Consider the following 42,158-nt stretch of genomic DNA (forward strand, 5'->3'; position numbering starts at 1 on the left):
AAATTCCCAAGAGCTGCTTATTTTTCTATAAAAGATTACAGGTTTTCCTTAAAAAATGCCTCCAGTGCAGGGGCAGCCGTATCCTCGTCTGCACCTTCCACACATACGGTGACAGTCTCGCCCTTCTTAGCCGCTAAGCCCATGACAGAGAAGATCTTTTTGGCGTCTCCACTTTTGTCGTCCTTCTTGATGGTGATCGTGCTGGCAAATTCCTTTGCCTTTTTGACAAGCAAACCTGCCGGTCTTGCATGGATGCCTTCCGCGTCGGTAATCACATACTGAAATTCCTTCATCTTAAATATCTCCTTGTCTATCAATTGGTCCCAATGGCTCACAAGATGCCCAGAGGGACCTGTTATTATTCTTATTATAGAAGGAAAATTGGGCCGGGTCAAGGGATTCTAGCCGGGATTTTGCAGGGGATTGAAAAAAGTGCAGCAAGGCTGAAAACGGCCCAATTTTGCTATTTGCTCTTCTTTTTGGAAAGCGAATCGTTGGAAATTAGCGCCCTTCCTTGATCGGCTTTTTCAGCAGGGCCAAGAGGAGCATGGCGACGACGGAGCCGATTAAGAGGGATACCAGGTACATGGGCCAATTTTGGACCACAGCGAACACGAAGATTCCACCATGCGGCGCCGGAAGCGTGCAGCCGAACAGCATGGAGAGCGCACCGGCCACAGCGGAACCGACCACGCAGGACGGGATGACGCGCAGCGGATCGGAAGCGGCAAAGGGGATAACGCCTTCTGTGATGAACGAGAAGCCCATAATATAGTTGGTAACGGTTGTCTGGCGCTCTTTTTCGGTAAAGCGGTTTTTAAAGAACGTAGTGCACAGGGCAACGGCAAGCGGCGGAACCATACCGCCGATCATCACGGCAGCCATAACGCCGGAGGAGACCGGGTCGCCGGCGGCGTTGATGAGGGAGGCTGTGCCAAATACATAAGCCGCTTTGTTGAACGGCCCGCCCATGTCGATGCTCATCATGCCGCCGACAATCGCGCCGAGGATGACGCCGCTGGTTGCGTTCAAGCTGGCCAGGGCATTGCTGATCCACAGATTCAGCGCTGACACAGGGGGATTGATGATAAACTGGATGATGACGCCAATCGCCAGGATGCCCACCACGGGATAGATCAGGACTGGTTTGGTCCCTTCCAGGGATTTCGGCAGCTTGGCGCAGAGCTTCTCCAGGCCGAGCATCAGATACCCGGCTATAAAGCCGGCGATCAATGCGCCGAGGAAACCGGAGCCGCCGGCGTTGGCCAATGCGCCGCCCACAAATCCTACCGCCAGTCCGGGGCGGTCCGCGATGCTCATGGAGATGAAGCCCGCGAGGATGGGCAGCATAAAGCCAAACGCCGCGTTGCCGATGGTCTTAAAGAGCGCCGCCGCCGGGGAATTCATGCCGAAGTTGGCCGGGTCGCCGCCCGGGGCTAGGATGGTGTCGAGAAGGAAGGCGATTGCAATTAAGATGCCGCCGCCGATGACAAAGGGAAGCATGTTGGAGACGCCGTTCATCAGATGCTTGTAGATCTGGTGGCCGAGTCCCTCCTTCGCAGTGCTGGTTTCCGCCTGGGCATGGCCGCCCTGTGCGTGGAAAACCGGCGCTTTACCGTCGAGGATGATTTGGATCAATTCCTGCGGGCGGGAAATACCATCAGACACCTGGGTTTGAACGACCGGCTTGCCGTCAAAACGGGGCATATCCACTTTTGTATCCGCAGCGACAATGATTCCGTCCGCAGCCGCGATTTCTGCCTGCGTCAAGACGTTTTTCTTGCCGCCGGAACCGTTGGTTTCCACCTTGATGGTCACGCCCATCTGCTTGGCCTTTTCCTCCAGGCTTTCCGCCGCCATGTAGGTATGGGCAATTCCGGTCGGACAGGCCGTTACAGCGAGGATGCGGTAAGTACCCGGTGCGGCTTTTTTCGCCTCTTCCTCTTTTTTCTCCGTTTCCGCTACCTTCTTGTTTTCGGCTTCGTCCACCAAACGGAAAAATTCTTCTTTGTCCTTTGCGTCGATCAGGCCCTGGCGGAAATCGTCGTCCATCAGCAGGACGCTCAGACGCCCCAGAACGTCCAGATGGATATTGTCCTCCGTGTCCGGCGCGGCGATCAGGAAGAACAATTTGGCCGGTTCGCCGTCCAGGGAGTCAAAGTCCACGCCGTCGCGGACGACGATCACGGCAAGGCCCGCGCTTTTGACCGCTTTGGTTTTCGCGTGGGGAATGGCGACCCCCTCGCCAATTCCTGTGGAACCGATGGTTTCACGCTTTAAAACGCATTTTTTGTACTCTTCCTTGTCGAGTATATTTCCAGACCGCACCATCAGGTCCACCAGGAGGTCGATTGCCTCCGCTTTGCTTTTGGGGGTGGCATTCAGATCCATTGCGTCTTTGTTCAGAAGTTCCGTAATACGCATAACAAGTCCTCCTATTAAAAATCTCAAGCTATTACATGGTTTTTAAAAGCGCCCGGATGTCATCGCCGCTGGCCAGCCATTCCTGGAAGGCCGAGGCACTGCCGGCGGCCAGGCCGGTCTGAAACGCGGTTTCGTAGTTTTGCGAAGAGAGATAACCGGCAAGGAATCCGGCGACCATCGAGTCCCCCGCGCCAACCGAGTTGACCACATGGCCCTGCGGGGGCAAACGCTTGTGGATGCCGCCGCCTTCATCCACCAGGATGGCTCCGTCGCCCGCCATGGAAACCAGGACGTTGCGCGCACCCATCTGCTGAAGCTTTTGCGCGTGGGAGATAATGGCCTCGTCCGTCGTAAGGTGCTGCCCAAAGAGTTCACCCAATTCGTGGTTGTTGGGCTTAATCAGGAAGGGCTGGTATTTTAAGACATTCCGAAGCAATTCCCCGGTGGCGTCCACCACGGCATGGATGTTCCGGCCCTGTAGATGCTCCAAAATTTTTTCGTAGATGTCGGCAGGCAGGGTGTTGGGGATGCTTCCGGCCAGGACCAAGCCGTCGCCATCGGAGAGGTTCTCCAGTTTTGAGAACAGGTCCTGTAAATTCTGCGGGCTGAGATGCGGGCCCTGTCCGTTGATTTCGCTCTCTTGTTCGGCTTTGATTTTGACATTGATCCGCGAAAACCCTTCCTGGACCTGGATGAAATCGTTGCGGCAGCCGCAGGCGTCAAGCAATCTCTGGATTTCCGTTCCGGTAAAACCGGCGATAAACCCGAGTGCTGTGCTCTCAACCCCCAAGTTGCGCAGGACGATCGAGACATTGATCCCCTTACCGCCGGGATAGAGCTCCTCTTTTGCTGTGCGGTTGACGCTGCCAAGTTCCAGGGTGGGGAGTTTTACAATGTAGTCGAGAGAGGGGTTGAATGTTACGGTATAGATCATGAGGACGTTTGCTCCTTTCCAAGGTCTGTTTCAATCACGGTCGTGTGGGAGCGGAGTTGTTTATCCGGTAAAGCAGTTGTGATAACAGCGGCTTGGGATAGATCCGCGAAGATGACCGAATACAATTGATTGTATTTGGAGGGGTCCGCCAGCACATAGCGCTTGTTGCAGCGCTGGATGGCTTCGGTTTTCACGCGGGCCTCTTCGATGTCCGGGGTGCTGAATCCATCGCCGGCGCGCATGCCGTTTGTCCCGAAAAAGCCGATGGAAAAATGATACCGCTGAAGGCTGTGCACGGCTTCCGTCCCGACAATCGCCTCCGTGACCGCCTTGATCTTTCCCGATAGGATGTAAGCTTCCAGCCCTTTTTCCGCAAGCTTCCGCGCGTGGACAATTCCGTTCGTCACATAGACGGCGTCCTGTTCATGGAGGTAGTCGATCATCCGCTCGGTGGTAGTGCCTGCATCTAGGAACACAAAATCATTCTTATGTACCAGGGAGGCGGCACATTGCGCGATGCGGTTCTTTTCCTCCACATGGAGGTTGTGGCGGACAGAGGTTTTGTCCTCTGTCATCTGGTAGACGCCGTTGATGGAGGTAGCCCCGCCGTGGACCTTGGTCAGTTTTCCCATCCGGTGAAGCGCCGTCAGATCGCGCCGGATGGTGGATTCCGAGCTATTCAAGAGTTCCGTCAATTCCAAAACCGATACGGCCTTTTTTTCCTCCAGAAGTTTGAGAATGGCGGCATACCGTTCTTCTGTCAACATTTCGATCATTTCCTTTGTTCATATAATACAGTCAATATCAATCAAAGTCAATCGAAATCGATCAAAAATATGACGAAAAACGAACGGATGAGTTATGCAAAACAAACAATCTACAAAGATAACGCGGTGTATTCTGTGAAAACTAACGGGTGACTTGAACAGATTTGGTTGAAATTGACCGAATGGGTTTGGGGGAGGTGCGCCAAAATCCAAGTACGTGCCTAGTTGTATTTTGCCTGCGAATCGGATATGATAGGTTCATACAGAGGTCGCTGTCTACAGAAGTTTGTGCGAAAAGAGAGCGATTATGAGCGAACGAAAGCGGTTTTCCAAAACCGGCTTTGGATATAAGGAAAAGAGGATGCAGAATGGTTACGCAGGATACATTGCGGAAATATGCGGAGTTGGCCGTGCGGGTCGGGGTAAACGTGCAGCCGGGACAATTGATGGTTTTGGCGTCCCCTGTGGACTGCGCGTTCTTTGCCCGCCTTTGCGTGGAAGAGGCTTACCGGGCCGGAGCGGGGGAAGTCCGCGTCAATTGGACGGATGAATACACGGACAAGCTGCGCTATGAATACGAAGAACAATCGTCGATGGCTTCTATAGCCCCTTGGCGGATCCAGCAGAAGCAGGATGACATTGACCGCCGCTGCTGTTTTTTGCACATAAAGTCCAGCACACCGGGGCTGCTGGCGGAGATTCCCGGAGAAAAGCTTCAGGCGGTGCGCGTTGCAGAGGAGCTTGCCTTTGAGAAATTTGAATATTACACCATGGCAAACCATGGGCAATGGAGCATTGTGGCTGTGCCGTCCATTGCATGGGCCAAAAAAGTGTTCCCGGAATTGGAGGAACAGGCGGCATTGGACGCGCTTTGGGCCGCAGTCCTCGCTGGGGTGCGGATTGGCGGAAACCGCGACGCTGTCGCGGAATGGCAGGCGCACATTACCCGTTTAGCGGAAAACAGCCGCAAATTAAATACCTATCATTTCCAGGCGCTGCACTTCCGGAACGGTATCGGCACCGACCTCACGGTCGGTCTGGCCAAGGGGCATATCTGGGAGGGAGGAAGCTCCCGTGCAGACAACGGCGCGGTATTCGTTCCGAACATGCCGACCGAGGAGGTGTTCACCGCCCCGGATAAATGCCATGTAAACGGGCGCGTCTACGCAACAAAACCGCTCAATTACCAGGGAAAGATGATCCGCGACTTCTGGTTCGATTTTCGCGATGGAAAGGTCTGCGCATACGGCGCCAGCGAGGGCGAAGATGTGCTAAAGAATCTCGTGGAATTTGATGAGGGCAGCGCTTACCTCGGCGAAGTGGCGCTGGTGCCGGACGATTCGCCCATTTCACGTTCCGGATTATTATTCCTGACAACCCTGTTCGATGAAAACGCCTCCTGCCATCTTGCGTTGGGCGCATCGTACCCGGAAAATATCGAGGGTGGGGCGGCGATGGACCGCAAACAATTGGAGGCCGCCGGCGCCAATCAATCCAAGGAGCATTGCGACTTTATGTTCGGCAGTCCGGACATGCAAATCGACGGCATCCTTTCCGATGGAAGGGAGATCCCCGTATTTCGCAACGGTGTTTTTGCTTTCCCAGAATGAGGAATGATCCATAGAAAAATGACGATGTAAAGGAGTGAGCTTTAATGGTAAACATTCAAAAAGCAGCGATGATCGGTTGTGGTGCGGTGGGCGCGACCTCCGCGTTCAGCCTGATGCAGAGCGGACTATTTTCGGAACTGGTGTTGATCGACGCCAACCAGCAAAAGGCGGAGGGGGAAGCGACCGACCTCAGCCATGGCCTTCCCTTTGGCCGTCCCATGAAAATCTATGCCGGTACCTATGACGACCTGGCCGATTGCTATTTGATTATCATCACGGCGGGCGCGGCGCAAAAGCCGGACGAGACCCGTATCGACCTGGTCAATAAAAATGTGAAGATTTTTAAGAGCATTATCCCGGAGATCGTAAAGCGCAACACGGAGGGGATTCTGCTGGTGGTTTCCAATCCGGTGGACATCCTGACGTATGTGACGTTGAAGCTCTCCGGGTTCCCGACAAACCGGGTCATTGGCTCCGGAACCGTGCTGGACACAGCGCGGTTGAAATACCTGTTGGGCGAGCATTTGCAGGTCGATAGCCGCAGCATCCATGCGTTTATCATCGGCGAGCACGGCGACAGCGAGCTGGCGGTTTGGAGCAGTGCGAACGTCTCGGGCGTGGATTTAAACCATTTCTGCGAATTGCGCGGCCACTACAACCATATGGAGGCCATGGAGCGCATCTACACCGATGTGCGCGACAGCGCCTATGAGATCATTGAGAAGAAGGGCGCCACCTATTATGGCATCGCCATGGCGGTGCGCAGAATCTGCGAGAGCATCATCCGGAATGAGCACTCCATTTTGCCGATCTCCAGCCTGATCTGCGGCCATTATGGGCTGGAAGATGTGTGCATGGGCGTGCCTACCGTGGTAGGGCGCAACGGTGCAGAGACCGTTTTGGATATTCCGCTCAACGGCTTGGAGCAGCGCAAACTGATGGCTTCTGCCGACGCGCTTCGCAAGGTTCTGGATGGAATTGAGTTGTAACGGTTCCGGCCAATAGAAAAAAGCAACGGTGCCCCTGGGCTGTTTTCCGACAGCACAGGGGCATTTTGCATAAGAATTTGTATAGAGCATTGTGGAATCTCGATGACGTGTGTCTTGACAAATTTTTTAGGAAGGGATTATAATAAAAAAGATAGCATAGGCTAACTTTTGCCGATGGTATACGATTCAGGAGAGAGGGATTGTGGGAATATGACGTTGGATGAATTGAAAATTGGTCAAAAATCCCGAATTCTTGCGGTAAATGGGCAGGGGGCTTTGCGCCGCCGTTTGCTGGACATGGGATTGACGCCGCATACGGAAGTCATGGTGCGCAAGGTAGCGCCCATGGGGGACCCGATTGAATTGCATTTGCGCGGTTATGAGTTGACGCTCCGCATCGAAGATGCGAAGAACATCGAAGTGGAGGAGGTATAACCGTGATTTTTGCATTGGCTGGAAACCAAAACTGCGGAAAAACGACCCTGTTTAACCAGTTGACCGGCTCAAACCAACACGTCGGAAATTTTCCCGGCGTCACAGTGGAGAGCAAAGAGGGCGTGATCCGTGGCTATAAGGACGCTACGGTGGTAGACCTTCCAGGAATCTATTCCCTGTCGCCCTATACCGACGAAGAGATCGTCACACGCGACTTCCTTTTAAAAAATAAACCGGACGGGATTATCAACATCGTGGATGCAACCAATATCGAGCGCAACCTTTATTTGAGTATGCAGCTTATCGAGCTGCATATCCCGATGGTGATCGCCCTCAATATGATGGACGAAGTCCGGGCGAACGGCGGGACGATCAAGATCGATAAATTGCAGGAAGAGCTGGGCGTGCCGGTGGTCCCGATCTCGGCCAGCAAAAACGAGGGCATTGACGAATTGATCGAGACCGCTGTGCGGACCGCGCAAAACCGCCAATATCCACGGCGCCAAGATTTTTGTTCCGGCGCGGTACATAGGGCGATCCACTCCATTGCGCACCTTGTGGAGGACCACGCGGAACGCATCCAGACGCCGTCTCGGTTTGCTGCCACCAAACTGGTGGAGGGCGACGAGCCCATGTTGAACGCCTTGAACCTCTCGGACAACGAGAAGGACATGGTGGAGCACGCCGTCACGGAAATGGAACGCGAGCTCGATACCGACCGTGAAGCGGCCCTGGCCGATATGCGTTATACGTTTATCGACCGCCTTTGCGCCGACAGTGTGGTAAAATGCGGGGAAAGCAAAGAACATGCGCGCAGCGTAAAAATGGATAACCTTCTGACCAACAAATACTTGGCCATTCCGATTTTCCTTTTGATTATGCTGCTGATCTTCTGGCTGACCTTTGGGGTTATCGGCAGCTTCTTGAGCGACCTGCTTTCCCAGGGCATTGATTTTGTCACAAATGTGGTCAGCGATGCGCTCACCGCTTATGGGATTAATCCCGTGGTGCATTCCCTGGTGATCGACGGCGTTTTTGCGGGTGTGGGAAGCGTGCTCTCCTTTATTCCCACGATTGTGGTGCTGTTTTTCTTCCTTTCTATCTTGGAGGACAGCGGTTATATGGCGCGTGTAGCGTTTGTCATGGATAAACTCCTGCGCAAGATCGGCCTTTCCGGAAGAAGCTTTGTTCCGATGTTGATTGGATTCGGCTGCTCGGTTCCTGCGATTATGGCGACGCGGACCCTGTCCAGCGAGCGGGACCGGAAGATGACGATTCTGCTCACCCCATTTATGAGCTGTTCGGCCAAGCTTCCCATTTATGGGATGATTACGATGGCGTTTTTCCCAAAGTATCGCGCACTGGTGATGATCGGGCTTTATGTGTTGGGAATGGTCGTCGGTGTTTTGATGGGGTTACTTCTGAAAAGGACGTTGTTCCACGGCAAGCCCGTGCCGTTTGTTATGGAACTTCCGAACTACCGGCTGCCCAGCCCCAAGAGTGTCGGCATGCTGCTGTGGGATAAGGCGAAGGACTTCTTGACCCGCGCCTTCACGGTGATCTTTGTTGCGACCATCATCATCTGGTTCTTGCAGAGCTTTGACGTCCGTTTAAATCCCGTTTCTGCAGGGGATGACAGCATGTTGGCGGGGATCGGCCGTTGGATTGCTCCCATTTTTGCGCCGCTTGGCTTTGGCGATTGGCGCGCCTCCACCGCATTGCTCACGGGATTCAGCGCAAAGGAGGCGGTGGTCAGCACCTTTGCCGTCCTGACCGGCTCGAATACGGCAAATATGTCGGCCGCCCTCTCGTCCATCTTTACGCCGCTGACTGCGATTTCCTTTTTGGTATTTACCCTGCTTTATACCCCGTGCGTCGCGGCGATCAGCGCGGTCCGGCGTGAAATGAACAGTGGCAAAGCGGCGGTCGGCGTGGTGTTTTTGCAGACCGGCGTCGCGTGGGTGGTGGCCTTTATCGTCTATCATATCGGGCTGCTGTTTGTGTGACATCGAAAGGACGATTGTATGCATGCGATTGATTTTGTCATTCTTGCGGTGATTTTTGTGTTGGTGGTTTTCGCAGCGCGTTACGCTTGGAAGCATCGGAACACCTGCTGTGGCAACTGTTCCGGCTGCTCGCACTACAACGCCTGTGAGAACGCTCACAAACCAGAAAAAGAATAGCGCATAAAAACGGAGGGCCGCCCATGCATTGGACGGCCCTCCGCAGCGTTGTTATTCCAGCGGGATACCGAGTTCGTCGATCTTCTCGCGCAATTTTAAAAAGTCTTCAAATGCGCCGGGCTTGCTGCTGGGGTTGCGCAGGAGCGCGGCCGGGTGCAGTGTCGCCATCATCCAGACGCCATTTTTTTCGGTAAACACGCCGTGTTCCCGCGTGATTTTGAAGTCGGGCCGGATGAGCTTCATGGCGGCGATCCGGCCGAGGCAGACGATGATCTTCGGGCGGATGAGGTAGACCTGGTTGCGCAACCAGCCGATGCAGGTTTCCTGCTCTTCCGGGAGGGGATCGCGGTTTTGCGGGGGACGGCATTTCACGATGTTCGCAATATAGATGTTCTTTTGGCGGTTCAAGTCCACGGCGTCAAGCATCTTGTCCAGAAGCTGTCCACTGCGTCCGACGAACGGTTCCCCCTTTAGGTCCTCCTGTTCGCCCGGCCCTTCACCGATGAACAGGATTTTTGCTTTTTTGTTTCCAACGCCAAACACCAGGTTGGTCCGCCCGGAACACAAACCGCATTTTTGGCATCCCATGCAGGCGGCCTCCAACTCATCCCACGTCTGGTACATGCTTTTCCTCCCTCTGTGATGGATTTCCACTCCATTTCGTATGTTTCAAATTATTATAGCACGAAATATTCCCCAGGAAAAGAAGGGAATTCCGTTGAATTTTCTTGCGTCCTGCGGTACAATAAAGCCATAACCCATTGCTTTAAAAGGCAAGCTGCTTATTTAATAAGATTTAGGAGATGGATGCTATGAAAATTATGGTAGAAACTTCCGCGCGTCATGTGCATTTGACGCAGGAGCATTTGGATATTCTGTTTGGAAAAGGTTATGCGCTCACGCCGAAGAAGGATCTGTCCCAGCCGGGCCAGTTTGCCTGCGTAGAGAAAGTGGAAGTGGTTGGCCCCAAGGGTTCGCTGAAGATGTCCATCCTCGGACCGGTCCGTCCGGAGACGCAGATCGAGATCTCCAAGACGGAGACCCGTACTCTGGGCATCGATGCGCCGCTGCGCATGTCCGCCGATCTGGAGGGCACGCCGGGCTGCAAGATCATCGGGCCGAAGGGCGAAATCACCGTCGATAAGGGCGTCATCGTTGCAAAGCGCCATGCCCACTTTACGCCGGACGACGCAAAGGTCTTTGGGGTGACCGATGGCCAGGCGATCCAGATCAAGCTGGACTACAATGGCCGCTCGTTGATCTTCGGCGATGTGATTGCGCGCGTCAGCAAGACGGCTGGCTTGGCGGTGCATATTGATACGGACGAGGCCAATGCCGCAGGCTTGACCGGTACGGTAGACGGCGAAGCCATTATCGGTTAATTCTAAACCGCTTTTCTGGAAGAGGGTTGCTGTTGATTGACAGTGACCCTCTTCTTTTTATCGCCAAACTGACCTGGTTAAAATTGCACAAATTGGATATTGTGAAAGATACAGATGTAATTATAATGAAAAACAACATGGGAAAGCCCTTGTTCCATCGGATGGAGTTTTGGCGCCGGGTCATCGGGAAATATGGTTGCAAACATATTTCCTCCAACGGGGAAGCCCTCGCAACAGCGTGTGTGCTTCTCTATGCGATGTATGAAATAGGAGGAAGTCATATGCAGAACGACCGTTACGAATTGAACAAACAGCTTGCCCAAATGCTCAAAGGCGGGGTGATTATGGATGTCACAACGCCGGAGCAAGCGAAGATTGCAGAAGCGGCAGGGGCTTGCGCGGTGATGGCTCTGGAGCGCATCCCGGCGGATATCCGCGCGGCCGGCGGCGTCTCCCGCATGAGCGACCCAAAGATGATCAAAGGCATCCAGGAAGCGGTGTCCATCCCCGTCATGGCCAAATGCCGGATTGGACATTTTGCAGAAGCGCAGATATTGCAGGCGATTGAGATCGACTATATCGATGAAAGTGAAGTCTTATCCCCGGCGGACGATGTCTATCACATCGATAAGACGAAATTCCAAGTGCCCTTTGTCTGTGGCGCCAGGGACTTAGGGGAGGCGCTCCGCCGGATTGCAGAAGGAGCGTCCATGATCCGCACAAAGGGCGAGCCCGGAACCGGCGACATTGTGCAGGCAGTCCGCCACATGCGTCGGATGAACGCGGAGATCGCCCGCTTAACTTCGATGCGCGAAGAGGAACTCTTTGAAGCGGCCAAGGAGCTGCAAGTCCCCTATGAACAGGTCCAGTTTGTCCATAGCCACGGCAAACTCCCGGTCGTCAATTTTGCAGCGGGCGGCGTGGCGACCCCGGCGGATGCCGCGCTGATGATGCAGCTCGGCGCGGAAGGCGTGTTTGTAGGGTCTGGGATTTTTAAATCCGGCAATCCGTCCAAGCGGGCAGCGGCCATTGTCAAGGCGGTGGCAAATTATCAGGATGCGGACCAGCTGGCAAAGCTCTCCGAAGACTTGGGGGAGGCCATGGTCGGAATTAATGAGCAGGAGATCGAAGTGTTGATGGCGGAGAGGGGACGGTAACCCATGCGGATTGGCGTGTTGGCAGTGCAGGGGGCGTTTGCGGAGCATATCGCCATGCTGCAAAAATTGGATGCCGAGCCGTTTGAAATCCGCCAAAAGCGGGATCTGGAACAGCCCTTTGACGGCCTGATCCTTCCAGGCGGAGAGAGCACGACGATGGGCAAACTCCTGCGGGAATTGGACCTTTTGGAAGATTTGCGAATGCGGATTGCCCAGGGGCTTCCAGTCCTGGGCACCTGCGCTGGCCTGATTCTCTTGGCGGAGAAGATTGCCAACGATGCACACACCTATTTTGGAACGCTGCCGGTCACGGTGCAGCGGAATTCCTATGGGAGGCAGCTCGGGAGCTTTTCCCAAACGGCGGATATAAAGGGAATCGGCCCGTTTCCGCTGGTGTTTATCCGCGCGCCCTCCATCGAAGCGATGGGCGCGGGCGTGGAAGTCCTGGTGGAGATCGATGGCAAAGCCGCTGGCGTGCGGTATGGGAATCAAATCGGGGTTGCGTTCCATCCCGAATTGACCGGGAATCCGGCCGTTCATCAGCTTTTTCTACAGAGGATTGAAGACTCCAAGATATAAACAGAAGCCATGTGGATATTCTCCACATGGCTTCTGTCAGTTTGCTCAGGTTTATTTGTGATAGGTTTCTACAATGTCCGTTACAGCTGCGATAACATAATCCACCTGCTCGTCCGTCATCGTGGGATAGAGCGGGAGGGAGATGATCCGTTCGAAATGCTTCTGCGCCATCGGGAAGTCGCTGTCCACAAAGCCGAAACGCTTCTGATAAGCCGACATGTTGTGTACCGGGATAAAATGCACGCTTGTGCCGACGTTGCGCTCGTTGAGTTCCACGATGAATTGGTCGCGGTCGATGGTCAGCAACTCCGGTACAATGCGGAGCACATAGAGGTGCCAGCAGTGGGTGGTATAATCCGGGACAAACGGCGGGTCCAATGCGTCGATCTTCCCGAACGCCTCCTGATATTTGGCGGCAATCTTCAGGCGGGCGGCCTGCATTTCCTCCAAACGGGAGAGCTGAACCAGACCCAGGGCCGCCTGAATATCAAACATGTTGTACTTGAAGCCGGGTTCTGCAATATCGTATTTCCAGGAGCCGCCTTTTGCATAGCGGTTCCAGGCGTTGTGGCTCATCCCCTGGCCGGAGAGGATCCGTGCGCGCGCGTCGATCTCGTCGTCGTCGGTGACCAGCATACCGCCGTCGCCCGTGCAGAGGTTTTTCGTGGCATAAAAACTGTAGGAGGCCGCGCCCTGCAGTTTGTTGCCGATCAGACGGCCCTTGTAGCGGCTCCACAGCGCATGCGCCGCATCTTCGCTCACAAACAGGCCGTGCTTGTCCGCAATCGCATAGATGCGGTCCAGGTCGCAGACTTGGCCGCTGTAATGGACGGGAACGATGGCCTTTGTCCGGGAGGTAATCTTTTTCTCGATCTCATCCGGGTCGATGCAGCCGGTTCGGTAGTCGATGTCGGCAAATACAGGCGTTGCTCCTGTATGGATGATGGTGCTTGCGGTGGAGGCGAACGTCATCGGGGTGGTGATGACCTCGTCGCCGGGGCCAATCCCCTTTGCAAGCAACGCAATGTGAAGCGCCGCCGTGCAGGAGTTCATGGCGACAGCGTGTTTTGCGCCGAGATAACCGGCGAATTCCTGCTCAAACCGGTTGGTGCGGGGGCCTTTGGCGACCCAGCCGGATTTCAACGTTTCCACGACCTCGTTGATTTCTGCGTCGGTGATGTCCGGTACATTATAGGGGATAAAGTCGTCCCTTCTCTGAAAATCACTCATGAATCGATTGCCTCTTTTTCTCACAAAATATGGGCATACCGTCTGGCGTGCAGTCCGCTGTGGTTTTCCCTGCAAATTTGCGGGGAACCACACCGCCACACTGCGTATTTTACGCCCAATATGCGGTTTTACTAATAATTACGTGTAAATCATAATACGATTGATACCTATTGTCAACACTAATTGCATGGCGAAAGATTGACTAAAAAGGGCCTTCGAGATATAATGTTAGGGAATAAATGGCGGGAAGAATCGGGTAAAATAGGAAAAAACGGCGGGTTCTTTCTGCTGAAAAGGAATGGGGCTTGTTCGTGGAGAATACCGCAAACGACACATTTTTTGTTCACCCGAGCGCATGTGTGGACGAGAACGTCCAGATCGGGGAAGGGACAAAGATTTGGCACTTCTGCCACATCAGCCAGGACGCCTCCATCGGAGAACATTGCTCAGTGGGGCAGAACGTCTTTGTTGCGCCTGGGGTGAAGATCGGGAACTTTTGCAAGATTCAGAACAATGTCTCCGTATACGACGGGGTGGAGCTGGGCGACTATGTGTTCTGCGGGCCGTCCATGGTTTTTACCAATGTGCAGCGGCCGCGCTGCAAGTATCCGCAGGCGGGACATCAGTTCTATCTCAAGACGCCGGTATGCGAAGGCGCCAGCATCGGTGCAAATGCAACCATCGTGTGCGGACACCGCATCGGCCGGCATGCGTTTATTGCAGCCGGAAGCGTGGTCACAAAGGATGTGCCCGATCATGCCATCATGATGGGCGTCCCGGCCAGACAGCGCGGATGGGCCTGCGAATGTGGGGAAACGCTGGATGAAGCGCTCCGTTGCCCCAAGTGCGGCAGAAAGTATCGCCAAGGTCCGGACGGCCTTGAGGAGGTAACCGAATAAATGCAGAAGATTGTTTTTAACGATTTGGAAGCGCAATATGCGCATTTAAAAAAAGAGATTGACGCGGGGATCGCTTCGGTGATCGAAGGCTGTCACTTCATTTCCGGGCCGCAGGTGGAAGAGTTGGAAAAAGCGCTCTGCGCCTATACCGGCCGGAAATACTGCGTAACGGTTTCCAGCGGGACGGACGCCCTGCTGATGCCGCTGATGGCTTGGGGCATCCACGAGGGCGACGCGGTGTTTGTGCCGGGCTTTACCTTCTTCGCTACGGCGGAAGTGGTCAGCCTGACCGGGGCGACGCCGGTGTTCTGCGATATTGATCCGCATACGTTCAACATGGACCCCAATTCCCTGAGCGAGCAGATTGAGCGCGTGCTCCGGGAGGGAAAGCTCACGCCAAAGGCGGTCATCCCAGTGGACCTCTTTGGCCAACCGGCGGAGTTTCCCAAGATTGAAGAGATCTGCCGGGAACACCACCTTCTGGTGATGGAGGACGCCGCGCAGGGCTTTGGCGGCGCGATCGACGGGAAGCGCGCATGCTGCTTCGGCGACGTCTCCGCGACGAGCTTTTTCCCGGCGAAGGTGCTGGGCTGTTATGGCGACGGCGGGGCGATTTTTACCGACGATGAAGAGATGTACCAAAAGCTGGTTTCCATCCGCGTCCATGGAAAGGGCTCCTACAAATATGAAAATGTACGCCTCGGATTGAACGCCCGTCTGGATACCATGCAGGCAGCGATCCTGCTTCCAAAACTCCGCGCCTTGGACGGCGAAATCGAGGTGCGCAACCGGATGGCCGCGCGCTACTCCGAGAAGCTGGAGGGCGTGGTGGAGCCGCAGAAGGTTTTGGATGGATACTTCTCCAGCTGTGGGTATTATACGGCGCAGGCAAAGGATGGAGCGCACCGCGATGCAATCATGGCAGGGTTAAAGGAGAAGGGAATCCCGACGATGATCTATTATCCCATTCCGCTGCATTTGCAAAAGGTTTATGAATCCCTTGGATATCAGAAAGGCGATCTGCCGGTTTGCGAGGCTCTGTGTGAGCGCGTGTTCAGCCTGCCGATGCATGGCTATCTGACGGAGGAGCAGGTCGACTTTATCTGTGATACGATCAAAAGTCTTTGATAATATAGAAAGAATTTAAAATAAGGTAGGTATGAAAGATGTCTGATGTAAAAAAGCAGCTGCTGGATAAAATTGCAAACAAGACCGCAGTGGTCGGTATTGTGGGCCTGGGCTATGTGGGCCTGCCTCTTGCGACGGAGTTCGCCAAGTCCGGCTACAAGACCATTGGCTTTGACGTACAAAGCAAGAAGGTAGATTTGGTCAATGCAGGACATAACTACATTGGAGACATCGTGGACGATGTTTTCAAAGAGGTTGTGGAGTCCGGGAAGCTTTCCGCCACATCCGATTTCGCGTTTATCAAAGATGTGGACGCGGTTGCCATCTGTGTTCCGACCCCGTTGGACAAGTACCAGCAGCCGGACATCAGCTATGTAAAGGGTTCCACCGAGTCCGTTGCAAAATATTTGCATCCGGGCATGGTGGTCATCTTGGAATCCACCACCTATCCCGGTACGACGGAAGAGCTCTTGAAGCCCATTTTGGAGGCCACCGGTTTGAAATGCACGGAGGACTTCTATCTGGCCTTCTCGCCGGAGCGCGTCGATCCCGGCAATAAGCAGTATAAGACGAAGAATACGCCGAAGGTCATCGGCGGCGTGGGACCGGATTCCACAGAGGTGGCGGCTACTTTGTACCGCAATGTCCTGGAGGGCGGCGTCTACGAGGTTTCTTCCCCGGCAGTTGCGGAGATGGAGAAGCTGCTGGAGAATACCTACCGCAATATCAACATCGGCCTGGCCAATGAGATGGCGATCATCTGCAACCGCATGGGGATCAATGTCTGGGAAGTGATCGACGCGGCAAAGACAAAGCCATATGGCTTCCAGGCGTTCTATCCGGGTCCGGGCCTCGGCGGGCACTGCATCCCGCTCGATCCGTTCTATCTGGCTTGGAAGGCGCGTGAATACGACTATCACACCCGTCTGATCGAGACGTCCGGTGAAATCAACACCGGCATGCCGGAGTATGTAGTGGATCGTGCGATGAAGGTCCTCAACAAGAATAAGATCGCCATGAACGGCGCAAAAGTGCTGGTCCTTGGCGTGGCTTATAAGTCGGACATCGACGACTATCGCGAGAGCCCGGCGCTGAATGTGATCGACCGCCTGAACGAGCAGGGCGCTGTTACGACGTTCTATGATCCGTATATCCCGGAGTATAAGCACAAGGGCGTTGTGCATACGGGCGCCAAGGAGCTCACGGACGATATGCTGAAAGCGGCGGACATCGTGATTATTTGCACCGCGCATGCGTGCTTCGATTACGACCGCATTCAGAAGTGCAGCAAGGAAATTTTTGACACCCGCAATGCGATGAAGGATGTGAAGGACCGCTCCAACATTGAGCTGCTGTAAGGTTTGACGATTGGCAAAATTCCCCCGTTTTCGCGACGGGGGAATTTTTTCCAACATGTGTTTAGAGGCTTTTAGAAGCGTTCTATGCAAAATTTCCGTTGTAACTACTGCGAATACGAGAGGATGGTATCAAATGAATAAACTTCGCTTTGCCCTCATCGGCTGCGGCCGTATTTCGAAAAATCATATTGTTGCTTCGGCTGAAAATAAAGACATCTGTGAATTGGTTGCCGTCTGCGACCCGGTGACGGAGCGCGCGGAACAGAAGGCAGCTCAGTACGAGGAATTGATGGGCGTGCGCCCTGCCGTCTATGCGGACTATAAAAAGATGCTGGAAGAGATGGAGATCGACTGCTGTGCGATTGCGACGGAGAGCGGATACCATGCGGAGATCGCCCTCTACTGCATCCAGCACGGAAAGCATGTGTTGGTGGAAAAGCCTATGGCGCTCTCCACCGCTGATGCAGAAAAGATGATCGCGGAGGCAAAGGCGCACAAGGTCACCTTGGGCGTATGCCATCAGAACCGCTTTAACGCACCGATCCAGCAGCTGCACAAGGCGTTGGAGGACGGCCGTTTTGGAAAGCTGGTCAACGGCACAGCGCGCATCCTTTGGAACCGCACAATGCCGTACTATGAGCAGGCTCCGTGGCGTGGCACCTGGGCGCAGGACGGCGGTACGTTGATGAACCAGTGCATTCACAACATCGATTTGCTCCAGTGGAGCCTCGGCGGAGAGCCGGACACAGTCATGGCGATGACCGGCAATTTCCTGCGCGACATCCAGGCGGAGGACTTCGGCGCGATTCTGATCCGCTTCAAGAACGGGGCCATTGGCATCGTGGAAGGGACCGCCTGCGTGTATCCGAAGAATTTGGAGGAGACGCTTTCCATCTTCGGCGGGACCGGCACGGCGGTCATCGGCGGCCTTGCGGTCAACCGCGTGCAGACTTGGAACTTTGAAGAGCCCGCACCGCAGGACGACGAAGTGGCGAAGATCAATGGGACGGACCCGAAGGACGTCTACGGCAGCGGCCATACGCCCCTGTATGCCAATTACATCCACGCCATTGAAAATGGGGTGGATCCGCTGGTGAGTGGTACGGAGGCGATCAAGGCGATGAAGATCATCCTGGCGGCCTATAAATCCCAAAAAACCGGCCAGCCGGTCAAATTCGATGATTTGGAGTTTTCCACGCTGGATATGCAGGATTCCGACGTGCGTTGGCACAGGGGGTAAACCATGAAAGTAATCACGGTAGTCGGCGCACGCCCGCAGTTTATCAAAGCGGCGGTGGTTTCGGAGGCCTTAAAGGGCGTGTGTGAAGAAAAGATCGTGCATACCGGCCAGCACTATGACGCCAACATGTCCGATGTGTTTTTTGAAGAGCTTGGAATCCCGAAGCCCGTTTATAATTTGGGCGTCGGTTCCGGAACACACGGCCACCAGACCGGCGAAATGCTGATGAAGATCGAAGACGTTCTGCTTGCGGAAAAGCCGGATGTGCTTTTGGTGTATGGCGATACCAATTCGACAATCGCGGGCGCGTTGGCGGCTTCCAAACTGCACATCCCGGTGGCCCATGTGGAAGCGGGCTTGCGTTCGTACAACATGCGGATGCCGGAAGAGCAGAACCGCGTATTGACCGACCATATTTCCCACTGGCTGTTCTGCCCCACGCAGACCGCTGTGGATAATTTGAAAAAAGAGGGTATTGTGCAGGGGGTTCAGCTCACAGGCGACGTGATGCTGGATTCGGTGCTGCACTTCCTCGAGGTGGCGCGCCGTAACCCGCAAAAGACAGCGATCTTTGAAGCGCTTGGCATTGCGCCCAAGCAGTACCGCCTGGCCACGCTGCACCGCGCAGAGACCACGGACGGCGGCCTGGAGGCGATTGTGCGCATCTTCCGGGCGTTTGAGCAGCTTCCCCAGCGGGTGGTGATCCCGATCCATCCGCGCACACGCAAGCTGGCGGAACAGGCGATTGCCCAGGAAGGGTTCCACAACATTCAGCTGATCGACCCGGTCGGCTATTTGGAGATGCTCCTGTTGACCTCCAACGCCTGCCAGGTATTGACCGATTCCGGCGGCCTGCAAAAGGAAGCCTGGTTTATGGAGGTCCCGTGCATCACCCTGCGCAAGGAGACGGAATGGGTGGAGACGCTGGACGGAAACTGGAATGTGCTCGCAGATCTGACCACGGAGGATATTTTGCAAAAGGCGCTGCACACGGTGCCCGACCCAGCGGCGCGCGGGAAGCTGCCGTTTGGCGATGGGAAGGCCAGCCAGAAAATCGCAGAGGCATTGAAAAGAGAGACGGAGTGAGTTTCATTTGAATATCGTCTATATCAACCATTATGCCGGTTCCGATAAACACGGCATGGAATACCGGCCGTATTTTATGGCGAAGCGCTGGGTGGAGGCCGGGCACAATGTCACCATTGTGGCGAGCTCCTATTCCCATCTGCGCACGAAGAATCCCGATATGCGCGGGCAAGCGACCATGGAGGAGATGCACGGCGGCATCCGGTATTTTTGGATTGCGGGGCCTTCCTACCAGGGAAACGGATTGGGGCGCATAAAAAATATGCTCTCCTTCCTCCACGGGCTGAAAAAATACCGCAAACAGATCGCGGCGCAGGGCAAGCCCGATGCGGTGATCGCCTCCTCGACATATCCGCTGGATATTTATCCCGCCCGCAAGATCGCGAAGGAGTCCGGCGCCCTGCTGATCTACGAGGTGCACGACCTTTGGCCGCTCAGCCCCATCGAGCTCGGCGGGATGAGCCCGCACCATCCCTATATTGTCCTGATGCAGATGGCGGAGAATTACTGCTATAAACATAGCGACTATGTGGTGTCCCTGCTGCCGTGCGCGGAAGGCCATATGAAGGAGCATGGCCTTGCCAACGGAAAGTTTGTGTATATCCCCAACGGGATCGTAAAAGAGGATTGGGAGAAAGCGCCGGGGAATCCTCCGGTTTATGCGGACAAACTTGGACAGTACCACCGCGACGGTTGGTTCCTGATCGGCTATACCGGCGCCCACGGGATTGCCAATGGGTTGGACAGCTTTGTGGAGGCAGGGAAAGCCCTTCAAGGAAAGAAGATCAAACTCATCCTGGTAGGGCAGGGTCCGGAACGCGACCGCCTAATCCAGAAGGTTAAAGACCTTCACCTCGAAGAAAATGTGGAGTTGTTGCCGGCGGTCAAGCGCGATGCAGTGCCGGAGCTTTTGGCGCAGTTTGACGCCCTGTATGTGGGGTTGCAGCGGCAGCCGCTGTTCCGCTTTGGCGTGAGCCCCAACAAGCTTATGGATTATATGATGGCGGGGAAGCCGGTCATCTTTGCCATAGACGCGGGCAACGATATGGTGGCGGATGCTTCGTGCGGAATTTCCATTGAACCGGAAAACAGTGCGGCGATTGCAAAGGCGGCCATCCAGCTTGCGGAGACGCCGCAGGACCAGCTCCAGAAGATGGGGGCGCGGGGCAAAGCGTACATTTTGGAACACCACGAATACGGTGTTTTGGCAAAACAATTTTTGGACGTCTTCTCTTTGCCAAAGAGGGAGAAGTGAGTTTTATCCGAAGCAGGCAGGGCTTTCAGGCTTTCTGCCTGCTGTTTTGTCCTTGCAGGCATTTGTACAGGGAACGATACGGCGGTCTAGGTACAACGGGTCGTAATAGGAAAAAAATTGTAAAAATTTTAGAGCGCCCCTTTACAAATGGAAATCCTTGTGCTATGATTATATTCAATAATAGGAATTGTTATCAATTATTAACCTGTTACATTCTGGCACAGAAGGAAGGTGCAGATGCCTCAATGGAGAAACGACAGAACTTTAGCCGGAAGCGGGAAGCAATTTTGATGACCATTCGCAACGCCAAAATTCATCCCACAGCGGAATGGGTCTATCAGCAATTGAAACCCCAGTATCCCGACTTGAGTCTGGGAACGGTCTATCGCAACATTGCGCAGTTCAAAAACGATGGGATTATCAATAGCGTTGGCGTGGTAAACGGCCAGGAACGCTTCGACGGCGATATACGGCCGCATACGCATTTTATCTGCACAAAGTGCGGTGCAGTCATTGATATTCCGGGGGAATTTGTTGGAGCCCGGATTGGCAAGCAAGTGGCTAAGGAAAATGGATTGTTTGTGGAAAGCTGTGAAGTGATTTTTCGCGGCACCTGTTCCGATTGCATGAAAAGACAAGAAAGTCTTTCCTAATATTTTAATTTGTATGGAGGAACCTATCATGAAAAAATTTGTGTGTTCTGTATGCGGTTATGTCTATGAAGGTGAGCGGGCTCCGGAGTTCTGCCCCCAGTGCAAAGCGCCGAGAGAGAAGTTCATCGAGAAGAAAGAGGGCGCTTCCTTTGCTTGCGAGCATGAGATCGGCGTTGCGCAGGGCGTAGACAAGGAAGTCTATGACGGCCTGGTAATGAACTTCAACGGCGAGTGCACCGAGGTTGGCATGTATCTGGCAATGAGCCGTCAGGCAGAGCGCGAAGGCTATCCGGAGGTTGCGGAAGCGTTCAAGAGATATGCATTCGAAGAGGCAGAGCATGCTGCGAAGTTCGCAGAGCTGCTCGGCGAAGTAGTTACCAACAGCACCAAGAAGAACGTCGAGATGCGTGCAGAGGCTGAGGCGGGCGCTTGCGAAGGCAAGCTGCAGATCGCAAAGCGCGCGAAGGAACTGGGCTACGATGCAATCCATGACACCGTTCATGAGATGGCTAAGGATGAGGCCCGCCATGGCGCTGGCTTCAATGGCCTGCTGAAGAGATACTTCGCGGACTAATTGTACATTTCTCTTTCTACATAGGGAATAAAAGGGGCGGAATGGCACTTGCTGTTCCGCTCTTTTTTTCTTTGCCCCGGGGCTATGGGGGCTCTCTCAAAAACGGGAGAAAAGGGTTGCCAGAGTGATCAAAGGTGGTTTATACTAAGATAGATTTGCGCCGTTTAAAGCAAAGCGACGGCGATGATTCCCTGCGCCATGGGCGATGGAGCGCCATTCTTTCATAGAATAAGGGGGGACGCGATGTGGAAACGTATGATATAGCGGTACTCGGCGGTGGAGCCGCTGGGCTGATGGCCGCGGTTGCCAGTACAGAGGCAGGGCACAGCGGTTTGCGTGTCCTTGTATTGGAAGGGAATGCACGGGTCGGGAAGAAACTCTTGGCGACGGGCAATGGGCGTTGCAATTTGAGCAACCGCCATGTGGCCCCTGCGCATTACCACGGAGATACAGGACGCGCCGCTGCCCTGCTGAAGCGGTTTCCACCGGAAAAGGTGGCCGGGCAGTTTGCCTCCATGGGATTGCTCTGCCGGGAGTTGGAGGAAGGCCGTTTGTATCCCTATTCCCTCCAGGCGTCTTCTGTGTTGGAAATTTTGCGTCTCCATTTGGAGCATCAAGGGGTGGAGGCCAAATGCGAACGTCTGGTTACGGGGATACACCGGGAGAAGGAAGGCTTCCTTCTTCAAACGGGAACAGGAGCTTATCGGGCCCGCAAGGTCATCTTTGCCACAGGTGGACTTGCCTATCCACAGCTTGGGGCGAATGCGAGCGGGTATCAGCTGTTGGAAAAGCTGGGGCACAGCATCGTCCCCCTGCGGCCAGCGTTGGTGCAGATCCGGACGGAACCGAAGCGCGCGAAGCCCTTAAAAGGGATGCGGAGCCATGCGGAGGCCACTTTGCTGGCCGATGGCACCCCCCTCCAAAAGACCAGCGGGGAAGTTCAGTTTACGGAACACGGCCTCTCCGGAATCTGCATTTTTGAGCTTTCCCGTTTGGCCGGGCAATGCTTGGAACAAAAGAATAAAAAAGTGGAGGTAGCTTTGGATCTGATGCCGGAGTATACGGAATCACAGATCGCTTCGCTGCTTTACCAGGCCGTCGAGCGCCTCCCCACGCTCCCTAGCGGTGACCTGTTGGGGGGAATGCTGAACCGGAACGTGGGGCGGGAGCTTTTGCGCGTTGCGCTCCCACAGCTCCCCAAAACAGCCGCACAGTTTTCCAAGGGACAGTTGGGGACTGTCAGCAGAACGGTGAAGAATTTCCGGTTCCCCGTGGTGGGGCTGCTGTCGTGGGACAGCGCACAGGTTACGGCCGGAGGGGTGCCGCTCGCAGAGGTCGATTGCCGGACGATGGAATCGCGAAAATGCAGGGGCGTTTACTTAACAGGGGAATTGCTGAATGTGGATGGAGATTGCGGCGGGTATAACCTCCACTGGGCGTGGAGCACGGGAATGGCCGCCGGGCGCGCTTGTGCGCGCTCTTTACTGAATGGAATGCCGGAGGAATAAAGACGATGGTCTATCGAATTGCAGATATTCATTTGCCGCTGGACGGGACGATGGAGGACCTGTCCAATCTCGCGGCGAAACGGCTGGGGGTGTCGCCGGGGGAAGTGCGGAATCTAAGGCTGTGCAGGAAGTCTGTGGATGCGCGCAAAAAGAGTGAGGTCCATTTTACGTGTACGGTGGAATGCGAGTGCAGCCGGGCGCGTATCCGGGGAGACCGCAAAATTACAGAAGCGGTTCCCTATCGCTATGAGCTGCCGGACAGCCGTCCGCTTCCCATGCGCCCCGTGGTGGTTGGATTTGGTCCGGCCGGTCTGTTTGCCGCGTTGATTTTGGCCCAGGCCGGGCAGCGCCCAATCGTGATCGAGCGCGGGGAGCCGGTGGAAAAACGGCAAAAAGCGGTGGAGCATTTTTGGAAGACGGGGGAGCTGCAGCCGCAGAGCAACGTGCAGTTTGGCGAAGGCGGCGCAGGGACTTTTTCCGACGGAAAGCTCAATACCGGGACAAAGGACCCGCGCGCCCGGAAGGTGCTGGAGGAATTGGCGCTGGCCGGGGCCCCGGAAGAGATTCTGTATATGGCGAAGCCGCATGTCGGGACGGACCGGCTGCCCCAGACGGTCAAAAATATCCGGGAAACCATCTGCAAACTGGGCGGCGAAGTGCGGTTTGCGTCGCAAATGACCGGACTGCTCTGCAAAGAAAATCAAGTGATAGGAGTGCGCATCCAGCCGGCCGAAGGCAATCCGTATGTGTTGGAAACCCATCATGTGGTGCTGGCGGTGGGGCACAGCGCTCGCGATACCTTTTCGATGTTGGAAGAGATGGGCATCCCCATGCAGCCCAAGCCGTTTTCCGTTGGGGCGCGAATTGAACATCCGCAGGAGCTGATCAACCGGGCGCAATACGGCCGCTTTGCGCAGCATCCGGCTTTAGGAGCGGCCGATTACAAATTAGCGGTTCACCTTCCCAGCGGCCGGGGCGTGTATACGTTTTGCATGTGCCCAGGGGGCCAGGTGGTTGCAGCTGCCAGCGAAGAGGGCCGGTTGGTCACCAATGGAATGAGCAATTTTGCACGCGACGGGGAAAATGCCAATGCCGCGCTGCTCGTCGGGATCGGTCCAGAGGATTTCGGCTCGGATGGGCCGCTGGCAGGGGTAACCTTTCAGCGTAAATTGGAGGAGAAAGCATTCCGTTTAGGGGGTGGCGGGTATGCCGCGCCCGTACAGCGCGTGGAGGATTTTCTACAAAATAGGGCCTCCAAACGGCTGGGAGATGTCAAGCCCACGTACCGGCCAGGGGTGACGCCCTCCGCGCTGGACGGCTGCTTGCCATCTGAGCTCACCGAGGCGATGAGGCAGGGAATTGTACAGATGGAGCGGTACTTGCATGGCTTTGCCTATCCGGATGCGCTCTTAACAGCAGTGGAGAGCCGCAGTTCCTCTCCGGTGCGCATTTTACGCGGGGAATCGCTGGAATCCCCCGTGGCGAAGGGGCTGTATCCATGCGGCGAGGGCGCCGGTTATGCGGGCGGCATTGTCTCCGCCGCGGTGGATGGCATCCGCTGCGCAGAACAAATATTAGAGCATTCTTAAAGGATCATAAATAAAAGAAAAACGGCATTTGCTTCTCTGCGTATGAATCCGCAAAAGCAAATGCCGTTTATAATTGTGCGCTTTCTTAACGAACATAGGAGACGTCGTCTGTGCGGCGCGGCACGGGGGCGTCGGCGTGCTCCTTTGGATAACCGAGCGTGATACAGCTATAGGGGATGTATCCCTCGGGCAATTTTAAGCGGGACTGGATGGCAGGGGTGCGCAACACATCGCGCACGCAGCCGATGAAGCACGTCCCCAAGCCGTAAGAATGCGCGGCCAGCATCAAGTTCATGATGGCGCAGCTGGTGTCCTCCGGGGCAAAGCGGGCGTCTGCCGGAGCGGAGAGAACAATCACAGTCGGCGCTCCATAGAAGGGGTCGTCTGTGGCGTCCTGCATGGCGGCACGGATATCGGCAAGAAGCGCCTTGTTTTGAATCACAGTGAAGTGACGGGCCTGACGGCCCATAGCGGACGGCGCATATTTCCCCGTTTTCAAAATGTCGGTCAGTTCCTCTTCGCTGACCTGTTCACTGCGGTAGGAACGGATGGAACGGCGTTCCATCAACGCTTCCACCGTATGGTTCAAGATCATGGCAAAACCCTCCTTTTTGATATTGTAACCATTATATTCTACCAGTTTTTGTTTCGCAAGGGTTTCTTCGTTAAGAACGAAAGGCTTTCTTGAGTGATATTTGTAACCAATATGACAAACCTTTAACTGCCCTTTTGTGGCAGATCTTGTTATAATGGGGGAGCGGAGGGATGAAAAACAAAGACAAGGGAGGTATTTGAATGAAACGAGCGAAATATGTTCGCAGAGGAAACGGTGGGAAGGTAGTTTCAATTTTGACAATTTTACTGCTTTTTGCCCTGTTTTCAGCGACTTGCTTTCCACTTTCTCGTGCGCTTCAAAAGGTGGATTCCCCATCGCTTTCTACCTTAGCAGGCCAGGTAGCGATAGAAGGGGCATTGTCCGCTAAACCGGAAATCGTCGCAGAAAGCGCTCCAGCTGTAGAAATCGCTCCTGAAAAACAAGCCTTGCCGAATGATCCGTATCCGCTGCTGTATACCGAAAAGATTTCCCCAAAAGAAGACGATTCAAAAGAAAAAATCGCCTATCTGACCTTTGACGATGGGCCTTCCGATTTGACCATCCCCCTGTTGGATGTGCTGGATCGCTATCAGGTCAAAGCGACGTTCTTCCTGGTTGGAAAAACAGGCGAAGAGGATCGTAAAGCTATGCGCGAAATTGTGAAGCGTGGCCACGCCATTGCCGTACATAGTTATTCGCATGACTATCGGGAAATCTATGCTTCGGTCGATGCGTATTTAGCGGATTTTGCCAAGATGCACGACCTGATTTTGAAAGAAACCGGGGTGGATACCCCTCTCTATCGATTTGCTGGGGGCAGCATCAATTCCTACAACCGCGATACAGCAAAGGCGATTATTGAGGAAATGAACCGCCGGGGATATACCTATTTTGACTGGAACGTTGATTCCGGGGATGCGACCAGGGGGACGACCGCCCAGCAGATCTATCAGCACGCGGTAAATGATAGCAAGCAATTCCGCCGTCCGGTCATCCTGTTCCATAATACGGGCACGAAAAAGATGACGTTGGAACAGATCCCAGCGATCATTGAGGCGCTTCAGAAGGAAGGGTACCGGTTTGATGTACTGAAAGCGGATACACCATCAGTGCGGTTCCGAATCCCAGAAACGGCCTGAATAGAAAAGGAAAGCAACCTTCGGGAAGCAGAATGGAGAAATGGATTTCAGAGTTTAGGCAATGAAACAAAAACAGGCGCCTTCAGCGGAAAGTCTACCGCTGAAGGTGCCTGTTTCTTTTTGGGGAAAATCAGGATGTTTGCAGGGAAGTTGCCTCCTGTTTTGCCCGATGCTCAGCGAGAAGGAGATCGACCACACGCCCATAGCTTCTGACGCCATCCTGCTGCCGGTTGGCTTTTAAATAAGCATTGTTGACCTGGTTGGCCACTTCTGCGACTGGGCTTTCAAATTGATCCCAATAGGCGTTATTGGCGTTGAGATCCATGCGGACCCCTTCCCCTAAGGAAGCGGAAATCTCCTGCGCCGCCTGCGGATCTTCTGCAAAAAGCGCATTGAATACATAGATATAGGCCAGCATTTTCCCGGAGTATTGGAACTCCGCGCTTTCGCTATGTATACAGGCCAGATAGGCGATAAAATTGGCTTCGTCTTCCCGCATAAAGCCGCTTAGATGGGCAAGCTCGTGGCACATCGTAGAGGGGATGGAGTAATCGGGAATGTCAATGTTGACATTCGCTTCAAAAGTAAATGGAAAAAAGATGCCCGTAATCTGGCAAGCGGATAGAGCCCTGGAAAAAAGGACCGGTTTGGGACCAAGGTAGGTGCCATCGAGCAGAGGATAGTCGGCGGAAGCCGCACGCATAGCGGAACGGGCTTGTTTCGCTGTGCCATTGACGGAAGCGTCAAGCGTTGTGATTCCATTTGCGTCGGTCTGCACCTGCTGGCGCAATGCAGTGACGTCGCCGGCCAACGACTGGCAGAGCTCCTGCAATTCCTCTTTCGAGGATGGTTGGATACGCAGGCCGGAGGTTTGCGCAAAGGTGTAGCGGCTGTAATTGATCCCACAACAGATGGTGAAAAGGAACGCCAGAAGGCTTATGGCGCAGAGCGCATTTCGAAAGAAGCGGCAGAGGGTTTCCCTGCGGCTTTCTCTATGTTTTCTCCATTGGATAAAGAAATAAATCAAATAGCCGAGGCAAACCGGAATGGCCGCAAGGACAAGCATCTCCCCAATGGAAGAATACGGAATGCAAAAGGAGAGAAGGTTTCCCCAGTGGGAGAGCCAGCGATAGGGACCGGTGGCATACCATTCTGCAAACGATGGAACGGCACGGGAAAACATAAGGAGCAGAAGGGAGAGAGGAAGAAACAATACAGGTATCCAAGGACGCAAGTTTGGCAGACGGAGCCGTTTCACGAAAAAAGCCTCCTATCCAAAAGGAATGTTTAGGACTGCATTCAAATGGTACCCTGGGGAAATATCACCAAGGGATTACTCTTCTATTTTAACATATTGTCGAAAAATGTACAAACTTTAAATATGCACATATTACTAAAATTTTATGAGTTACTTAGATGCAAGGAAATTTTTTCAAATTAGAGCCTATTTTTTCTAATTCGACATAAACATAGCCGGATAATGTATTATCATTTTTAACATAAAGTTAATCTTGTTTTAACAAATAGCCAATAGAAATTAGTAACTAAATTTTAATGATTGGCAGGTTGCTGAAATGACAATTGAAAACTTCATGATGTTGCTTTGTGGACTGGGACTCTTTCTGTATGGCATGAAACTGATGGGCGATGGATTGGAATTGGCGGCCGGTTCCCGACTCAAGACGATGATCGAACGGCTGACAACCAACAAGTACATGGGGGCCCTGATCGGCTTTGCAGTAACCGCGGTGATCCAGAGCTCTTCCGCCACCACGGTCATGGTTGTGGGCTTCGTAAATGCCGGCTTGATGACTTTGGCGCAGGCGGTTGGCGTGATCATGGGCGCCAATATCGGCACGACGGTGACCGGCTTTATGATTGCCATCAAGCTCAACAGCCTCGCACCAATTGCGATTTTCTTGGGCGTTGTCATGATCATGTTCTGTAAAAAGAACAACCATAAGCACATCGGACAGATCGTCTGCGGCTTTGGCATCCTGTTCTATGGGATGACCGTAATGAGTACGGCAATGGAACCGCTGAGCGAATCGGAGTTCTTCCGGAATCTGTTTGTGCAGATGCAGAACCCGCTTTTGGGCCTGCTGATCGGTTTGGTGTTCACTGCATTGATTCAAAGCTCCTCTGCGTCCGTGGGCGTTTTGCAGGCGTTGGCTGCATCGGGGGCGATTGGCCTGGATTCCGCCATCTATGTGATCTATGGCCAGAACATCGGGACCTGCGTGACCGCGATCATGGCCAGTGCAGGTACAACGAAGACGGCAAAGCGTACCGCAACGGTACATCTGTTGTTCAACGTCATTGGCGCAACCCTCTTTACCTGCATCACCCTGTTGACACCGTTTACCAGCCTAATCAAGAGCATTTCGCCGAACAACGTGATGATGCAGATCTCGATTGTACATATTATCTTTAATATTGTGACGACATCCATTCTGTTGCCGCTGAGCAACTATTTGGTAAAGCTTGCTTGCAAAATTATCCCCGGGGAGGATCGCCAGAGGGAGAACCTCAGCCTCCAATACCTGGATCAGCGCATCCTTAACACGCCCCCCATTGCCGTAGCACAGGTACTTAAGGAAGTGGAACGCATGGGAAAATTGGCGCGAACCAACTTTTTAAACAGCATGGAAGCCCTCTTTTATAAGGACACGGAGAAGCTGGAAGAGGTCGGAGAGAATGAAAAGGTCTTAAACTTCCTCAACCAGAAGATTACGGAATATTTGGTCCAGATCAACGGATTGGAATTGCAAGACCCGGACCGGGAAGTGATCGGCGCCCTGTTCCATGTGGTGAGCGATTTTGAACGGATCGGGGATCACAGCACCAACATTGGCGAAATGGCACAGATCATCATCGACAATAAGGCGTCTTTGAGTGAAGCAGCGGCCAAGGAACTGAAACATATGCAGGATCTTGTGCTTACAGTTTTGGATGATTCCATACGCCTCTTTGAGGATGGAGGCCGAAACAAAGAATTGGCGGATCAGGTCAACCGTATCGAACAGACCATCGACGACGAGACGGAGCGGCTCAAGGAAAACCACATCCAGCGTCTCACCAATGGCACCTGTACGCCGCAGTCCGGCGCCATTTACAACGATATGCTGATGAATCTGGAACGCATTGCCGACCATTCGACCAATATCGCATTTTCCACAGAACATATTAAGCATTTACCCGCAAAGGGATTGTTGCCAAACCTCACCAATGTGACCGCATAAAAATTGCATAAAAGCCGGGGACAAGGGTTCCCGGCTTTTTCGTATTTTTCGGAGCGTGAATGGCATTTTCAGTTGCGATAAAAGCGTAAAAATGGTACAATACTATCCTAAGAAATCGGTAAAGTGAGACGCGAGAGGAGGCTGCGTTTTGAATTTGTATCTGAAACAGGATACGGAGGCAAATCCGGGCCTTTTTACGGTCTATGATACTTGCGGCCGAGTCTGCTATCGCCTTTCCGGGGATGCACAAACCCTTGGAGGAAAAATGTATCTGTACGACTCCAACGGTGTGGAGGCAGCGCGGGTCACCCATATGGGGCTGGCAGGCATTTCCCGCTATACCATCGTGGTGGCGGAGAAGGAACGCGCGCGGATCTTACAAAACCTGGCTTCTTTGAAGACGCCGTTCCGCATCCGCGGGATTTCTTGGAGGCTGCGCGGAGATATGGCCCTGCGCTCATTTGACGTGGTCGATGCGGAGGGCCGGGTGGTCATGTCGCACGGACGCTGTTGGGAGTCCAGCGGGGAATGTTTTGCACTGGAGATTGCGGAGGCGGAGAATGCCGTATTGTGCATCTGCATCGCCGCAGTGATCGACAGCAGTGCGCAGGCTGGCTCTGCTGTGGCCTTGCCGGTTTGAGATCTTTGCGCCCATTGACAAAATGGGGCGCAAATGGCATACTATAACATATATTTATTTGTAGCATCTTGTAAAAAACGCCGCCGCGCTCCTTGCTTCAGCGCCTGCGGCGATTGTGTTGATTAGGGGGAACATGCATGAGCAGGGAATTGGCAAAGACCTACGACCCGCAGGAAGTGGAGGATCGGATTTACGATTTCTGGCTGAACGGCGGTTATTTCCATGCAACGGTCGATCCGGAGAAAAAACCTTACACCATCGTCATCCCGCCGCCCAATATCACCGGCCAACTTCATATGGGACATGCGATGGATGAAACCCTTCAGGATATTCTGATTCGTTGGAGAAGAATGCAGGGGTATTCTGCGCTTTGGCTCCCCGGCACGGACCACGCCTCCATCGCGACAGAGGCCAAGATCGTGGAGGCGATGCGCCAGGAGGGACTCACCAAAGAGGACCTGGGGCGCGAGAAGTTCCTGGAACGCGCCTGGGCGTGGAAAGAGAAATACGGCGGCAGGATTGTAGAACAGCTCAAAAAGCTGGGCTCCTCCTGCGATTGGGGGCGCGAACGCTTCACCATGGACGAGGGCTGCAACAAGGCGGTTCGTGAGGTGTTTGTGCGGTTATATAATAAGGGCCTGATTTACCGTGGCGAGCGGATCATCAACTGGTGCCCGCATTGTAAGACCTCCATTTCCGACGCGGAGGTGGAATTCGCAGAGAAGGACGGCAATTTCTGGCACATCCGCTATCCGTTTAAGGACGGCAGTGGGTATTTGGAGCTGGCCACCACCCGACCGGAGACGATGCTGGGCGACACCGCCGTGGCGGTGCATCCGGACGACCCGCGCTATAAGGACATCGTTGGCAAGATGCTGATCCTCCCGTTGGTTGGCCGTGAGATCCCGGTGATTGCGGATACCTATGTCGAGCAGGACTTTGGGACCGGCGTGGTGAAGATCACCCCCGCACACGACCCGAACGACTTTGAAGTCGGCCTGCGCCACAATCTGGAAATCATCAATGTGATGAACGATGACGGCAGCATTAATGAAAACGGCGGGAAGTTTGCAGGAATGCCCGGCCTTGAGGCGCGCAAACAGATCGTCAAGGAGCTGGAAGAACAGGGCTTCCTGGTGCGTATCGAGCCGATCAAGCACAATGTCGGCAGTTGCTACCGCTGCCACACCGTGGTGGAGCCGCGCGTTTCGAAGCAGTGGTTTGTAAAGATGGAACCGCTGGCAAAGCCGGCAATCGAATGCGTCCGCGACGGACGTGTGCGCTTTATTCCGGAGCGCATGGAGAAGATCTATTTCAATTGGATGGAGAACATCAAGGATTGGTGCATTTCCCGCCAGCTCTGGTGGGGACACCGCATCCCGGCGTGGTACTGCGAGGATTGCGGCGAGACGATTGTCGCGATGGACGCGCCGCATACGTGCCCCAAGTGCGGCTCCGAAAAGCTGCACCAGGATGAGGACACCCTGGATACCTGGTTCTCTTCCGCGCTGTGGCCGTTCTCGACGCTGGGCTGGCCGGATCAGACAGAAGACCTCAAGTATTTCTATCCGACGGATACACTCGTGACGGGCTATGACATCATCTTCTTCTGGGTTGCCCGCATGATCTTCTCCGGTATGGAGCATATGGGCGAGCCGCCCTTTAAGACGGTCTTTATCCATGGCCTGATCCGTGACGCCCAGGGGCGTAAGATGAGCAAATCGCTCGGAAACGGCATCGATCCGCTGGAAGTGATCGCACAGTATGGTGCGGATGCGCTGCGCTTTACGTTGGTGACGGGAAACAGCCCCGGGAACGACCTGCGTTTCTCGCAGGAGAAGGTGGAAGCCAGCCGGAATTTTGCGAATAAGATCTGGAACGCATCGCGTTTCATTCTGATGAATATCGATGGCCACGATGTCCCTAACCAGCTGCCTGAAAAGCTGGCATTGGAAGACAAGTGGATTGTCAACCAGTTTAATCAGGTTGTCAAAGAAGTCACGGATAACCTTGAGCATTTTGAAATCGGCATTGCCGTACAGAAGCTGTACGATTTCCTCTGGGACGAGCTGTGCGACTGGTATATTGAAATTGCAAAGATTCGTTTGCAGTCCAGCGACGAGGAGGCTGCCCAAACTGCACGTCAGGTGCTGGTTTGGGTGATGACGGGAACGCTTCAGCTGTTGCATCCGTTTATGCCGTATATCACGGAGGAGATCTGGCAGTCGCTGCCGCATGAGGGCGAGTCCATTATGGTCTCCAAGTGGCCGGTCTATGAAGAGGCGCATTGCTTCCAGCAGGCCGCTTCCGATATGCAGAGCATTATGGATGTCATCCGCGCAGTGCGCAACCGCCGTTCGGAGATGAACGTGCCCCCGTCGAGAAAGACGCATCTGTACATTGCGACTGCGGCGGAAAAGGTGTTCCAAGAGGGCGCCCCGATCATCGAGCGTTTGGCCTTTGCCAACGGGGTGGAAATTGGGCCCGCATTCGAGATCGAAGGCGCGGTGAACATTGTCACCAGCGGCGCGAAGGCATATATCCCGATGGACGAACTGGTGGATAAGAAAGCAGAGCTTGCCCGCTTGACGAAGGAATTGGAGTCGGCACAGAAGCAGTATGCGACGACACAGCAAAAGCTGAGCAACGAGAAGTTCCTTTCGAAGGCCCCGGAGAACGTCGTGGAGGGCGTTCGCCAGAATGCAGCGAAATTAAAAGAGCACATCGCGTTGATTCAGTCCAGCATTGATGCGCTGTCGAAATAAGATTTTTGCAGGAAACGAGAGAGGCATGCTTTCCAAAGCGGAAGTGTGCCTCTTTCTGCAATACCGCATGGCAAGCGGGGGAGTAGGATGCTGCCAGGAACCGATGGCTTTTGACCGAGCCCGTTTGAGACCACTCGTTGTGGATGGAAAGGAATCGAAGGATATTTGGGTGTTTTCCTGGATTTTTTTGGAAGGAAAGTGGGGGATACAATGACCTATGAACAAACCTTGGAGAGGATTCACGCGTTTCCACGTTTTGGCGGTTCGCCCGGGGTGGAGCGCGTCCGGAAGCTCTTGGCACAGCTGGGGAATCCCCAGGATCGTTTGAAATATATTCATGTGGCAGGTACAAACGGGAAGGGCTCCACCTGCGCGATGATTGCATCCGTATTGCAAAAAGCAGGATACCGGACGGGCCTTTTCACGTCCCCATTTCTCAGCGATTTTTGTGAGCGCATCCGAGTGGATGCTGAAAAAATCCCAAGGGAATCGCTTGTCGAGATTACAGAGGAGGTGCTTCCGGTTGCACAGGGCTTGATTGAAAACGGGGAAGCCCTCACGGAGTTTGACTTTACCACCGCACTTGGCTTCCTGTGGTTTGCACGCCAGCAATGCGATTTTGTCGTTTTGGAAGTGGGGCTGGGGGGGCGAAATGACGCGACAAATGTGATCGGAACGCCGCTGGTGTCCGTTATCACGTCCATCTCCCTGGACCACACCAGCGTACTGGGTGATACAGTGGAGCAGATCGCTGCGGAAAAAGCGGGGATTATCAAGCCGTATGGGGTGACGGTGGCTTATGGCGATCAATTGCCCGGCGCAATGGAGGTGATCCGGCGCGCAGCGATGAAGCAACATAACCGGCTTGTGGAGGCCGCGCCTTCCGTACTCTCGGTGGTTTCCAGCGGGCTGCATGGGACGGAACTGCGCTATGAGGGGCTCTCCTTGCACTTGCCCCTTTTGGGAGAATACCAGGTGAAAAATGCCGCCACCGCTTTGGCTGCCCTTTCGGTTGTACAGGAACACGGCTATTCGATCCCCGACCAAGCGCTCATGGAGGGTTTCGCTGCGGTCCGTTTCCCCGCCCGTATGGAACTGCTGAGCGAAAATCCTTTAGTTTTCCTGGACGGCGCCCACAATCCAGACGGAACGCATGCGCTTGCAGAGACACTTCGGAACCATTTGGCGGGGCGCTCCTTGGTGGGGCTGATCGGCATGTTGGCGGATAAGGATGTCCACACGGCGGCTGAAAATTTGGACGGGCTCTTCGAGCAGGTGGTGACGGTTACGCCCGACAACCCGCGCGCCATGCCCGCCGAAGAGCTGACGGCCATCTGGCGCGTACATGGGACGCCGGCATACCCTGTGGAGGGCGTATCCGCGGCTTTTGACAAGGCGCTTACCCTCTTAAAGGAAAACGGTGCGCTGGTGATTTGCGGTTCGCTGTTCCTCGCGGGAGAGATTCGCCCGATTGCCCGAAAGCGGTTGCGGGAAAAAGTCGGCTTGCCCGCAGATTTCGAGTAAAATTTTAGCAAAGACCCTTTATCTTTATAGATAAAGGGTCTTTTTGTATACCTACGAAGAAGAAGCATAGAACGCCTTTCTGAAAAAATTTTTCCTTCGTATAAAAAGGCAAAAAGTGGGAATCCTTTTTGAATGGTCCAAGATATCAAGAATGGATACATAGGAGGCAATCGAATGGGTGTCAGGCTGATTTTAAAAGACGGCTGCCTTACGGCTTTGCTCAGCGGAGAGATCGACCACCATGTGGCAAGGGAATTGCGGGAGGAGATCGATGGAACGGCAATGCGGACAAGGCCAAGCGTGTTAAAACTGGATTTTTCCGGTGTGCAATTTATGGACAGCTCCGGGATCGGATTGATTATGGGACGGTATAAATTGATGCAGACGTGGGGCGGAAGTGTGACCATTGCCAATCTCCCGCCCAAATTGGAGAAGATCGTGTCCCTCTCCGGCCTGCGGGATCTCTGTAGCGTTGTAAAGGAGGTGAAGGAAGTTGAAGGCGAAGAATGAGATGCGCATTTCATTTCCAAGCAATTCCAACAATGAAGCATTTGGAAGGGCGGTTGTCGCCGCATTTGCCGCACAATTGGACCCCACGATCGACGAGTTGAGCGACATCAAAACCGCTGTTTCGGAAGCGGTCACAAATTGCATTGTACATGCCTACCGGGATACGATCGGGATGATCTACATAACGGCAAAATACGATGACCATGGAACCTTGCAGATCAAAATCCGCGACAAGGGGTGTGGCATTGCAGATGTGGAACAGGCTATGCAGCCGCTCTTTACTACGGCCGGGGAAGAACGCGCAGGTTTGGGCTTTGCTGTGATGGAGAGCTTTATGGACAAGCTTCGCGTCACTTCGAAACTGGGGTCTGGAACCACCGTCACCATGCAGAAGAACCTTGCGCGGCGTGTGATGAAGAATGGATAGGGATCAATCGATACAGGAAAACATTGGCTTAGTACATGCCTGCGCCAAACGGTTTAAGGGGCGCGGGATGGAGTATGACGACCTTTTCCAGGCGGGATGTTTAGGTCTGGTCAAAGCGGTGGACCATTTTGACGAGAGCCGCGGCCTCAAATTTTCCACGTATGCAGTGCCGGTTATCCTGGGCGAGATGCGCCGTCTTTTCCGGGACGGCGGCGCTGTAAAAGTGGGCCGCTCTCTGAAAGAGCTTTCCATTCGCGCCTCCCGAAAGGCGGCGGAATTTGCAGAAAAGGAGGGGCGTTCTCCGACCGTCGGAGAGCTTGCAGAGCTTTTAGGGGTGGAACCGGCGGAAGCGGCGCAAGCGCTCGGTGCAGCGCAGATGCCCCTCTCCTTGACCGCTTCCGAAGAGGATGGGGGCGGACAGATGGATATCAGCGTCGAGGGGGAGGATGAGAAGATCGCGGAGCTGCTCTCTTTGAAACAGGTGGTAAAGGAATTGCCTCCGCGCGACCAAAACATCATCTATTTCCGGTATTATAAGCATCGGACGCAGACCGAAACCGCGCAGGCGCTGGGAATGACGCAGGTGCAGGTCTCCCGAAGGGAAAAGGTGATTTTGCAGGAACTTCGAAGAAAATTGGTTTAGGGAACAGCATTTTCGTTTGAAACAGAAGCGGAGTGTGTTGGGCTTCCAAAGAAAAAGCAGTGCCATGCCCAAGGAGAGGGCAGCGCACTGCTTTTCTGTTTTGGGACAGAGGTCAAGCACGGATCTCGATGCGCTCCAGGCGGCTTCCCAGCCGGCTGAGGATTTCATTGGAAATCGTGCCGGACTGCTCGGCCAAGTCGCTGGCAGAAATCTGCTGCATTCCGGAGCGGCCGATCAGGACGGCTTCATCCCCCGGCGCCACATTTGGAACGCCGGTGACGTCGATGAAAAGTTGATCCATACAGATGCGCCCAACGATGGGGACCTTTTGCCCATGGAGAAGCGCATACCTGGTCTGGGAGCCATTGCGTGGAATCCCATCCGCGTAACCGATGGAAACAACGGCAATGGTCCGCTCGGAAGCAGCCGTAAATGCCCGGCCGTATCCGGCGGCTTCACCGGGAGACAATGTTTTGACGCATTCTACCCTGGCTTTTAAGGAGAGAACCGGCCGCAGGTCGGCGGCTGCGCGCACACGGTCGTTCGGACGGCTTAGGACTCCATAGAGTGCAATGCCGGTCCGCGCATAATCGAAGGAAGGTTCATAATCGTTCAAAATTCCGTAGCTGCTCTGGATATGTGTTTTAAACCCGTATATGCCGCTTTTATGGAGCACATCCACCACGGACCGAAACCGCTTGATTTGCAGCTGGGTAAAGGCGCGCTCCTCCGCTGTTGTCCCGTCGGACACGCACAGATGGGAGTAGACGCCGGTGATTTTCAAATGGGGAAAGCTCCAAATGGCGCGGATTTTTTCGATTGCATCGCTGCGTTCCCCCAAACGCCGCATACCGGTGTCGATGCCCACATGTACCGGAAGTGCCTTTCCATAGTCGTTTAAAACCTGGGCATAGGGATAGTCGATGACCGTTTGGACGAGGTTGTAATGGGCCAGTTCATCGAATTGGGAGGGATGGGTATAGCCCAATATGAGGATCTGCCCCGTAATGCCCGCCAGCCGGAGTTCGATCCCTTCCTGGACGGTGGCAACGCAAAAATCGGAGATCCCCATATCCTGTAACGCTTTGCCGACGAGGGCCGCGCCATGGCCATAGGCGTTCGCCTTGATCGCTGGCATCATGGCGGTATGCTTTGGAAGAATCCGCTGAAGTTCTCGGACATTATGGGCCAAGTTTTCCCGGCTCAGCTCGATCCAGGCCCTACCTTTTTGGCACATACCGCGTTCCTCCTTTCCTTCAAAAATAAGACGGCTGCCACCAGCCCAAGCGATACAACGCAGACAGCCGAATAGTGTATCATTGAGTTTTCAACAAACAGCTTAGTTGTGCCGGTGATTTTGGCGGCTCCGCGCACAAGAACGATCACAGCCGGATGAATCAGATAGAACAGGGTGGAACCACCGCGCACCCAACGGGGCGCTTGTCCGAGTACCCGCAGCAACATTTGGAACAGAAAATACAGGACTGGCAACAGAAAAAGATACATGCTGTTGTGCCGTTGCAGGTGCAGAAGATCGGTCAAATACCCTTCGATCAGCAAGAAAACGACAGAGATCGGAAGCCCCCACCGGCAAGCGGTTTTGGAACAGCGGTTTCTGGGATTGGCAATGGCCATGCCGAGCAATAGATAGATGGGTGCGAAAAAAATACCGTTGCGCGTATAATTGCTGATGGAGAAGATGCCGTCATAACACGCTTTAAGTGCGGGAATCTGCTGGATTAGCCCATAATAGCTGTCACCGGCAAGGCCAATCAGATAAGCAATCCCTGCGTAGATCCACGCAGCCCGCATGGACCGCTTGGCGAGGATCGCCACAAGGAGGCACCCGAGGATTGCCGCCGGAAAGTACCACAGATGGTAAAACGTCCCATCAAATAGAAGGGCTTTAAAAAATTCCAGTACGTTTTTGGGTAGGTTTCCTGCATACCAATTGATCGGGAAATAGAAGAGGGTAGCAGCCAGATAGAGCAGCGTGTTTTGTCTTAAGAATCGGACGAGGCGGCGCTTGTCCCGAAATCCGCTCTTCGCATACGGCGCCAATACAAAAAAGCCGGTTGTCATCAGAAAAAAGGGAACCGCTATGCGGCCGAGACAGTAGGTGAACAGGACGTCCCCCACGCGGTTCCAAGTCGAAAAGGGGGCGATGTGGATTGCCGCAACCATCAGGGCGGCGGGAATCCGGAACAGGTCCACACCTGCGTAATTTTTAGTCTTCATGGGGACTTCTCCAAAGGGTCAGAACGATGCCGCCCGCGTTGGTGCCGGAGAGGGAATAGGACATCGAATCCGGGATTTCCACCGTTGTTTCTATCGGCTTTTCCATGGGAACATAGAACAGTTCAAAATGAATCCCGTTAAAGCGATAGGAAAACGGATGACCGGGAGCGGTAGCGTTTTTCAAAAAGGAAAGATACTCTTCCAGAACCCAATGCTTCTGTGCGATCACGATTGAATGGGGAACACCGACGAAGCGGAAGTGCCATGGCTCCGCCGCGATGCCTGTCAAGGATTCCTTGCCGCTGAGATACCGTTCTATGAATCCAAACTGCGGAGCCAGTTGCCGGAACTTTTGGAAGATGCCTGTGTGCGGAAAGTCCGGACAGATAAAATCAATCCGGGCACTTTGTGCCGCCAGATCAATGGCGAGCCCGGTCTGATGTTCACTGTGTCCGGGGAGGGCGACATACTTCTGGGTGAATGCCAGCCCCTCCTTTGCCTGCGTATCCCTCCAGATTTCCTCCTGTTCTTCCTGGGTGCGGAAACCGCTGACAGCGGTCACCTGTTTCCAACCGTCGAGGATGGCGATTAGACGTTGCAGAGACTGTGCGGCATGGGACTGCAAAAAAATGTCCGGTTGATCGGGAAGCGCTGGGGTCATCTCCGGGAGCACTGGAAATGGGGGCAGGGGATGTCCGGGAGCAACCAGAAGAAGGTCGCCGTGAGAAATATTCTCCTGCCTGAGAAGAACCGGTTTCATATGGATACCCCCGTTTCCAATAGACGTTGGATGACCTCTGTGAAGGAGAGGCCGATTTCTTTCAGCATATTGGGATAGCGGCTGTGGGAGGTAAATCCGGGAATGGTGTTGACCTCATTGAAGTAAATGCGGCCCTCCGGCGTCAAGAACAAGTCCACCCTGGCGAATCCATTGCATCCCAAAATGCGGAAAATCTTTTTGGCGACCGACTGAATCTCTTCTGTCTTATGGTCCGATATGCGGGCGGGAACATGGATTTTTGCGTGTTTTAACGTGTATTTTTCCGTATAGTTGAAGAAGCCGCCGGAAAGCTCAATTTCATCCACAGCGCCGACGGTTAGATGGTCCGTCCCCAGGATGGCGCATCCCACTTCAAACCCCGGGATGGTTTCTTCTAGGAGGACCGCCGAATCGTGCAAAAATGCATGTTCGATGGCGGGAAACAGTTCCTCAACGGCGTGTACTTTGGTGATGCCAAAGGAGGAGCCCGATCGGACGGGTTTTACAAACAGGGGATAGCCCAGCGTTTCTGCGGCTTGTTGAAGCGATTCCCTGTTGAACGGGGGCCGGACCAAAAAGGACAGGGGAACGGCGATCCCTTCCGCCGCCACCAGGCGATGGGCCATTTCTTTGTTCATACATACAGCGGAACTCAAGAGATCGCATCCGACGACCGGGATACCGGCCAATTCCAAAAGCCCCTGTACGGTTCCGTCCTCTCCGTTTTTCCCGTGGAGGATGGGGAGCGCTGCGTCCAAAGAAACCGTCTGTAGAATGCCGTTGTCCATATAATGAAATCCGTGGATGGACTGATCTGTGGAGGGAAAGATCGGGATGCAGAAGTCCTCCGAAAACCAGCTATCGTTTAGAATGCGCTCTGGGTCCCCGCGGTACCAAAACCATTGGCCGGTATGCGGATGAAGGCCGATCCATATGCATGCATAAGCAGACGAATCTATATGGGTAATCACGGAATAGGCGGATTGTAGAGAAACACTATATTCTGTGGAACAGCCGCCAAACAAAATGGCCAGTTTCTTTCTGCGCTCCGAACACTCCAGAGGTGTTTGACTGGTGTGCAGGTGTTGAGACAAATTTGTGAGATCATCGGGGGATGGAGCGACCGTTGTCCGATGAAAGGTGTTCATTTGTAAAGCCTCCTTTGGGAAAGACAACAGAGAAGCGTGCCGTTCCCCTGTGTCCAATCGTACAGAAATACATATTTTAAACAGAAACGAAAAAGATCGCCCCTGTTCGGTCTTTATTCTACCGAACAGGGGCGATCTTTCCTTTAAGATTCACTTGTCGACTTCTTAAGAAACCAAGAAGGACTTATTAAGATTTTCTGAAGGTTATAAATAGAGGTTCATCCATTTTGCATCTACAAAACGGCCGTCCTCTAAATGGAAAAAGCGGGGATAACACCCGACCTCTTGAAAGCCATAGCGCTGATACAAACGGATTGCACGCACATTTTCGGCATTGACCGTCAGGCCGATCACTTGAATTTGTTTGGAATTCCGGGCAAATTGCAAGAGCTGCTCCATCAATGCCTGGGCGATTCCCGTCCCCCAATAGGACTTCCTTGCCGAGATGGACAGTTCACTCGTATGGCAGAGGCGCGGCGCTTCCGCTACGGTGAGATTCCCCATGGCGGCCAGCTGTCCATGCACATATACGACCAGCAAGATGCGGTTGGAGGATTGAAAACTTTTGATGTAGGCTTCCTCCTCGGCGACAGACATGGAAAATGCGTCTTTACCGAAGGTTAAAAAGTCGCTCTCTCCTCCGATACAACGGAGATAGTCGATCATATCTTCCGCATCGGAAGGAACCGCTTCCCGCAATTCGGCGGGTCTGCCATCCTTTAGAGAAAAGATCATCCTTTATACCTCTCGCAAATCCTTTAAGTCATAAGGGGTCTGCTGATAAACATAGTAGTTCAGCCAATTGGCAAAGAGCAGATGCGCATGGCTGCGCCAAGTAAAACGCGGCTGCAAGCTGGGATCGTCATTCGGAAAGTAGTTTTCCGGAATGTGTGGCTTTAATCCTTTGCGCACATCGCGGAAATATTCGTTGGCCAGGGTGTCGCGATCGTATTCGCCGTGCCCGGTGACAAAAAATTGGCGCCCGTCCTTTTTGGCCACCAGATGGACACCGGCCGCGCTGGAGGTGGACAGGATCATCAGTTCATCGTGCTGTTTGATGTCGTCCCGACGAATTTCCGTATTTCGGGAATGCGGGACATAAAAGCTGTCGTCGAACCCACGAACCAATGGATGGTGTGGGTCCAACACACGGTGCAGATAAACGCCGCTCAATTTTTGCGGCAATTGATATTTGGGGATTCCGTAGTGATAGTAAAGCCCGGCCTGCGCGCCCCAACAGATATGTAGGGTGGAGTAGACGTTCTTCCGGCTCCAATCCATAATCTCACAGAGCTCCGGCCAGTAGTCCACCTCTTCGAACGGCATGTTTTCAACGGGTGCTCCTGTGATAATCATGCCGTCGAATTTCTCGTTTTTCAAATCCTTAAAGGTTTTATAAAAGGTATTGAGATGGGAAGCAGAGGTGTTTTTCGAAACATGGGAGGCCATCTGCATCAATTCGACATCAACCTGTAACGGCGTGTTGCTCAAAACGCGCAGCAATTGCGTTTCGGTTACGGGTTTGATCGGCATCAAGTTGAGAATGA

40 protein-coding genes (1 of these 40 cut by a window edge) are annotated in these 42,158 nt (G+C 53.9%); 26 read left to right on the forward strand and 14 right to left on the reverse strand.

Translation table 11 applies throughout. The features are described 5' to 3' along the window. Nucleotides 1-35: 35 nt before the first annotated feature. From B5F54_RS08135 to B5F54_RS08150, 4 genes are all read right to left on the reverse strand, one after another. Complete coding sequence (locus tag B5F54_RS08135; protein WP_087232942.1) at nucleotides 36-293, reverse strand: HPr family phosphocarrier protein; 258 nt, start codon at nucleotides 291-293, stop codon at nucleotides 36-38. Nucleotides 294-501: 208 nt separating this feature from the next. Then, nucleotides 502-2,424, reverse strand: a complete 1,923-nt coding sequence (locus tag B5F54_RS08140; RefSeq protein WP_087232945.1) for a PTS fructose transporter subunit IIABC — start codon at nucleotides 2,422-2,424, stop codon at nucleotides 502-504. 31 nt (nucleotides 2,425-2,455) lie between these two features. Further along, nucleotides 2,456-3,358: a 1-phosphofructokinase gene (gene pfkB, locus B5F54_RS08145; RefSeq protein ID WP_087232948.1), complete on the reverse strand. Its 903-nt coding sequence runs from the start codon at nucleotides 3,356-3,358 to the stop codon at nucleotides 2,456-2,458. After that, the gene (locus B5F54_RS08150) at nucleotides 3,355-4,125 is read right to left on the reverse strand and encodes a DeoR/GlpR family DNA-binding transcription regulator (protein ID WP_087232951.1); all 771 of its coding nucleotides are present in this window, start codon (nucleotides 4,123-4,125) and stop codon (nucleotides 3,355-3,357) included. Before B5F54_RS08150 ends, pfkB begins: the two co-directional genes overlap by 4 nt. A gap of 368 nt (nucleotides 4,126-4,493) precedes the next feature. On the opposite strand from B5F54_RS08150, the gene B5F54_RS08155 reads away from it, so the two are divergent. The 5 genes from B5F54_RS08155 to B5F54_RS18410 all read left to right on the forward strand — a co-directional run bounded on the left by B5F54_RS08155 (nucleotide 4,494) and on the right by B5F54_RS18410 (nucleotide 9,342). Continuing rightward, complete coding sequence (locus tag B5F54_RS08155; protein ID WP_087232954.1) at nucleotides 4,494-5,735, forward strand: aminopeptidase; 1,242 nt, start codon at nucleotides 4,494-4,496, stop codon at nucleotides 5,733-5,735. A 44-nt stretch (nucleotides 5,736-5,779) separates the two neighbouring features. After that, nucleotides 5,780-6,724, forward strand: a complete 945-nt coding sequence (locus B5F54_RS08160; RefSeq protein ID WP_087232957.1) for an L-lactate dehydrogenase — start codon at nucleotides 5,780-5,782, stop codon at nucleotides 6,722-6,724. Nucleotides 6,725-6,934: 210 nt separating this feature from the next. After that, nucleotides 6,935-7,159 carry a FeoA family protein gene (locus tag B5F54_RS08165; RefSeq protein ID WP_087232960.1) on the forward strand — a complete coding sequence of 75 codons (225 nt, stop codon included), beginning with the start codon at nucleotides 6,935-6,937 and terminating at the stop codon, nucleotides 7,157-7,159. A gap of 2 nt (nucleotides 7,160-7,161) precedes the next feature. Next, nucleotides 7,162-9,165, forward strand: coding sequence for a ferrous iron transport protein B (gene feoB, locus B5F54_RS08170; RefSeq protein ID WP_087232963.1), 2,004 nt, complete (start codon nucleotides 7,162-7,164; stop codon nucleotides 9,163-9,165). Between the two features lie 18 nt (nucleotides 9,166-9,183). Beyond that, a complete protein-coding gene (locus tag B5F54_RS18410; protein WP_087232966.1) occupies nucleotides 9,184-9,342 on the forward strand; it encodes a FeoB-associated Cys-rich membrane protein in 159 nt (52 codons plus the stop codon). A 51-nt stretch (nucleotides 9,343-9,393) separates the two neighbouring features. Here B5F54_RS18410 and B5F54_RS08180 read toward each other — a convergent pair whose 3' ends face one another. Further along, entirely contained in the window at nucleotides 9,394-9,966 is a 573-nt protein-coding gene (locus B5F54_RS08180; RefSeq protein ID WP_087232969.1) for a uracil-DNA glycosylase, read from the reverse strand. Nucleotides 9,967-10,154: 188 nt separating this feature from the next. Here B5F54_RS08180 and B5F54_RS08185 point away from each other — a divergent pair, with 188 nt between their 5' ends. The 3 genes from B5F54_RS08185 (at nucleotide 10,155) to pdxT (ending at nucleotide 12,460) form a co-directional block, all read left to right on the forward strand. Then, nucleotides 10,155-10,724 (forward strand): PduL/EutD family phosphate acyltransferase, encoded by a 570-nt coding sequence (locus B5F54_RS08185; RefSeq protein ID WP_087232971.1) that lies wholly within the window; start codon nucleotides 10,155-10,157, stop codon nucleotides 10,722-10,724. A gap of 281 nt (nucleotides 10,725-11,005) precedes the next feature. Continuing rightward, nucleotides 11,006-11,881 (forward strand): pyridoxal 5'-phosphate synthase lyase subunit PdxS, encoded by an 876-nt coding sequence (pdxS, locus tag B5F54_RS08190; RefSeq protein ID WP_087233086.1) that lies wholly within the window; start codon nucleotides 11,006-11,008, stop codon nucleotides 11,879-11,881. A gap of 3 nt (nucleotides 11,882-11,884) precedes the next feature. After that, entirely contained in the window at nucleotides 11,885-12,460 is a 576-nt protein-coding gene (gene pdxT / locus B5F54_RS08195) for a pyridoxal 5'-phosphate synthase glutaminase subunit PdxT (protein ID WP_087232974.1), read from the forward strand. A gap of 51 nt (nucleotides 12,461-12,511) precedes the next feature. On the opposite strand, the gene B5F54_RS08200 is transcribed toward pdxT, so the two are convergent. Then, nucleotides 12,512-13,690 carry a DegT/DnrJ/EryC1/StrS family aminotransferase gene (locus tag B5F54_RS08200; protein WP_087232977.1) on the reverse strand — a complete coding sequence of 393 codons (1,179 nt, stop codon included), beginning with the start codon at nucleotides 13,688-13,690 and terminating at the stop codon, nucleotides 12,512-12,514. Between the two features lie 311 nt (nucleotides 13,691-14,001). Here B5F54_RS08200 and B5F54_RS08205 point away from each other — a divergent pair, with 311 nt between their 5' ends. From B5F54_RS08205 to B5F54_RS08250, 10 genes are all read left to right on the forward strand, one after another. Beyond that, nucleotides 14,002-14,589, forward strand: coding sequence for an acyltransferase (locus tag B5F54_RS08205; protein ID WP_087233089.1), 588 nt, complete (start codon nucleotides 14,002-14,004; stop codon nucleotides 14,587-14,589). Beyond that, complete coding sequence (locus B5F54_RS08210; protein ID WP_087232980.1) at nucleotides 14,590-15,717, forward strand: DegT/DnrJ/EryC1/StrS family aminotransferase; 1,128 nt, start codon at nucleotides 14,590-14,592, stop codon at nucleotides 15,715-15,717. A 38-nt stretch (nucleotides 15,718-15,755) separates the two neighbouring features. Further along, nucleotides 15,756-17,075 (forward strand): nucleotide sugar dehydrogenase, encoded by a 1,320-nt coding sequence (locus B5F54_RS08215; RefSeq protein ID WP_087232983.1) that lies wholly within the window; start codon nucleotides 15,756-15,758, stop codon nucleotides 17,073-17,075. A 133-nt stretch (nucleotides 17,076-17,208) separates the two neighbouring features. Next, nucleotides 17,209-18,315: a Gfo/Idh/MocA family protein gene (locus B5F54_RS08220; RefSeq protein ID WP_087232986.1), complete on the forward strand. Its 1,107-nt coding sequence runs from the start codon at nucleotides 17,209-17,211 to the stop codon at nucleotides 18,313-18,315. Between the two features lie 3 nt (nucleotides 18,316-18,318). Continuing rightward, nucleotides 18,319-19,401 carry a non-hydrolyzing UDP-N-acetylglucosamine 2-epimerase gene (gene wecB / locus B5F54_RS08225; RefSeq protein WP_087232989.1) on the forward strand — a complete coding sequence of 361 codons (1,083 nt, stop codon included), beginning with the start codon at nucleotides 18,319-18,321 and terminating at the stop codon, nucleotides 19,399-19,401. Nucleotides 19,402-19,408: 7 nt separating this feature from the next. Further along, complete coding sequence (locus tag B5F54_RS08230) at nucleotides 19,409-20,656, forward strand: glycosyltransferase family 4 protein (protein WP_087232992.1); 1,248 nt, start codon at nucleotides 19,409-19,411, stop codon at nucleotides 20,654-20,656. Continuing rightward, nucleotides 20,653-21,309, forward strand: coding sequence for a Fur family transcriptional regulator (locus B5F54_RS18080; protein WP_242969665.1), 657 nt, complete (start codon nucleotides 20,653-20,655; stop codon nucleotides 21,307-21,309). The genes B5F54_RS08230 and B5F54_RS18080 overlap by 4 nt, the downstream gene beginning before the upstream one ends. A 28-nt stretch (nucleotides 21,310-21,337) precedes the next feature. Continuing rightward, nucleotides 21,338-21,883, forward strand: a complete 546-nt coding sequence (locus B5F54_RS08240) for an NADH peroxidase (RefSeq protein ID WP_087232997.1) — start codon at nucleotides 21,338-21,340, stop codon at nucleotides 21,881-21,883. A gap of 245 nt (nucleotides 21,884-22,128) precedes the next feature. Then, the gene (locus B5F54_RS08245; protein WP_087233003.1) at nucleotides 22,129-23,391 is read left to right on the forward strand and encodes an NAD(P)/FAD-dependent oxidoreductase; all 1,263 of its coding nucleotides are present in this window, start codon (nucleotides 22,129-22,131) and stop codon (nucleotides 23,389-23,391) included. A gap of 5 nt (nucleotides 23,392-23,396) precedes the next feature. After that, nucleotides 23,397-24,980, forward strand: a complete 1,584-nt coding sequence (locus B5F54_RS08250) for an NAD(P)/FAD-dependent oxidoreductase (RefSeq protein WP_087233006.1) — start codon at nucleotides 23,397-23,399, stop codon at nucleotides 24,978-24,980. Between the two features lie 85 nt (nucleotides 24,981-25,065). Here B5F54_RS08250 and B5F54_RS17605 read toward each other — a convergent pair whose 3' ends face one another. After that, nucleotides 25,066-25,575 carry a nitroreductase family protein gene (locus B5F54_RS17605; protein WP_172749640.1) on the reverse strand — a complete coding sequence of 170 codons (510 nt, stop codon included), beginning with the start codon at nucleotides 25,573-25,575 and terminating at the stop codon, nucleotides 25,066-25,068. 377 nt (nucleotides 25,576-25,952) lie between these two features. Between B5F54_RS17605 and B5F54_RS08260 the strand changes: the two genes are divergently transcribed. Then, a complete protein-coding gene (locus B5F54_RS08260; RefSeq protein ID WP_242969666.1) occupies nucleotides 25,953-26,714 on the forward strand; it encodes a polysaccharide deacetylase family protein in 762 nt (253 codons plus the stop codon). A 130-nt stretch (nucleotides 26,715-26,844) separates the two neighbouring features. Here B5F54_RS08260 and B5F54_RS08265 read toward each other — a convergent pair whose 3' ends face one another. Then, nucleotides 26,845-27,972, reverse strand: a complete 1,128-nt coding sequence (locus B5F54_RS08265) for a DUF3810 domain-containing protein (RefSeq protein WP_087233015.1) — start codon at nucleotides 27,970-27,972, stop codon at nucleotides 26,845-26,847. A gap of 316 nt (nucleotides 27,973-28,288) precedes the next feature. Between B5F54_RS08265 and B5F54_RS08270 the strand changes: the two genes are divergently transcribed. From B5F54_RS08270 to B5F54_RS08305, 7 genes are all read left to right on the forward strand, one after another. After that, nucleotides 28,289-29,956 (forward strand): Na/Pi cotransporter family protein, encoded by a 1,668-nt coding sequence (locus B5F54_RS08270; protein WP_087233018.1) that lies wholly within the window; start codon nucleotides 28,289-28,291, stop codon nucleotides 29,954-29,956. 148 nt (nucleotides 29,957-30,104) lie between these two features. Further along, a complete protein-coding gene (locus B5F54_RS08275) occupies nucleotides 30,105-30,596 on the forward strand; it encodes an LURP-one-related/scramblase family protein (RefSeq protein WP_087233020.1) in 492 nt (163 codons plus the stop codon). A 137-nt stretch (nucleotides 30,597-30,733) separates the two neighbouring features. Then, nucleotides 30,734-33,361, forward strand: a complete 2,628-nt coding sequence (locus tag B5F54_RS08280; protein ID WP_087233023.1) for a valine--tRNA ligase — start codon at nucleotides 30,734-30,736, stop codon at nucleotides 33,359-33,361. A 210-nt stretch (nucleotides 33,362-33,571) separates the two neighbouring features. Next, the gene (locus B5F54_RS08290; RefSeq protein WP_087233029.1) at nucleotides 33,572-34,885 is read left to right on the forward strand and encodes a bifunctional folylpolyglutamate synthase/dihydrofolate synthase; all 1,314 of its coding nucleotides are present in this window, start codon (nucleotides 33,572-33,574) and stop codon (nucleotides 34,883-34,885) included. Nucleotides 34,886-35,059: 174 nt separating this feature from the next. Continuing rightward, a complete protein-coding gene (locus B5F54_RS08295) occupies nucleotides 35,060-35,395 on the forward strand; it encodes an STAS domain-containing protein (RefSeq protein ID WP_087233032.1) in 336 nt (111 codons plus the stop codon). Beyond that, nucleotides 35,379-35,822 (forward strand): anti-sigma F factor, encoded by a 444-nt coding sequence (spoIIAB, locus tag B5F54_RS08300; protein ID WP_087233035.1) that lies wholly within the window; start codon nucleotides 35,379-35,381, stop codon nucleotides 35,820-35,822. The genes B5F54_RS08295 and spoIIAB overlap by 17 nt, the downstream gene beginning before the upstream one ends. Then, nucleotides 35,815-36,465 carry a sigma-70 family RNA polymerase sigma factor gene (locus tag B5F54_RS08305; protein ID WP_087233038.1) on the forward strand — a complete coding sequence of 217 codons (651 nt, stop codon included), beginning with the start codon at nucleotides 35,815-35,817 and terminating at the stop codon, nucleotides 36,463-36,465. The genes spoIIAB and B5F54_RS08305 overlap by 8 nt, the downstream gene beginning before the upstream one ends. A gap of 112 nt (nucleotides 36,466-36,577) precedes the next feature. On the opposite strand, the gene vanT is transcribed toward B5F54_RS08305, so the two are convergent. The 6 genes from vanT to metA form a co-directional block, all read right to left on the reverse strand. After that, nucleotides 36,578-37,702 (reverse strand): serine racemase VanT catalytic subunit, encoded by a 1,125-nt coding sequence (gene vanT / locus B5F54_RS08310; RefSeq protein WP_087233041.1) that lies wholly within the window; start codon nucleotides 37,700-37,702, stop codon nucleotides 36,578-36,580. After that, nucleotides 37,669-38,703 (reverse strand): acyltransferase, encoded by a 1,035-nt coding sequence (locus B5F54_RS08315; protein WP_087233044.1) that lies wholly within the window; start codon nucleotides 38,701-38,703, stop codon nucleotides 37,669-37,671. Before B5F54_RS08315 ends, vanT begins: the two co-directional genes overlap by 34 nt. Beyond that, complete coding sequence (locus tag B5F54_RS08320) at nucleotides 38,693-39,463, reverse strand: D-alanyl-D-alanine carboxypeptidase family protein (protein WP_087233046.1); 771 nt, start codon at nucleotides 39,461-39,463, stop codon at nucleotides 38,693-38,695. Before B5F54_RS08320 ends, B5F54_RS08315 begins: the two co-directional genes overlap by 11 nt. Further along, nucleotides 39,460-40,611, reverse strand: coding sequence for a D-alanine--D-serine ligase VanG (gene vanG / locus B5F54_RS08325; protein WP_087233049.1), 1,152 nt, complete (start codon nucleotides 40,609-40,611; stop codon nucleotides 39,460-39,462). Before vanG ends, B5F54_RS08320 begins: the two co-directional genes overlap by 4 nt. A gap of 204 nt (nucleotides 40,612-40,815) precedes the next feature. Then, entirely contained in the window at nucleotides 40,816-41,346 is a 531-nt protein-coding gene (locus tag B5F54_RS08330) for a GNAT family N-acetyltransferase (RefSeq protein ID WP_087233052.1), read from the reverse strand. 3 nt (nucleotides 41,347-41,349) lie between these two features. Continuing rightward, a protein-coding gene (gene metA, locus B5F54_RS08335) for a homoserine O-acetyltransferase MetA (RefSeq protein WP_087233055.1) crosses the window boundary here: on the reverse strand, nucleotides 41,350-42,158 show its 3' portion. 115 nt of this gene lie beyond the right edge of the window; 809 of the gene's 924 nt are visible here — the last part of the coding sequence; the start codon falls outside the window, past its right edge; it ends in the stop codon at nucleotides 41,350-41,352.

Origin of the sequence: Anaeromassilibacillus sp. An250, from assembly GCF_002159845.1 — a bacterium.
Lineage (GTDB): Bacteria > Bacillota > Clostridia > Oscillospirales > Acutalibacteraceae > Anaeromassilibacillus > Anaeromassilibacillus stercoravium.

Excerpts from the sequence above, each read along its gene's own strand:
- B5F54_RS08135 (WP_087232942.1), bottom strand. The coding sequence starts at position 293 with ATGAAGGAATTTCAGTATGTGATTACCGACGCGGAAGGCATCCATGCA.
- B5F54_RS08140 (WP_087232945.1), bottom strand. The coding sequence starts at position 2,424 with ATGCGTATTACGGAACTTCTGAACAAAGACGCAATGGATCTGAATGCC.
- pfkB (WP_087232948.1), bottom strand. The coding sequence starts at position 3,358 with ATGATCTATACCGTAACATTCAACCCCTCTCTCGACTACATTGTAAAA.
- B5F54_RS08150 (WP_087232951.1), bottom strand. The coding sequence starts at position 4,125 with ATGTTGACAGAAGAACGGTATGCCGCCATTCTCAAACTTCTGGAGGAA.
- B5F54_RS08155 (WP_087232954.1), top strand. The coding sequence starts at position 4,494 with ATGGTTACGCAGGATACATTGCGGAAATATGCGGAGTTGGCCGTGCGG.
- B5F54_RS08160 (WP_087232957.1), top strand. The coding sequence starts at position 5,780 with ATGGTAAACATTCAAAAAGCAGCGATGATCGGTTGTGGTGCGGTGGGC.
- B5F54_RS08165 (WP_087232960.1), top strand. The coding sequence starts at position 6,935 with ATGACGTTGGATGAATTGAAAATTGGTCAAAAATCCCGAATTCTTGCG.
- B5F54_RS18410 (WP_087232966.1), top strand. The coding sequence starts at position 9,184 with ATGCATGCGATTGATTTTGTCATTCTTGCGGTGATTTTTGTGTTGGTG.
- B5F54_RS08180 (WP_087232969.1), bottom strand. The coding sequence starts at position 9,966 with ATGTACCAGACGTGGGATGAGTTGGAGGCCGCCTGCATGGGATGCCAA.
- B5F54_RS08185 (WP_087232971.1), top strand. The coding sequence starts at position 10,155 with ATGAAAATTATGGTAGAAACTTCCGCGCGTCATGTGCATTTGACGCAG.
- pdxS (WP_087233086.1), top strand. The coding sequence starts at position 11,006 with ATGCAGAACGACCGTTACGAATTGAACAAACAGCTTGCCCAAATGCTC.
- pdxT (WP_087232974.1), top strand. The coding sequence starts at position 11,885 with ATGCGGATTGGCGTGTTGGCAGTGCAGGGGGCGTTTGCGGAGCATATC.
- B5F54_RS08200 (WP_087232977.1), bottom strand. The coding sequence starts at position 13,690 with ATGAGTGATTTTCAGAGAAGGGACGACTTTATCCCCTATAATGTACCG.
- B5F54_RS08210 (WP_087232980.1), top strand. The coding sequence starts at position 14,590 with ATGCAGAAGATTGTTTTTAACGATTTGGAAGCGCAATATGCGCATTTA.
- B5F54_RS08215 (WP_087232983.1), top strand. The coding sequence starts at position 15,756 with ATGTCTGATGTAAAAAAGCAGCTGCTGGATAAAATTGCAAACAAGACC.
- B5F54_RS08220 (WP_087232986.1), top strand. The coding sequence starts at position 17,209 with ATGAATAAACTTCGCTTTGCCCTCATCGGCTGCGGCCGTATTTCGAAA.
- wecB (WP_087232989.1), top strand. The coding sequence starts at position 18,319 with ATGAAAGTAATCACGGTAGTCGGCGCACGCCCGCAGTTTATCAAAGCG.
- B5F54_RS08240 (WP_087232997.1), top strand. The coding sequence starts at position 21,338 with ATGAAAAAATTTGTGTGTTCTGTATGCGGTTATGTCTATGAAGGTGAG.
- B5F54_RS08250 (WP_087233006.1), top strand. The coding sequence starts at position 23,397 with ATGGTCTATCGAATTGCAGATATTCATTTGCCGCTGGACGGGACGATG.
- B5F54_RS17605 (WP_172749640.1), bottom strand. The coding sequence starts at position 25,575 with ATGATCTTGAACCATACGGTGGAAGCGTTGATGGAACGCCGTTCCATC.
- B5F54_RS08270 (WP_087233018.1), top strand. The coding sequence starts at position 28,289 with ATGACAATTGAAAACTTCATGATGTTGCTTTGTGGACTGGGACTCTTT.
- B5F54_RS08280 (WP_087233023.1), top strand. The coding sequence starts at position 30,734 with ATGAGCAGGGAATTGGCAAAGACCTACGACCCGCAGGAAGTGGAGGAT.
- B5F54_RS08290 (WP_087233029.1), top strand. The coding sequence starts at position 33,572 with ATGACCTATGAACAAACCTTGGAGAGGATTCACGCGTTTCCACGTTTT.
- B5F54_RS08295 (WP_087233032.1), top strand. The coding sequence starts at position 35,060 with ATGGGTGTCAGGCTGATTTTAAAAGACGGCTGCCTTACGGCTTTGCTC.
- B5F54_RS08305 (WP_087233038.1), top strand. The coding sequence starts at position 35,815 with ATGGATAGGGATCAATCGATACAGGAAAACATTGGCTTAGTACATGCC.
- vanT (WP_087233041.1), bottom strand. The coding sequence starts at position 37,702 with ATGTGCCAAAAAGGTAGGGCCTGGATCGAGCTGAGCCGGGAAAACTTG.
- B5F54_RS08315 (WP_087233044.1), bottom strand. The coding sequence starts at position 38,703 with ATGAAGACTAAAAATTACGCAGGTGTGGACCTGTTCCGGATTCCCGCC.
- B5F54_RS08320 (WP_087233046.1), bottom strand. The coding sequence starts at position 39,463 with ATGAAACCGGTTCTTCTCAGGCAGGAGAATATTTCTCACGGCGACCTT.
- vanG (WP_087233049.1), bottom strand. The coding sequence starts at position 40,611 with ATGAACACCTTTCATCGGACAACGGTCGCTCCATCCCCCGATGATCTC.
- B5F54_RS08330 (WP_087233052.1), bottom strand. The coding sequence starts at position 41,346 with ATGATCTTTTCTCTAAAGGATGGCAGACCCGCCGAATTGCGGGAAGCG.